54 protein-coding genes (1 of these 54 running past the window's edge) are annotated in these 56,473 nt (G+C 69.9%); 41 read left to right on the top strand and 13 right to left on the bottom strand.

Annotation, left to right across the window (positions count from 1 at the left end):
- Positions 1 to 895 carry the 5' portion of an acyl-CoA carboxylase subunit beta gene (locus tag ABT130_RS00740; RefSeq protein ID WP_350911850.1) on the bottom strand. The gene continues 710 nt to the left of window position 1, outside the view, so the window shows 895 of its 1,605 coding nt (coding positions 1-895); its start codon is at positions 893 to 895; the stop codon falls past the left edge of the window.
- 107 nt (positions 896 to 1,002) lie between these two features.
- Between ABT130_RS00740 and ABT130_RS00735 the strand changes: the two genes are divergently transcribed.
- The 3 genes from ABT130_RS00735 to ABT130_RS00725 all read left to right on the top strand — a co-directional run bounded on the left by ABT130_RS00735 (position 1,003) and on the right by ABT130_RS00725 (position 6,091).
- On the top strand, positions 1,003 to 1,785 hold the full coding sequence (locus tag ABT130_RS00735) for an ABC transporter ATP-binding protein (protein WP_350911970.1): 783 nt from the start codon (positions 1,003 to 1,005) through the stop codon (positions 1,783 to 1,785).
- Positions 1,761 to 3,389: a hypothetical protein gene (locus ABT130_RS00730; RefSeq protein ID WP_350951699.1), complete on the top strand. Its 1,629-nt coding sequence runs from the start codon at positions 1,761 to 1,763 to the stop codon at positions 3,387 to 3,389. Before ABT130_RS00735 ends, ABT130_RS00730 begins: the two co-directional genes overlap by 25 nt.
- A gap of 65 nt (positions 3,390 to 3,454) precedes the next feature.
- On the top strand, positions 3,455 to 6,091 hold the full coding sequence (locus ABT130_RS00725) for a phosphoenolpyruvate carboxylase (RefSeq protein WP_350951697.1): 2,637 nt from the start codon (positions 3,455 to 3,457) through the stop codon (positions 6,089 to 6,091).
- Between the two features lie 48 nt (positions 6,092 to 6,139).
- Here the strand turns inward: ABT130_RS00725 and fdhD are convergent, their stop codons facing one another.
- Complete coding sequence (gene fdhD, locus ABT130_RS00720) at positions 6,140 to 7,027, bottom strand: formate dehydrogenase accessory sulfurtransferase FdhD (protein WP_350951695.1); 888 nt, start codon at positions 7,025 to 7,027, stop codon at positions 6,140 to 6,142.
- A 153-nt stretch (positions 7,028 to 7,180) separates the two neighbouring features.
- Between fdhD and ABT130_RS00715 the strand changes: the two genes are divergently transcribed.
- The 9 genes from ABT130_RS00715 to ABT130_RS00675 all read left to right on the top strand — a co-directional run bounded on the left by ABT130_RS00715 (position 7,181) and on the right by ABT130_RS00675 (position 14,486).
- A complete protein-coding gene (locus ABT130_RS00715; protein WP_350951693.1) occupies positions 7,181 to 8,005 on the top strand; it encodes a biotin--[acetyl-CoA-carboxylase] ligase in 825 nt (274 codons plus the stop codon).
- 33 nt (positions 8,006 to 8,038) lie between these two features.
- On the top strand, positions 8,039 to 8,557 hold the full coding sequence (locus tag ABT130_RS00710) for a PH domain-containing protein (protein WP_350911860.1): 519 nt from the start codon (positions 8,039 to 8,041) through the stop codon (positions 8,555 to 8,557).
- A 3-nt stretch (positions 8,558 to 8,560) separates the two neighbouring features.
- Complete coding sequence (locus tag ABT130_RS00705) at positions 8,561 to 9,598, top strand: adenylate/guanylate cyclase domain-containing protein (RefSeq protein ID WP_350911862.1); 1,038 nt, start codon at positions 8,561 to 8,563, stop codon at positions 9,596 to 9,598.
- A gap of 90 nt (positions 9,599 to 9,688) precedes the next feature.
- A complete protein-coding gene (locus tag ABT130_RS00700) occupies positions 9,689 to 10,774 on the top strand; it encodes an S-(hydroxymethyl)mycothiol dehydrogenase (RefSeq protein WP_350911864.1) in 1,086 nt (361 codons plus the stop codon).
- The gene (locus ABT130_RS00695) at positions 10,771 to 11,388 is read left to right on the top strand and encodes an MBL fold metallo-hydrolase (protein WP_350911866.1); all 618 of its coding nucleotides are present in this window, start codon (positions 10,771 to 10,773) and stop codon (positions 11,386 to 11,388) included. The genes ABT130_RS00700 and ABT130_RS00695 overlap by 4 nt, the downstream gene beginning before the upstream one ends.
- Positions 11,389 to 11,565: 177 nt before the next feature.
- Positions 11,566 to 11,787, top strand: a complete 222-nt coding sequence (locus ABT130_RS00690; protein WP_342666797.1) for a (2Fe-2S)-binding protein — start codon at positions 11,566 to 11,568, stop codon at positions 11,785 to 11,787.
- A 15-nt stretch (positions 11,788 to 11,802) separates the two neighbouring features.
- Positions 11,803 to 12,285: a bacterioferritin gene (gene bfr / locus ABT130_RS00685; RefSeq protein WP_350911870.1), complete on the top strand. Its 483-nt coding sequence runs from the start codon at positions 11,803 to 11,805 to the stop codon at positions 12,283 to 12,285.
- A gap of 251 nt (positions 12,286 to 12,536) precedes the next feature.
- Complete coding sequence (locus ABT130_RS00680) at positions 12,537 to 13,205, top strand: response regulator transcription factor (RefSeq protein ID WP_012888073.1); 669 nt, start codon at positions 12,537 to 12,539, stop codon at positions 13,203 to 13,205.
- A 3-nt stretch (positions 13,206 to 13,208) separates the two neighbouring features.
- Positions 13,209 to 14,486, top strand: coding sequence for an ATP-binding protein (locus tag ABT130_RS00675; RefSeq protein WP_350911872.1), 1,278 nt, complete (start codon positions 13,209 to 13,211; stop codon positions 14,484 to 14,486).
- A 7-nt stretch (positions 14,487 to 14,493) separates the two neighbouring features.
- Here the strand turns inward: ABT130_RS00675 and ABT130_RS00670 are convergent, their stop codons facing one another.
- On the bottom strand, positions 14,494 to 15,027 hold the full coding sequence (locus ABT130_RS00670) for a GtrA family protein (protein WP_350951691.1): 534 nt from the start codon (positions 15,025 to 15,027) through the stop codon (positions 14,494 to 14,496).
- 286 nt (positions 15,028 to 15,313) lie between these two features.
- On the opposite strand from ABT130_RS00670, the gene ABT130_RS00665 reads away from it, so the two are divergent.
- The 4 genes from ABT130_RS00665 to ABT130_RS00650 all read left to right on the top strand — a co-directional run bounded on the left by ABT130_RS00665 (position 15,314) and on the right by ABT130_RS00650 (position 18,510).
- Entirely contained in the window at positions 15,314 to 16,258 is a 945-nt protein-coding gene (locus tag ABT130_RS00665) for a DUF8094 domain-containing protein (RefSeq protein WP_350951689.1), read from the top strand.
- Between the two features lie 193 nt (positions 16,259 to 16,451).
- A complete protein-coding gene (locus ABT130_RS00660) occupies positions 16,452 to 17,609 on the top strand; it encodes a 5-(carboxyamino)imidazole ribonucleotide synthase (protein ID WP_350911878.1) in 1,158 nt (385 codons plus the stop codon).
- A 175-nt stretch (positions 17,610 to 17,784) separates the two neighbouring features.
- Entirely contained in the window at positions 17,785 to 18,288 is a 504-nt protein-coding gene (purE, locus tag ABT130_RS00655) for a 5-(carboxyamino)imidazole ribonucleotide mutase (RefSeq protein WP_350951687.1), read from the top strand.
- 96 nt (positions 18,289 to 18,384) lie between these two features.
- A complete protein-coding gene (locus tag ABT130_RS00650) occupies positions 18,385 to 18,510 on the top strand; it encodes a hypothetical protein (protein WP_350951685.1) in 126 nt (41 codons plus the stop codon).
- A gap of 211 nt (positions 18,511 to 18,721) precedes the next feature.
- Here the strand turns inward: ABT130_RS00650 and ABT130_RS00645 are convergent, their stop codons facing one another.
- From ABT130_RS00645 to ABT130_RS00635, 3 genes are read right to left on the bottom strand one after another with little or no spacing between them, the layout of a single operon-like run.
- Positions 18,722 to 19,024, bottom strand: a complete 303-nt coding sequence (locus ABT130_RS00645) for a hypothetical protein (RefSeq protein WP_350911884.1) — start codon at positions 19,022 to 19,024, stop codon at positions 18,722 to 18,724.
- Positions 19,021 to 19,638 carry a SigE family RNA polymerase sigma factor gene (locus ABT130_RS00640; protein ID WP_350951683.1) on the bottom strand — a complete coding sequence of 206 codons (618 nt, stop codon included), beginning with the start codon at positions 19,636 to 19,638 and terminating at the stop codon, positions 19,021 to 19,023. The genes ABT130_RS00645 and ABT130_RS00640 overlap by 4 nt, the downstream gene beginning before the upstream one ends.
- On the bottom strand, positions 19,635 to 21,179 hold the full coding sequence (locus ABT130_RS00635; protein WP_350951682.1) for a sodium:solute symporter family protein: 1,545 nt from the start codon (positions 21,177 to 21,179) through the stop codon (positions 19,635 to 19,637). Before ABT130_RS00635 ends, ABT130_RS00640 begins: the two co-directional genes overlap by 4 nt.
- 151 nt (positions 21,180 to 21,330) lie before the next feature.
- On the opposite strand from ABT130_RS00635, the gene ABT130_RS00630 reads away from it, so the two are divergent.
- From ABT130_RS00630 to ABT130_RS00595, 8 genes are all read left to right on the top strand, one after another.
- On the top strand, positions 21,331 to 21,585 hold the full coding sequence (locus ABT130_RS00630; protein WP_350911890.1) for a DUF3311 domain-containing protein: 255 nt from the start codon (positions 21,331 to 21,333) through the stop codon (positions 21,583 to 21,585).
- A 93-nt stretch (positions 21,586 to 21,678) separates the two neighbouring features.
- Positions 21,679 to 23,856, top strand: coding sequence for a carbon starvation CstA family protein (locus ABT130_RS00625; protein ID WP_350951680.1), 2,178 nt, complete (start codon positions 21,679 to 21,681; stop codon positions 23,854 to 23,856).
- Positions 23,853 to 24,038, top strand: coding sequence for a CstA-like transporter-associated (seleno)protein (locus ABT130_RS00620; protein WP_350951678.1), 186 nt, complete (start codon positions 23,853 to 23,855; stop codon positions 24,036 to 24,038). Before ABT130_RS00625 ends, ABT130_RS00620 begins: the two co-directional genes overlap by 4 nt.
- Positions 24,039 to 24,175: 137 nt before the next feature.
- Positions 24,176 to 24,466: a DUF3311 domain-containing protein gene (locus ABT130_RS00615; RefSeq protein WP_350951676.1), complete on the top strand. Its 291-nt coding sequence runs from the start codon at positions 24,176 to 24,178 to the stop codon at positions 24,464 to 24,466.
- Positions 24,463 to 26,112 (top strand): monocarboxylate uptake permease MctP, encoded by a 1,650-nt coding sequence (mctP, locus tag ABT130_RS00610; RefSeq protein ID WP_350951674.1) that lies wholly within the window; start codon positions 24,463 to 24,465, stop codon positions 26,110 to 26,112. The genes ABT130_RS00615 and mctP overlap by 4 nt, the downstream gene beginning before the upstream one ends.
- A 255-nt stretch (positions 26,113 to 26,367) precedes the next feature.
- On the top strand, positions 26,368 to 26,604 hold the full coding sequence (locus ABT130_RS00605; protein ID WP_350911900.1) for a DUF397 domain-containing protein: 237 nt from the start codon (positions 26,368 to 26,370) through the stop codon (positions 26,602 to 26,604).
- 815 nt (positions 26,605 to 27,419) lie between these two features.
- Positions 27,420 to 27,635 carry a type II toxin-antitoxin system VapB family antitoxin gene (locus ABT130_RS00600; protein WP_350951672.1) on the top strand — a complete coding sequence of 72 codons (216 nt, stop codon included), beginning with the start codon at positions 27,420 to 27,422 and terminating at the stop codon, positions 27,633 to 27,635.
- Entirely contained in the window at positions 27,632 to 28,051 is a 420-nt protein-coding gene (locus ABT130_RS00595; RefSeq protein ID WP_350951670.1) for a PIN domain nuclease, read from the top strand. Before ABT130_RS00600 ends, ABT130_RS00595 begins: the two co-directional genes overlap by 4 nt.
- Before the next feature lie 183 nt (positions 28,052 to 28,234).
- On the opposite strand, the gene ABT130_RS00590 is transcribed toward ABT130_RS00595, so the two are convergent.
- Positions 28,235 to 29,536 carry a UDP-glucose dehydrogenase family protein gene (locus ABT130_RS00590; RefSeq protein ID WP_350911972.1) on the bottom strand — a complete coding sequence of 434 codons (1,302 nt, stop codon included), beginning with the start codon at positions 29,534 to 29,536 and terminating at the stop codon, positions 28,235 to 28,237.
- Between the two features lie 163 nt (positions 29,537 to 29,699).
- Between ABT130_RS00590 and ABT130_RS00585 the strand changes: the two genes are divergently transcribed.
- From ABT130_RS00585 to ABT130_RS00575, 3 genes are all read left to right on the top strand, one after another.
- Positions 29,700 to 30,863: an acyl-CoA dehydrogenase family protein gene (locus ABT130_RS00585; protein ID WP_350951668.1), complete on the top strand. Its 1,164-nt coding sequence runs from the start codon at positions 29,700 to 29,702 to the stop codon at positions 30,861 to 30,863.
- A gap of 228 nt (positions 30,864 to 31,091) precedes the next feature.
- Complete coding sequence (locus ABT130_RS00580) at positions 31,092 to 31,748, top strand: HNH endonuclease family protein (RefSeq protein ID WP_350951666.1); 657 nt, start codon at positions 31,092 to 31,094, stop codon at positions 31,746 to 31,748.
- Positions 31,749 to 31,881: 133 nt separating this feature from the next.
- Positions 31,882 to 32,211: a hypothetical protein gene (locus ABT130_RS00575; protein ID WP_350951664.1), complete on the top strand. Its 330-nt coding sequence runs from the start codon at positions 31,882 to 31,884 to the stop codon at positions 32,209 to 32,211.
- Positions 32,212 to 32,375: 164 nt separating this feature from the next.
- Here the strand turns inward: ABT130_RS00575 and ABT130_RS00570 are convergent, their stop codons facing one another.
- A complete protein-coding gene (locus ABT130_RS00570; protein WP_350951662.1) occupies positions 32,376 to 32,720 on the bottom strand; it encodes a hypothetical protein in 345 nt (114 codons plus the stop codon).
- A gap of 347 nt (positions 32,721 to 33,067) precedes the next feature.
- Positions 33,068 to 36,487 (bottom strand): discoidin domain-containing protein, encoded by a 3,420-nt coding sequence (locus ABT130_RS00565; protein WP_350951660.1) that lies wholly within the window; start codon positions 36,485 to 36,487, stop codon positions 33,068 to 33,070.
- 331 nt (positions 36,488 to 36,818) lie between these two features.
- On the opposite strand from ABT130_RS00565, the gene ABT130_RS00560 reads away from it, so the two are divergent.
- The 4 genes from ABT130_RS00560 (at position 36,819) to ABT130_RS00545 (ending at position 42,553) form a co-directional block, all read left to right on the top strand.
- Entirely contained in the window at positions 36,819 to 38,171 is a 1,353-nt protein-coding gene (locus ABT130_RS00560) for a DUF1996 domain-containing protein (protein WP_350920684.1), read from the top strand.
- A 68-nt stretch (positions 38,172 to 38,239) separates the two neighbouring features.
- Positions 38,240 to 38,833 carry a DUF305 domain-containing protein gene (locus ABT130_RS00555; protein WP_350951659.1) on the top strand — a complete coding sequence of 198 codons (594 nt, stop codon included), beginning with the start codon at positions 38,240 to 38,242 and terminating at the stop codon, positions 38,831 to 38,833.
- 129 nt (positions 38,834 to 38,962) lie between these two features.
- The gene (locus ABT130_RS00550) at positions 38,963 to 41,443 is read left to right on the top strand and encodes a glycoside hydrolase family 3 C-terminal domain-containing protein (RefSeq protein WP_350951657.1); all 2,481 of its coding nucleotides are present in this window, start codon (positions 38,963 to 38,965) and stop codon (positions 41,441 to 41,443) included.
- Between the two features lie 60 nt (positions 41,444 to 41,503).
- On the top strand, positions 41,504 to 42,553 hold the full coding sequence (locus tag ABT130_RS00545; RefSeq protein ID WP_350951655.1) for a LacI family DNA-binding transcriptional regulator: 1,050 nt from the start codon (positions 41,504 to 41,506) through the stop codon (positions 42,551 to 42,553).
- A gap of 76 nt (positions 42,554 to 42,629) precedes the next feature.
- Here the strand turns inward: ABT130_RS00545 and ABT130_RS00540 are convergent, their stop codons facing one another.
- From ABT130_RS00540 to ABT130_RS00530, 3 genes are all read right to left on the bottom strand, one after another.
- Positions 42,630 to 43,025 carry an STAS domain-containing protein gene (locus ABT130_RS00540; RefSeq protein WP_350951653.1) on the bottom strand — a complete coding sequence of 132 codons (396 nt, stop codon included), beginning with the start codon at positions 43,023 to 43,025 and terminating at the stop codon, positions 42,630 to 42,632.
- A 353-nt stretch (positions 43,026 to 43,378) separates the two neighbouring features.
- A complete protein-coding gene (locus ABT130_RS00535) occupies positions 43,379 to 43,747 on the bottom strand; it encodes an STAS domain-containing protein (RefSeq protein WP_350920698.1) in 369 nt (122 codons plus the stop codon).
- 56 nt (positions 43,748 to 43,803) lie between these two features.
- Positions 43,804 to 45,306, bottom strand: a complete 1,503-nt coding sequence (locus tag ABT130_RS00530) for an LCP family protein (protein WP_350951652.1) — start codon at positions 45,304 to 45,306, stop codon at positions 43,804 to 43,806.
- Positions 45,307 to 45,372: 66 nt separating this feature from the next.
- Between ABT130_RS00530 and ABT130_RS00525 the strand changes: the two genes are divergently transcribed.
- Positions 45,373 to 46,392: a glycosyltransferase family 2 protein gene (locus ABT130_RS00525; RefSeq protein ID WP_350951737.1), complete on the top strand. Its 1,020-nt coding sequence runs from the start codon at positions 45,373 to 45,375 to the stop codon at positions 46,390 to 46,392.
- A 25-nt stretch (positions 46,393 to 46,417) separates the two neighbouring features.
- Here ABT130_RS00525 and ABT130_RS00520 read toward each other — a convergent pair whose 3' ends face one another.
- Positions 46,418 to 47,770, bottom strand: a complete 1,353-nt coding sequence (locus ABT130_RS00520) for an SDR family oxidoreductase (RefSeq protein WP_350951651.1) — start codon at positions 47,768 to 47,770, stop codon at positions 46,418 to 46,420.
- A 155-nt stretch (positions 47,771 to 47,925) separates the two neighbouring features.
- Between ABT130_RS00520 and ABT130_RS00515 the strand changes: the two genes are divergently transcribed.
- From ABT130_RS00515 to ABT130_RS00475, 9 genes are all read left to right on the top strand, one after another.
- Positions 47,926 to 49,554, top strand: a complete 1,629-nt coding sequence (locus tag ABT130_RS00515; protein ID WP_350951650.1) for a CDP-alcohol phosphatidyltransferase family protein — start codon at positions 47,926 to 47,928, stop codon at positions 49,552 to 49,554.
- Positions 49,555 to 49,768: 214 nt separating this feature from the next.
- A complete protein-coding gene (locus ABT130_RS00510) occupies positions 49,769 to 50,392 on the top strand; it encodes a DUF5941 domain-containing protein (protein WP_350951649.1) in 624 nt (207 codons plus the stop codon).
- Between the two features lie 106 nt (positions 50,393 to 50,498).
- Complete coding sequence (locus ABT130_RS00505) at positions 50,499 to 51,233, top strand: phosphocholine cytidylyltransferase family protein (RefSeq protein ID WP_030907488.1); 735 nt, start codon at positions 50,499 to 50,501, stop codon at positions 51,231 to 51,233.
- A gap of 5 nt (positions 51,234 to 51,238) precedes the next feature.
- On the top strand, positions 51,239 to 52,279 hold the full coding sequence (locus ABT130_RS00500; RefSeq protein ID WP_350951735.1) for an iron-containing alcohol dehydrogenase family protein: 1,041 nt from the start codon (positions 51,239 to 51,241) through the stop codon (positions 52,277 to 52,279).
- Positions 52,257 to 53,024 carry a CDP-alcohol phosphatidyltransferase family protein gene (locus ABT130_RS00495; protein ID WP_030907483.1) on the top strand — a complete coding sequence of 256 codons (768 nt, stop codon included), beginning with the start codon at positions 52,257 to 52,259 and terminating at the stop codon, positions 53,022 to 53,024. The genes ABT130_RS00500 and ABT130_RS00495 overlap by 23 nt, the downstream gene beginning before the upstream one ends.
- 196 nt (positions 53,025 to 53,220) lie before the next feature.
- Positions 53,221 to 54,102, top strand: a complete 882-nt coding sequence (locus tag ABT130_RS00490; RefSeq protein WP_350921116.1) for a glycosyltransferase family 2 protein — start codon at positions 53,221 to 53,223, stop codon at positions 54,100 to 54,102.
- A gap of 13 nt (positions 54,103 to 54,115) precedes the next feature.
- The gene (locus ABT130_RS00485) at positions 54,116 to 54,991 is read left to right on the top strand and encodes a sugar kinase (protein ID WP_350951648.1); all 876 of its coding nucleotides are present in this window, start codon (positions 54,116 to 54,118) and stop codon (positions 54,989 to 54,991) included.
- A 106-nt stretch (positions 54,992 to 55,097) separates the two neighbouring features.
- Positions 55,098 to 56,030, top strand: coding sequence for a ribonuclease Z (locus ABT130_RS00480; RefSeq protein WP_350951647.1), 933 nt, complete (start codon positions 55,098 to 55,100; stop codon positions 56,028 to 56,030).
- Between the two features lie 208 nt (positions 56,031 to 56,238).
- Positions 56,239 to 56,472 carry a hypothetical protein gene (locus tag ABT130_RS00475; protein ID WP_350951646.1) on the top strand — a complete coding sequence of 78 codons (234 nt, stop codon included), beginning with the start codon at positions 56,239 to 56,241 and terminating at the stop codon, positions 56,470 to 56,472.
- The last annotated feature ends 1 nt before the right edge of the window (position 56,473 follow it).

The following is a 56,473-nucleotide window of genomic DNA, read 5'->3' as shown; positions in this document are numbered from 1 at the left end:
GGTTCGCCGAGTCGGGGACCAGCGTGTCGAGCTCCCGATCGGAGTCGGTGGTCTCCAGCACCACCTCGGCGTCGAACACCGGGGTCTCGTCCATGTTGTTGGACGGCAGGTAGGAGAGCAGCGCCCTGGCGAACTCCAGGCAGTCGGCCTCGTCGGAGGCCTCGTAGTGGGCGACACCCGAGCGGGAGTTGTGCGTGTGCGCGCCGCCGAGCTCCTCGAACGTCACCTCCTCGCCGGTGACCGTCTTGATCACGTCGGGGCCGGTGATGAACATGTGCGACTTCTCCGACACCATCAGCACGAAGTCGGTGAGGGCCGGCGAGTAGACGGCGCCGCCCGCGCACGGGCCCATGATCAGCGAGATCTGCGGGATCACTCCCGAGGAGTGCACGTTCCGCTTGAAGATCTCGGCGTACAGGCCCAGCGAGACGACGCCCTCCTGGATGCGCGCCCCGCCGGAGTCGTTGATGCCGATCACCGGGCAGCCGGTCTTCAGCGCGTGGTCCATGACCTTGACGATCTTCTCTCCGAAGACCTCGCCCAGAGAACCGCCGAAGACCGTGAAGTCCTGGGAGAACACCGCCACGGGGCGGCCGTCGACGGTGCCGTGTCCGGTCACGACCCCGTCGCCGTACGGACGCTCGCGCTCCATGCCGAAGCTGGTGGACCGGTGCCTGGCGAGTTCGTCGAACTCCACGAAGCTGCCCTCGTCCAGAAAGGCGAGGACCCGCTCCCTGGCGGTCATCTTGCCCTTCGCATGCTGTTTCTCGATGGCGCGCGCGGAACCCGCGTGGGCGGCCTCGTCCAGACGGCGTTCCAGATCGGCCAGTTTCCCGGCCGTCGTACGGATATCGGGTTCGGCGGCCGTGGTCTCGGCGCTCAAGGGCTCGCTCATGCCAGCAGGGTAAACCGCTCTCTGACAGTGCGAACTATCGGGGGCGACCGTTCGTTTTCCGGATGAGTCGGCTGATCGCCGGAGCCGTGATCCTGGAAGGGGGGAACATGCCGGACGCCATCGAGGCGGTGCGAACGCAGGGGTTGTTCAAGAGATTCGGGCAGCAGGTGGCCGTGGGAGGTGTCGACCTCGTGGTGCCCGCCGGCAGTTTCGCCGGGCTGGTCGGTCCCAACGGGGCGGGAAAGACCACCACGCTCAGCATGGTCACCGGCCTGCTGCGTCCCGACGGGGGCTCGATCCACATCGGTGGTGTCGACGTCTGGCGCGACCAGGTCGCGGTCAAGAGCCGCATCGGCGTGCTCCCCGAGGGGCTGCGCCTGTTCGAGCGGCTCTCCGGCAGGGAGTTGCTGTCCTACAACGGCCAGCTCCGAGGCATCCCCAGGGCCGAGGTGGAGCAGCGGGCGGAGGGGCTGCTGAAGGTCATGGGCCTGACCGAGTCGGCGGACAAACTCGTCGTCGACTACTCGACGGGCATGCGCAAGAAGATCGGCCTGGCCGCCGCGCTGCTGCACAACCCCGGTGTGCTCTTTCTCGACGAGCCGTTCGAGGGCGTCGACCCGGTCAGCGCCAACACGCTCGTCGAGGTGCTCAGGCGCTACACCGACTCCGGCTCGACCGTCGTCTTCTCCAGCCACGTCATGGAGCTCGTCGAGCGCCTGTGCGACTGGGTCTCGGTGATGGACGGCGGGCGGATCGTCGCCCAGGGGCCGCTGGACGAGGTCAGGGCGGGCCGCAGCCTCAACGAGGCGTTCCTGGGGCTGGTCGGCGCCCGGGGTGACGGCACGAGCGGGCAGGAGGGCCTGTCATGGCTGGGCGCGACCCCGGCATGAGCGCGCCGGACCGGCAGCGGGCGGTGCCCGGGACCGTGCGGGTGGGGCCCTCGGTGTTCGTACGGCTCAAGCTCCGGCTCGTCGCCGGCAATCTGCGCGGCAGCGTCCAGCACCTGCTGGGGTTCGTCTTCACGATGATCGCCGCGATCGTCTTCGCCGCCCTGGGCTTTTTCGCCATGACCACGCTGCGTCTCGCGTCCGCCGAGGTCGCAGGCGACGTCGTCACCGTGCTGTTCGCCGCCTTCCTGGTGGGCTGGGCGGTCGTGCCGCTGCTCGCGTTCGGGCTGGACGACACGCTCGACCCGTCGCGGCTGGCGCTCTTTCCGCTGCGGACCGGTCAGCTCGCCACCGGCATGTTCGCCGCCTCGATCACCGGCGTCTGGCCGGTCGCCACGCTGGTCGTCATGATCGGGGCCGTGGCCGGGCTGGCCACGGGGGCCGGCGGGGTGCTCCTGGGCACTGTGGCGGTGCTGCTCCACTTCGCGCTCTGCATCGTCCTCTCCCGGCTGGTCACCACGGCGCTCTCCGGCGTGCTGCGCACCCGCAGGGGCCGTGACGTGCTGGCCGTCTCAGTGATCTTCGTCGTGCTGGTGGCACAGCTGCCCAACCTGCTGCTCAACGGCGGTCTGTCGGCCGACCCGGGGGCGATGCTGCGCGGTACCGCCTCGGTGCTGCGCTGGACCCCGTCAGGTATGGCGGCGCACGCCGTCGCCGACGGAGGAGCGGCGGCCCTTCTGGCGATCGTCGTGCTCGCCGCCCTGGTCGCCGGGGTGGGGTGGCTGTGGATCGCGGCACTGCGCCGCGCCCTGGTCTCCCCTGACGCCTCCACCCAGAGCTCCTCGGTGCGCAACTCCCGGGGCCTGCTGGCCAGGGTCCTGCCCGACGGCCCGCTCGCCGCGGTCGTGGGCAAGGAGTTCAGGTACGCCCGCCGTGATCCGCGGGGCAGGGTCGGCTGGTTCGCCGCCGTCGCGGTCGCGGGCGTCATGGCCTTCTCGCTGAACGGGCAGGGCGGTCCGGCCGGGGTCGCCCTGGCGGTCGCTCCCGCCTGCATCGGCGCGGGGCTGATCAGCATGCAGTGGTGCAACGCCTTCGGCATCGACGGCCGCTCGCTGTGGATGAACGCCGTCGCCTACGGCACCGATCGCGACTGGCGCACCGACATCGCGGGGCGGCACCTGGCCGTGGCGACGATCGGGGTTCCGGTGCTGCTGGTGCTCTCCCTGGTCGCGGCCCTGCTGGCCGGAGACGTCGGCTGGGCGGTCCCAGCCACCCTGACCGCCTGGGGCGTCCTCGGGGTCGGGCTCGGGGTGGGCGCGCTGACCAGCGTGCATATGCCCTACAGCGTGCCGGAACGCCTGAACGCCTTCACGGGTGCGGCTCCGGGGCAGGGCGGCATCGCCTTCGCGGCCTCGCTCGGCGCGTTGATCGGCACCGGCCTGCTCGTGCTGCCGATCGTGCTGCCGGTGCTGTTCGGCCTCACCTGGGTCGCCGCGCTGGCGGTGCCGTACGGACTGCTGCTCTCCGCCGGCGGCCGGAGAATCGCGGGTAAAGCCGCTTTCGCCAGGTATCCAGCGCTGCTGCAGGCGATCTCCAAGGCCGTCTGAGTGGTCTAGTCCAATGGGTGAGACCGGTCTCCGCCGGAGAAAACGGACTGGGTACGCTGACGAACATGCCAGCCACCGTGTCTCATCAGGTAGAGCGTTCCTCCGCTGTCACCGAGATGCCCGACGAGCTGCGCGCGGACGTGCGACTGCTCGGCGAGCTTCTGGGGCAGGTCATCGCCGAGCACGGTGGCGATGACCTGCTCGCCGACGTCGAACGGCTGCGCAAGGCAGTCATCGGTGCCCGCCGCAGGCAGGTGTCGGTCGACGAGATCACCGCGATGGTGGCCGAGTGGCCCGTCGATCGCGCGGTACAGATCGCCCGCGCGTTCACGTGCTACTTCCACCTGGCGAACCTGGCCGAGGAGCACTTCAGAATCCGCACGCTCAGGGTCCGCGACACCGGCGAGGAGCCGCTGCCGGAGTCCCTGGCCCAGGCGGTCCAGGAACTCGGCGGCGAGAAGGTCGCCGGCCTGGTCGAGGAGTTGCGCCTGCACCCGGTGCTGACCGCGCACCCCACCGAGGCCCGCAGGCGCGCCGTGGTCACCGCGATCCAGCGCATCAGCGGCCAGCTCGCCCTGTACAACAGCCCCGAGCGGGGTGCCGCCGAGCGGGCGGAGACCCGCCGGCGGCTGCTGGAGGAGATCGACCTGCTCTGGCGGACCGCCCAGCTCAGATCCACCAAGCTCGACCCGCGAGACGAGGTCCGCACCGCCATGGCGGCCTTCGACGAGACCCTCTTCCGGGTGGTCCCGCAGGTCTACCGCGCCCTGGACGCCGCGCTCGGCGGGGGCGGCGGCACCGAGAAGCCCCGGGCCCGCGCCTTCATCAGGTACGGCAGCTGGATCGGCGGCGACCGCGACGGCAACCCGAACGTCACGGCCAAGGTGACCAGGGACGCCGTGCTCATCCAGGCCGAGCACGTGCTGATCGCCCTGGAGACCGCCGCCGGCCGGATCGGCCGCTCGCTGACCCTCGCCGCCGGCTACGCCCCCGCCTCGCCCGAGCTGCGGGCCGCGCTGTCCGCCGCGGTGAACGACCACCCCGACCTGGTCTCGGAGATGGCCACCCGCTCCCCGCAGGAGCCGCACCGGCAGTGGCTGATGTTCGTCGCCGCCCGCATCGCGGCCACCAGGCAGCGCGGTCTCGACCTGGCCTACCGCTCGCCCGAGGAGCTCCTGGGCGATCTGCGGATCGCCCAGGAGTCGCTGGTCGCGGCCGGGGCGAGGAGGCAGGCGTACGGGGAGCTGCAGCACCTCATCTGGCAGGTGGAGACGTTCGGCTTCCACCTGGCCGAGCTGGAGGTCCGCCAGCACTCGCAGGTCCACGCCGCCGCGCTGGAGGAGATCGCCGCCGGGCGCACCTCCGAGCGGACCGAGGAGGTCCTGGCCACGATCCGTACGATCGCCTGGATCCAGGAGCGGTTCGGGGTGAGTGCCTGCTCCCGCTACGTCGTCTCCTTCACCCGCTCGGCCGACGACATCGCCGCCGTGCACGCGCTGGCCGCGCACGCGCTGGGCGAGCGGGCCCCCCGGCTCGACGTGGTCCCGCTCTTCGAGTCGGGCGCCGACCTGGCGGCCGCCCCCACCGTGCTGTCGGGGATGCTGGAGATCCCCGAGGTCCAGGCCAGGCTGGCCGACGACCGGCGCCTGGAGGTCATGCTCGGCTACTCCGACTCCGCCAAGGAGCTCGGCCCGGCCGCGGCGACGCTGAAGCTGTACGAGGCCCAGGAGGCGCTGGCCGCCTGGTCGGCCGAGCACGACGTGCCGCTGACGCTCTTCCACGGCCGGGGCGGCGCCCTGGGCCGGGGCGGCGGTCCCGCCAACCGGGCGGTGCTCGCGCAGGCCCCGGGGTCGGTGGGCGGCAGGTTCAAGGTCACCGAGCAGGGCGAGGTCATCTTCGCCCGCTACGGCCACGACGCCATCGCCCGCCGTCACATGGAGCAGGTCACCTCCGCGGTGCTGCTCGCCTCCACCCCGTCCATCGAGGCGCGCACGGCCGAGGCCGCGGGACGCTTCCGGGCGGTGGCCGAGCAGGTCGCCTCCGCCTCGGAGAAGGCGTACCGGCTGCTGACCGAGGCGCCCGGCTTCCCCGAGTGGTTCTCCCTGGTCAGCCCGCTGGAGGAGATCGGTTCGCTCCGCCTGGGCTCCCGCCCGGCCCGGCGCGGCCTCGGCGCGCCCCGGTCCCTGGACGACCTGCGGGCCATCCCGTGGGTCTTCGCCTGGGCTCAGACCAGGGTCAACCTGCCCGGCTGGTACGGCCTGGGCAGCGGCCTGGAGGCGGTCATCTCCGAGGCGGGCCTGGACGAGCTGCGCGCCGCCTACCGGGAGTGGCCGCTGTTCGCCTCGCTGCTGGACAACGTGGAGATGTCGCTGGCCAAGACCGACCGCGACATCGCCGCCCGCTACCTCGCGCTCGGCGCCAGGGACGACTTCGTCGAGCAGGTCCTGGCCGAGTACGACCTGACCCGCCGCCTGGTCCTGGAGATCACCGGCCACACCCGCCTGCTGGAGGACCGCAAGGTGCTGTCCCGCGCGGTGCAGCTCCGCGACCCGTACGTCGACGCGCTCTCCCACCTGCAGCTCCGCGCCCTGTCCACGCTCCGCGCGGACGAGGAGCTGTCGGAGAAGGAGCGCGAGCGCCTGTCCACCCTGCTGCTGCTCTCGGTCAACGGCGTCGCCGCCGGTCTGCAGAACACGGGCTGATCTTCTCGCCACCGCCCGCGGGCCCCGCACCGGGACGGCGGGCGGCGCTCACCGGCCGACGCGGTGCGCCCCCGCGTAGAGGTTGAAGCGCTCCTCGCGCAGGAAGCCGACCAGCGTCATGCCGAACTCCCTGGCCAGATCGACGGCCAGGGAGGAGGGCGCGGAGACCGCGCAGACGACGGGCAGGCCCGCGGTGAGGGCCTTCTGCATGATCTCGTAGCTGGTCCGCCCGCTGACCATGAGCACGTGCCCGCCCAGCGGCAGCCTCCCGGTCATCATGGCCCAGCCGACCAGCTTGTCCACCGCGTTGTGCCGCCCCACGTCCTCGCGGACCGCGAGTGGCTCGCCTTCCGCGGTGAACAGCCCGGCCGCGTGCAGCCCCCCGGTCTTGCCGAAGACCCCCTGGGCCTGCCTCAGCCGGCCAGGAAGGCCGTACAGGACCTCGGGGGAGACGCGCAGCGGGTCATCGGCGGCGGGCAGCGGTGAGCAGCGGCCACGCAGGGCGTCGAGGCTGGCGGTGCCGCAGACGCCGCACGCGCTCGACGTCATGAAATGCCGGTCGAGCGACGGCAGATCAGGCAGGGCGTCGCCGCGCAGCCGCACGGTCACCGTGTTGTAGCGGGCCTCGGGCGGCACGTCGTCGTCCGCGCAGTAGGCGATGGACGCCACGTCGGCGGGTGCCGCGACGCCCTCGCCGTACAGGAACCCGGCGGCCAGTTCGAAGTCGTGCCCCGGGGTGCGCATGGTGATCGCGACGGTGCGGCGCTCCTCGCCCGCCTGGATCCGGATCTCCAGCGGCTCCTCGGTGGCCAGGTCGTCCCGGCGCTCGTGGAGCGTCCCCGAGCGCATCTGCCCGACCCGTGCCCGCGTGGTGGGCCCCGGCCTCCGCACGGCCTCCACCTCGATGCCGTCCCGCGGGTCAAGGTCTCTGCTCATGCGGTCATTTTCTCTTTTCGCTGCCGTCCGAACTGTTTCATCCCCGTTCGGAAAGCTGGGCTTCGCCTGCGCACCCAGACTTCGTTAATAGTATTCCCTGGTCATTGCCCTAATTCGGTAACAGGGGGTCGTTAGGGGAGGCAAGATGGCTAAGTGCTCGACTCGCCCTTCACTGATCTCGACCGTCCGCCGCTCTCCCAGGCGGCGCTCACCCGCGCGCTGGTCCGTCCCGGCGGCCTCTGGTCCGACATCGCCGTCGTCGCCAGGACCGGATCGACCAACGCCGACCTCGCGCAGGCCGTCCGCGACGGTGCGCGGCAGGGAGCCGTCGTCGTCGCGGAGGCCCAGTTCGCCGGGCGCGGCAGGCTCGGCAGGGCCTGGAGTGTTCCGCCGCGCTCCGGCCTGACCTTCTCGGTGCTCCTGCGCCCCGACCCGCCCCCGGACAGGCAGAGCTGGCTGTCCCTGCTCGTCGCCCTCGCGGTCGCGTCGGCCGTGCGGAAGGTCGCCGAGGTCGACGTCCGGCTCAAGTGGCCCAACGACCTGCTGATCGGCGGGCGCAAGGTCGCCGGGGTGCTCGCCGAGCGGATCGACAACGCGGTGATCGTGGGTGTCGGGCTCAACGTGAGCGTGCGCGCCGAGGAACTGCCGGTGGAGACCGCCACCTCCCTGGCCATCGAGAAGGCCGTCTGCGTCGACCGCGACCCGATCCTGCGGGCGGCGCTGCGGGAGATCGAGCTCCACTACCGGGAGTGGTCGGAGGCGGACGGCGACGCCGAGGCGTGCGGCCTGCGGGCCGCCTATCTCGCGATCAGCGCCACGGTCGGCCAGGAGGTCCGGGTGGAGCTGCCGGGCGAGCGGGTGCTCACCGGCACGGCCACCGGTATCGACGGCGCCGGCCACCTGCTCGTCAGCTCCAAGGGGCAGGAACACGCGCTCAGCGCGGGAGACGTCGTGCATGTTCGTCCGCACAGCTCATGACGTGGGGCATGAAGGCGTGCCACGATTTGCCCCATGGGTCTACCCGATCACCACATGACGGAGGGGGAGCGGCGAATCCGGTCGTTCCACCCGCACTGGAAGCGCCTCATCGGCCCGTTCCTCGCGTTGATTCTGATCATCGCGGGGTCCGGTGCCGCCGTTTTCTTCATGCCCGCCTTCGAATACGACTCCTACGCGCGCATCGCGGTGGCCGTGGTCGCCGTCGGTCTGCTGACCGTGTGGTCGTTCGTGCCGTACCTGAGGTGGAAGAACACCTCGTACGTGCTCACCTCGCACCGGTTCACCATCAGTACGGGGGTGCTGAACAAATCCATAGACGACATCCCGATGGCGAAGGTCAACACGGTCAGCGCCGACCAGACCCTGATGGAGAGGGTCCTCGGCTGCGGCACGCTCGTCGTCGAGTCGGCGGGCGACCACGGCCGGATCACGCTGCGGGACATCCCGCGGATCCAGGATGTGCGGGCCGAGGTGTTCCGCGCGCTCGACGACGCGATCGACGGGGAGCCATCGGAACACGGCGGGCGGTGACCGGTGGGGCGTAACCCCCTGGGCCCCGGGGAAGGCGCGGGCGGAGAGGAGGAGATCTTCGCGGGACGCCCCACGGCCGAGCAGATCGAGCACCTGTTCGTCGGCACCTCTCCCGGCTACACCCGGATCCAGGTGGCGAGCCTCGCCGAGCTCCCGCAGGAGCTCACCGAGCGGATCTGGCGCGCGCTGGGGTTCGCCACGCTCCCCGACGACGAGGTGGCCTTCACCGACGCGGACGTGACGGCGCTCAAGCGGGTCCGGATGATGATGGAGAGCGGCCTGCTGGACGACCGGACCGTCATCCGGATGGCCAGGGCGCTCGGCCAGACGACGGCCAGGCTCGCGCAGTGGCAGGCCGAGATCATGATCGGTGCCATGCTCGACCCCGGCCGGCGTCCCACCGACGAGGACCTGGCGGGGGTCATGGAGACCGCGCGCCGGCTGCTCCCCGACTTCGAGCAGGTCCTGATCCACGTCTGGCGAGCCCAGCTCGCCGCCGCGGGGACCCGCCTGCTGACGATCGCCGACATCACCGACGAGATCATGCCGACCCGGCTCACCCTCGCGGTGGGCTTCGCCGACATGGTCTCCTTCACCCGGCTCTCCCGCGAGCTGGACGAGCGGGGCCTGGCCGAGCTCGTCGAGCGCTTCGAGGCGCGGGCCTCGGACGTGGTCGCCGGGCACGGGGGACGGCTGGTCAAGACGCTCGGCGACGAGGTGCTCTTCACGGCGGCCGACCCGCGGACCGCCGCCGTGATCGCCCTGGACCTGGTCGACGTCATCCGCAGAGGCGGGCCCGACGTGCGGATCGGACTGGCGTACGGCCCGGTGGTGCCCATCATGGGCGACGTCTTCGGGACCACGGTCAACCTGGCGGCCAGGCTCACGGCCATCGCCCGCTCCGGCACCATCGTCGTCGACAGCGAGCTGGCCGAGGCGCTGGAGGGAGCGCCGGGCGTCGAGGTCGGCCGCATCCGGCGGCGGCCGGCCCGGGGCCTGGGGGTGGTGCAGCCATACGTGCTGCGCAGGGCTGGTAAGTAATGATTGAGGCGGGGGCTTCTCCAAGGCCGTCCAACCGGTAAGCGAGCCCCGTGGGGCTCGGTGAGTTTCGCAACAGATGAGGTGCAGGACATGCCGTACACCGTCCAAGGCGTGGTCGCGCGTGGCAAGGGCGAGCCCGTCTCGCTGGAGACCGTTATCGTGCCCGATCCGGGGCCGGGCGAGGCCGTGGTGACGGTGCAGGCCTGTGGTGTCTGTCACACGGACCTGCACTATCGCGAGGGCGGCATCAACGACGAATTCCCGTTCCTGCTCGGCCACGAGGCCGCCGGAGTGGTCGAGGCCGTCGGTGCGGGCGTCACGGAGGTGGCGCCCGGTGACTTCGTGATCCTGAACTGGCGGGCCGTCTGCGGCAACTGCCGGGCATGCCTGCGCGGCCGTCCCTGGTACTGCTTCAACACGCACAACGCCACCCAGAAGATGACCCTGGAGGACGGCACGCCGCTCAGCCCCGCCCTGGGCATCGGCGCCTTCATCGAGAAGACCCTGGTCGCGGCCGGGCAGTGCACCAAGGTCGACGCGTCCGCGCCGGCGCAGGTGGCCGGGCTGCTCGGCTGCGGCGTGATGGCGGGCCTGGGCGCCGCGATCAACACCGGCGGGGTGACCCGCGGCGACAGCGTGGCGGTCATCGGGTGCGGCGGCGTCGGTGACGCGGCCATCCTCGGCGCCAGGCTGGCGGGCGCCTCGAAGATCATCGCGGTGGACGTGGACGACCGCAAGCTGGAGTGGGCCAAGGAGTTCGGCGCCACCCACACGGTCAACTCCCGCACCTCGGACATGGTCGAGTCGGTCAGGGAGCTCACCGGCGGCAACGGCGCGGACGTGGTCATCGAGGCGGTCGGCCGCCCGGAGACCTACAAGCAGGCGTTCTACGCCCGTGACCTGGCCGGGACCGTGGTCCTGGTCGGGGTGCCGACCCCGGAGATGACGCTGGAGCTGCCGCTGCTCGACGTCTTCGGCCGCGGCGGCGCGCTGAAGTCCTCCTGGTACGGCGACTGCCTGCCCAGCCGCGACTTCCCCATGCTCATCGACCTCTACCTGCAGGGACGGCTCGACCTGGACCGCTTCGTCTCCGAGACGATCGGCCTCGGCGACGTCGAGGACGCCTTCGCGAAGATGCACCGCGGCGAGGTGCTGCGCTCGGTGGTGGTCCTGTGATCGACAAGGTGGTCACCTCCGGCACCTTCTCGCTGGACGGCGGGACGTGGGAGGTCGACAACAACGTCTGGATCGTCGGTTCGGCCGACGAGGTGGTCGTCATCGACGCCGCGCACGACGCCGCGGCGATCGCCGAGCGGGTCGGTGACCGCGAGGTGAAGGCCATCGTCTGCACCCACGCGCACAACGACCACATCGACGCGGCGGCCGACCTCGCCACCCGGGTGGGCGCGCCGATCCTGCTCCACCCGGCCGACCAGGTGCTGTGGGAGATGGTCTACGCCGACCTGCCGTACACCCCGCTGAAGGACGGTCAGGTGATCTCGGCCGGAGGTGTGGATCTGACCGTGCTGCACACGCCGGGTCACGCTCCGGGCGCGGTCTGCCTGTACGGGGCGGAGATCGGCGCGCTCTTCAGCGGCGACACCCTGTTCCGCGGTGGTCCCGGCGCGACCGGGAGGTCCTTCTCCTCCTTCGACACGATCATCGAGTCGATCAAGGGGAGGCTGCTGACCCTGCCGCCGGAGACGACCGTGTACACCGGCCACGGCGACTCCACCTCGATCGGCGAGGAGGCCGGGCACCTGGAGGAATGGCTGGCCAGGGGACACTGACCGGCAAGTCCGCCGCGACGCGCCCCGGCCCGCGCCGGGGCGCGTTCGCGTGTCCGGCGCCGTGCGGGATGGAGGCTTCGCGGCGATGACGGGGAGGTTATTCGCGGCGATGACGGGGAGGTTAGGGGTGTGTGTCGTAACTCACGTAGGCAAGCCTAACCAAATGAGTTACTTTAGGTGTGCCTAACCTATGGTACGCTCTTGAGAGGTCGCACCCCCGTGTATGTATGCGTCTGCCGCGCGGTCACCGAAAACGAGGTGCACGACTGCATCTCGGCAGGGGCGAAGAGCGCGCGCCAGATTCGCGACGCTACGGGTGCCGGTGGCGACTGTGCTTCTTGCGTGCGCAAGATCTGTGCGATCCTGAAGCGGTCTGAGGACCTGATTCCGACCGCATAGCACGAGGAGCCCGCCATGCAGGGCGACAAGAAAATCATCGAGCTGCTCAACGAGCAGTTGACCGCGGAGCTGACCGCGATCAACCAGTACTTCCTGCACGCCAAGATGCAGGAGAACTGGGGATACACCAAGCTCGCGAAATACACTCGCGAAGAGTCCATGGACGAGATGCGGCATGCGGAGAAGCTCACCGACCGCATCCTCTTCCTTGAAGGACTGCCCAACTACCAGAAGCTGGGCATCCTGCATATCGGCCAGACCGTCGCGGAGCAGCTCCGCGCAGACCTGGACGTCGAGCTTGAGGTGGTCAGCCGGCTGAGGCCCGCCATCATTCTGATGCGTGAGAAGGGCGATGTCACCTCGGCCCGCATCTTCGAGGAGATCCTTGAGGACGAGGAGCACCACATCGACTACCTGGAGACCGAACTGGGTCTGATGGAGAGTCTCGGGGAGCAGCTCTACCTCGCCCGCTACGCCGAGCCGCCGTCACCGTCTTGAGGTGAATTAAGTAGAACACGCCCACCGGATCCCCTCTGGTAGGGCGTGTTCTGCTTTGCCGGTCAATCCTTTGGTGCGCCTGTGCTTTCGAGGAACTTCCAAGGTGGGAGACCTACTCCGAAACCCTCGGCCGTTGCGGGATGACTATCCGGGATTTATCAGTGTTTGCCCAGGTCAATGGATAGGTCAACGACGAGTCAAACCGCGCGCTGTACCCGGGAAACGATCCTCTAAGGTCCTACGATCGCAACATGACCTGTGTACTACTCGCCGAGGATGACACCTCGATTTCCGAGCCACTGGCGCGAGCTCTGCGCCGCGAGGGTTATCAAGTAGAGGTGAGCCCTGACGGCCCGCAGGCTCTGGAGCGGGCTCTGTCGGGTGGCATCGACCTGATCGTTCTCGACCTGGGACTGCCCGAGATGGACGGCCTGGAGGTGGCCAGGCGCATCCGCGCCGAAGGCCATGGAACTCCGGTGTTGATCCTCACCGCCCGCGTCGACGAGGTCGACACCGTGGTGGGCCTCGACGCCGGGGCCGACGACTACGTCACCAAGCCGTTCCGCCTCGCCGAGCTGCTGGCGCGCGTCCGCGCCCTGCTGCGGCGCGGCACGTCCGAGACGCCCGTGGTCCAGGGCGTGCGCATCGACGCCGACTCCCGTCGGGCGTGGATGGGCGACAAGGAGCTGCATCTGACCACCAAGGAGTTCGACCTGCTGAGGGTCCTGGTCCGCGACGCCGGAAAGGTGGTCACCCGCGAGCAGATCATGCGCGAGGTGTGGGACACCAACTGGTGGGGCTCGACCAAGACCCTGGACATGCACATCTCGTGGCTACGCCGGAAACTCGGTGACGACGCCGCCAAGCCCCGATACATCACAACCGTTCGAGGGGTCGGCTTCAGGTTCGAGCGCGAGTAGGAAATGCGCCGACGCCTGCTCTCCTCAACCCTCCTTGTCGCGGTCATCGGGGTGCTGCTGCTTGGCATTCCCCTCGCTGTGGCGGTCAACAGGCTCATCGAGGAGGAGGCGATCCAGCAGCTCACCTCCCATGCCAAGAGCCTGCTGGGGGAGGTCGAGTACGCCCGGATCCAGGATCAGCCCATCGACGAGCAGCAGCTGGAGCGTAAGTATTCCCAGCTCTACATCCAGATCTATGCAAAAGGCACGCCTCCCCAGGTGATAACGGTGGGCACCGAGCCCCCCGAGAGCCAGCGGATGACCGCGGACGCACAGTCGGAGAACGGCGTGTACGTCGCGGTCAGCCGGGACAAGACGGGGGTGGAGCGTGAGGTCCGCGCATGGCTCTTCCTCATCCTGGGGCTCGCCGCGGCTGCTCTCGCGGTCGCGGTCGGGCTTGCCATCGTGCAGTCGCGCCGCCTGACGTTACCGCTCAGCGACCTTGCGATGATCGCTGAGCGGCTCGGCTCCGGTGACGCGAGGCCGAGCAAGCACCGCTACGGCATCCAGGAACTCGACCGGGTGGCCGAGGTGCTCGACCGTAGCGCGACCCGCATCTCCGACCTCCTGGCCAGGGAGCGGGAGTTCGCGACCGACGCCTCCCACCAGCTCCGCACCCCGCTCACCGGCCTGACCATGAGGCTTGAGGAGATCGTCGCCGCCGCGGACGAACCGGGGATCGTCAAGGAGGAGGGCGAGGCCGCCATCGTGCAGGCCGAGCGGCTCACCGCGGTGATCGACGAGTTGCTGGCCACCGCCAGACGACAGCGTCAGGCGCAGGCCGAGAGCGTCAGACTCGACACGCTGCTCGACCAGCAGTTCATCGAGTGGGGCCCGGCATTCCGCAGGGTCGGGCGGCAGCTGAGGCTGGCCGGTACGCGTGAGCTCCAGGCGCTGGGCACCGGCGGCGGCATCAGCCAGGTGATCTCCACCCTGCTGGAGAACTCGCTGGAGCACGGCGGCGGCACGGTGACCGTGACCACCAGCGCCAAGGACAGGTCCATCGTGATCGAGGTGGTGGACCAGGGCAAGGGCATACCAGACGACCTTGCCCCGAGGATCTTCGAGCGGAACGTGAGCGGGGCCGGCGGTACGGGTCTCGGCCTGCCCCTCGCGAGGGCGCTGGCCGCCGCCGACGGGGGGCGCCTGGAGCTGATAAGGCCGCGTCCCGCGGCGTTCGCGTTCTTCCTGCGCCCGGTGGGCGACACGGGCAGGAACCGGATCGTCCGGGGGCCCGCCTGAGCGTGCCCTAGCGAGGCAGGGTCGGCGGCGAGTTCTCCTCCGAGCTCTTGTTCAGCAGGTACACGTGGCCGTTGACCTGGCTCTTCGACGCCGCCGGCGGACTCGCGTCGGCACCGGGCAGGAAGACCCACTTCTTGTACGACCAGAACCTGAACAGGGTCCCCAGGGCGGTGCCGGTGAGCATGGCGATGTTGTAGCTCAGGGCGTCTTCCAGGCCCAGGGTGTAGGTCACGAAGCCGATCACCAGCAGCGAGATCAGCAGGCCGATGGCGTTGAGTATGAAGAACAGGGTGTACTCGCGGGCCAGGCCGCTCTGCTCCCGGTGCCTGAAGGTCCAGTAGCGGTTGCCGAGGTAGGCGAAGGTGGCCGCGATGATCGTGGCGATGACCTTGGAGGTGAGCGGCCCCCAGCCGATGCCGAACCGGAGCAGGTTGGTGCCGCCCGTGTCGATCACGAAGGCGACCGCACCGATCGTGCCGAACTTGGCCAGTTCTCGCGCCAGGTCGGCGAGCCGCCGGTAGGCGTGTCGGAGAAACTCCACGTTTCCTGCACGGTCCTTTCGGGGGTCGGCCACTGATCCGCCACGTTGGAGGACCTGGAACACTGTCGAGCCAGGTTACCGGTGCTCGGCCACGGTCCGCGCGACATTGCTCCGCCGGTGCACATAGCCGTCATCAACTGCTATTTCAATAAATATCGCATAACGCCGGTTAAATCGGCTCGTCCGACGTTACGCTAATCCGGTAGATCACGGAATGCCGTTGGAGAACCGTGATCGGTCCTGACGGACTGCCGTACGCGACGGCCACTACCCCGGGGATCAACCCTTGCGCCGCCGACTCCTCGCTCTGATCCTCGGTCTGTCGATGATGACCGGTTGTGGCGCGCGGAGAGACGAGCAAGGCGCCGTCCCCGAGGCCGGACCGTCGCGCGAGACGTCCGCCGGGGTGGAGCTCGCGGAGGCGATCCAGGCCTTCACGCTGCTGAGAAAGCTTGACGACGCCTGGCGCGACCGGGACTGCGCGGCCGTCGGCAGGCTCACCACCTGGGCGGAGAATGCGCTGGGCGGTCGTGCCTGTGAGGCGACCCGGAACGGCCGCCCAGCCCCCGCCAGGAAGTCCTACACCGAGGCGGAGTTCTACCTGCCCGGCACGGCCGACGGCGACCGCTGGTTCGTCGCCCTGGCCCGAGAGCCCGACCCGGCCTACTTCCTGTTCGTCCATGAGGGGGGCGAGTGGCGGCTGGGCGCGGGCCCCATCCCGATACGGGGCGAGGTCCGCGAGCCGACCGAGGGGGCGGTGCCCACCGACGACCCCGCCATGGGGGTCAGAGCCCGTCTCGTCCCGCAGCGCTATCTGACCTACCTGACCGACCCCGCGGGGGTGAGCGGGGTGACCTTCCCCAAGGACGACCCCGTACGCGACCTCTTCGGCGAGCTGGTCGGGCGCCCGCAGAAGGTGCGGCCCGACCGGCTCACCGCGGACGTCCGCCTGCTCGTCGGCCCGCAGCGCGCGCTGCGGCTGCCCGACGGCGGCGCGCTGGTCATCCACGCCCTGGAGATCGAATACCGGCAGCGGGCCCGTTCCGGCCGATCCTCCCTGGCCCATCCGATCTACGGCAAGGCCGACCTGCGCGGCTTCACCGGCCGTGCCAGGGCGGCCGAGCTGACCGGGACCGAGATCGCGCTCGTCGCCACCGAGATCGCCGGCACGGGTGCCGAACTCACCACGGCCGGCCTCCGCCGCGGCCTCGCCACCCTCACGACGGGCTGAGAGCCCCGGAACGGGCTCGGGGGCGGGGCCCCCGACGGACTCGGCGGCCTCCCTCGTACGACCCTGCTGGGGGTCTCCTGGCGGGCGAGCCGCCTGCACGGCGGCCTGCCGCCTCGCCGGGAGCGGCTGTCAGGATCGGCCGGGCGCCTCCCACCAGCCGCCCCCGTACCGCGTGCCGGTAAACTTAACCCCCGTGAGCAGCCCTTCCTTGGCCAGTCCCATCGGACCCGTCGTCGGCGTGATCGGAGCGGGCCAGCTGGCCCGGATGACCCAGCAGGCGGCCATCGCCCTCGGTGTCGAGCTTCGGGTCCTGGCCAACTCGTCAGACGAGAGCGCCGCCCGCGTGATCGCCGACGTACGCCTGGGCGACTACCGGTCCCTGGCGGACCTGCGCGACTTCGTCAAGGGGTGCGACGCGGTCACCTTCGACCACGAGCACGTGCCCACCGAGCACATCCGTGCCCTGGTCGAGGACGGCTTCGCCGTGCACCCCGGCGCCGACGCGCTCGTACACGCCCAGGACAAGGCGGTGATGCGCGAGCGGCTGACCGGGATCGGCGCCCCGTGCCCGCCGTGGCGACGGATCGAGACGGCCGCCGACATCGAGGAGTTCGCCGCGGAGAACGGCTGGCCGGTGGTGCTCAAGGCGATCAGGGGCGGTTACGACGGGCGTGGCGTCTGGATCTGCCGCTCCGCGGATGACGCGGCCGAGCCCCTGGCCTCCGGGGTGCCGCTGATGGCCGAGGGGTTCGTGCCGTTCGAGCGGGAGCTCGCCGTGCTGGTCGCCAGGTCGCCGCACGGCCAGGGAGTCAGCTACCCGGTGGTGGAGACCGTCCAGCGTGACGGCATCTGCGTCGAGGTCCTCGCCCCCGCACCCGGCCTCGATCCCGAGCAGGCCGCGGTGGCCCAGCGGATCGCCCTGAACATCGCCAAGGAACTGGGCGTGACCGGGCTGCTGGCCGTGGAGATGTTCGCCACCTCCTCGGGCCTGGTGGTCAACGAGCTGGCCATGCGCCCGCACAACAGCGGCCACTGGACGATCGAGGGGGCCCGCACCTCCCAGTACGAGCAGCACCTGCGCGCGGTCCTCGACCTCCCACTCGGCTCACCCGCGCCGGCCGCCCCCGTCGTGGTGATGGCCAACCTCCTGGGCGGTGACGACTCCGACATCTTCTCCCGGTACGAGCACGTGATGGCGCACGACCCGGGGATCAAGATTCACTTCTACGGCAAGGAGGTGCGACCGGGGCGCAAGATCGGCCATGTCACCGCGCTCGGCACCGACCTGGAAGAGGTACGCGCGCGCGCCCGGCACGCCGCCGTCTACCTCACCGAGGGAAGATACACCTGAGCCCAGCGGGTCTCATCGGGGGGAAACGCGTCCGAGCCCGCAGGCCGGTCGCCCACCCATCCGGGGCACCGCCGCACCGTCACGGCCCCGACAGCACGGAGCGCCACCGCACCCGCGGGGGCCACGCAACCACAGCGAACGCGCGCGGCCCCGGGCCGTGAGGCAAGGAGAGAACATGACCACCGTCGGCATCGTCATGGGCAGCGACTCCGACTGGCCGGTGATGAGGCTCGCCGCCGAGGCGCTGGCCGAGTTCGAGGTGGAGTTCGAGGCCGACGTGGTCTCCGCGCACCGGATGCCCGAGGAGATGATCGCCTATGGCGCGCAGGCGGCCGGGCGCGGGCTGAAGGTGATCATCGCGGGTGCCGGGGGAGCCGCCCACCTGCCGGGCATGCTCGCCTCGGTGACCCCGCTGCCGGTGATCGGTGTCCCGGTCCCGCTGAAATACCTCGACGGCATGGACTCCCTGCTCTCGATAGTCCAGATGCCCGCCGGGGTCCCGGTCGCGACGGTCGCCGTCGGCGGCGCCCGCAACGCGGGCCTGCTGGCCGTCCGGATCCTCGCCGCCGCCGACGAGGGACTACGGGCGAAGATGGAGGCGTTCCAGCTCGCTCTCAAGGAACAGGCTCACGCCAAGGGCGCCAGGCTCCGCGCCGAGGCCGCCCAGCTCGGTGCCTGATATCGCCATCTTTGACCGATGGCTTGGTGACATCACGGATATACGAGGACTCATCGGGAAGGGGGAGGCCGACAGAGACTTTGGAGGTTGAGAATCATGAGGAACGCGATCCGCGCCCTCCTCGGGATCACGACGGCCGTACTGGCGGTGTTCGGCAGCTTCGGCGCCGGTGAGAGCCATCGGCCCGCCGACTCCAGCGTCAGCTCCGTATCCGCGCATTAGTGTTCCGTCCCGCAACGAAGATCGCGAGCGCCCGGCCGGGAGTCTGAGATCGTCGGGGCGGCCTTCCCCGCCCTTGGTGTCATGGGCCGACGGGAATCCGTGTTTCCGACGGGGAACGCCACGCCGGACGCGGCGGAGGGCGCCCTGGTTGGACCTCAGGCGCCACCTGCCCGGATCCGGGCAGGGTGGGACTGCGCGGACCTGGCTTCGATCACCGTAGCGGGAGGTCTGGCAGGCCGTCGGCGGGCGGTGCGTGCGATCGGGCCGAGACGGGCTCCCTGGGGGCGATGTGCGACCGGTCCTGGTACTGGTTCAGCGCCCACAGCCCCACGATGTCGGCGATCGTGAGGACGAGCACCACGAGGATGACCAGGATGAGCCGGCGTCTGCGCTCACGCCGTCGCCATTCGCCCTGGACCCGGCGGTAGGCGTCCGGGGCCGGCTGGACGCCGTTGGCGAGTTTGTCGAGAACCTCGCGTAGCTGGTCCTCGGTGCTGGCGGGGCCGGTCGTCATCGTCGCTCCTGCATGATCTTGGTGAGAGTGGCCATGCCGCGGCTGGTGTGCGCCTTGACCGCACCGCAGGAGATGCTCATGGCCTCGGCTATGTCGCTTTCGCGTAGACCGAGCCAGTAGCGCAGGACAAGGGCCTCTCGCTGCCGGGCCGAGAGCCGCTGCAGGGCCTCGGTGAGCGCCTTCTGGTCGTCGTGGAGCAGGGCGACGCTTTCAGCCGACCGTTCCAGGCCCGTGGTCCAATCCGTGTGCTTGCGGATGACCTGCAGGTGGCGAAGTCTCATGCGGGTCAGGTTGCAGACCACCGAGCGCAGGTACGGCAGGGCGGCCTCGGCCGAGCGCAGCCGGTTCCAGCGGCGGTGCAGCTGACAGAACGCCTCGGCGACGATGTCCTCCGCGTCGTCGGCGCCGAGCAGCACGGCCAGCCGGAGCAGGCCGGTGTAGTGCGTCTCGAACAGCTGGGTCAGCGCGGCCTCACGTCCGGTGTCCGGCGGGCCGAGTACCGGCGGTCCCTCGGCGGACGGCCCGCCGGTCCGTGCCGGGGGTGGCATGTCGACCGATACGGAGCCGGATTCGACGAACGTCGGTAATGGTGCGGGTGGCCGGATTCCGGTCATATGATCGTCTCCGCTTCGGGGGGTATGGGGACCGGAGAGCTCGGTTTCGGAACGTGTGATCTGCCCACTCGGTTGAAGAGCGGGGTCAGCGTCACGACGACGGCGAGGTTCAGTGTCATGGCGACCACCGCGGCGTATGCCTGCACCTCCTGGCCGCCCACGCCCAGGGGCACCAGCGAGGAGAATCCGCTGTGCACCACCAGGAGGGTGCCCGCGGCCATGCCGCTCATCCACCCGACCAGTAACGCCCGGGGGTGCAGGCGGCGGGTGAACACCCCGAGGGCCACGGCGGGGAAGGTCTGCAGGATCCAGACGCCGCCCAGCAGCTGAAGATTGATGGCGTCCTGGTTGCGCAGTCCGAACACGAAGACGACCGCCCCGACCTTGGTGCTGAGCGAGACCATCTGGGCGATCCGTGTCTGGTGCTTGGGCGTGGCCGTCGGATGGAAGTACTCGACGTAGATGTTGCGGACGAACGAGGTCGCCACCGCGATCGACATGACCGCCGCCGGTACGAGCGCGCCCACGGCGAGAGCGCCGAAGACCAGACCGGTGAGGGCGGCGGGCATCAGATCCTTGACGAGCAGGGGGACGGCGGTCTCCGCGCCGGTGGACGGGGGCTGGATGCCCGCCGCGAGCGCCGCGACGCCGAGCATGGCGAACAGTCCGAGCACCGCCGTCCACAGGGGCAGCGCCACCACCGCGCGGCGCAGCGTGTCCGGGCCGGACGCGGCGAAGGCGGCCGTCAGCACGTGGGGGTACATCAGCAGGGCGAGGGCCGAGCCGAGAGCCAGGGTGGCGTAGACGGGGAACTGGCTCGGATCGAGCGTCAACGACGCCTGGGTCGCCTCCCCGCCGGACAGCGCGCGCTCCGCGCTGTCGAACATCGGCCCGGGTCCGCCGAACCGGTCGAGGACGAGGAAGGAGACGGCCAGGATCGAGCAGAAGACGGCCGCGCCCTTCATCAGCGAGATGATCGCCGGCGCGCGCAGCCCGTGCCGGTAGGTCGACACGGCGAGGACCGCGAACACGGCGACCAGCGCGAGGTCGCCGAGCACCCCCCTCGGGTACAGCCCGACGGCGGACAGGATCGAACGGATGCCCACCAGTTGCAGCGCGATGTAGGGCATGGTCGCCAGCACACCGGTCGCCGCGACGACCAGTGCGAGGGCGGGGGAGCCATAGCGTCCCCGGACGAAGTCGGCGGGGGTGATGTACCCGTGCCGGCGCGCCGCCGACCAGAGCCGGGGCAGCAGCACGAACGCCAGCGGGCACATGATCACGGTGTACTGCAGGGCGAAGAACCCGAGCGCGCCCGTGCCGTACACCAGGCCCGGTACGGCGGCGAACGTGTAGGCCGTGTATATCGTCCCGCCGAGCAGGAACCACGTCGTCGGGGTGCCGAACTGGCGCTGCGCCAGCGCCCAGTCCTCCAGGGTGGGCAGTTCGGGAGACGGCCGGAACCAGCGCGCGGCGACCGCGAGCAGAGAGGTGCCGCCGAGCACGGCGAGGAACGTCACCGCGCTTATCGGCTCTGTCATCGGCCACCGTCCACTACGCCCGGGCAGTACTTGTAGGTTGCGTAATCCGCACGGCTGGTTGACACGAAATCTCCTCGAAATCTGCGTAAACCAGATCGGAACCATCCGCAACCCTTGCAACAAGAACGCGGGAACATTCCGGAGGACGACGATGGTGAAGCCGACACGGCGGGCGCGACGTTTCGCGGCCGGTATCTGTCTGGCCCTGCCCATCGTGGCGCTCCTGTGGGTGCCCTGGTATTCCTACGACGCGCCACATCTGGCCGGAATGAAATTCTTCTTCTGGTACCAGCTCATCTGGGTGCCGGGGAGCGTGGTGTTCATGGCCATCGCCTACGTCCTGAGACGTAGCGCGGAACGCCCGCCTCGCGATCGTCATCTCACCCACGACCGGCGTCGCCGGTAACACCGACCACATCACCCTGCTCGGATCTCCGGGCGACTTTTCCCTCGTAGTACCGCGCTGTTCTGCCATGCCCTGAGTTCAGGAGAATCAGCCATGCCCGAAAACGGCATCACGAAATCGAGATCAACCCCCAAGCAGATCCTCATATGGACGGCGGTCGCCCTGGTGGGCGCGGTCGCCTGGGGGGTCATCGCCCTGTCCCAAGGAGAGGAGATCTCGGCGGTCTGGCTGGTGGCCGCCGCCCTCGGTTCGTACGCGATCGCCTACCGGTTCTACTCCCGGTTCATCGCCCGCCGGGTGCTCGGCGTCGACGACCGTCGCGCGACTCCCGCCGAACGGCTGGACAACGGGGTCGACTACCATCCGACCGACCGGCGGGTGCTGTTCGGCCACCACTTCGCCGCCATCGCCGGTGCCGGGCCGCTGGTGGGCCCGATCCTCGCCGCGCAGATGGGATACCTGCCGGGGACCATATGGATCATCGTCGGGGTCATCATGGCCGGGGCGGTTCAGGACATGGTCACCCTGTTCTTCTCGATGCGCCGCGACGGCAAGAGCCTGGGCCAGATGGTGCGCGAGGAGATCGGCCCGGTGGGCGGGACCGCCGCGCTGGTCGCGGTGTTCGCCATCATGATCATCTTGCTCGCGGTGCTCTCCCTGGTGGTGGTGAACGCGCTCGCGCACTCGCCATGGGGCACCTTCTCCATCGCGATGACCATCCCCATCGCCCTTTTCATGGGCTTCTACCAGCGCGTTCTGCGGCCGGGGCGGGTCATGGAGACCACGGTGATCGGGGTCGTGCTGCTGCTGCTGGCCATCGCGGGCGGCGGCTGGGTCCAGAACTCGGCCTGGGCCGACGCCTTCACGCTGAGCCCGGAGACGCTGGTCATCTGCCTGGTGGTCTACGGCTTCCTGGCCTCCGTCCTGCCGGTGTGGATGCTGCTGACGCCGCGCGACTACCTGTCGACGTTCATGAAGATCGGCACGATCGGGCTGCTCGCGGTCGGCGTGGTCATCGCGGCGCCGCACCTGCAGAACGAGGCGATCACCAAGTTCGCGCTCAGCGGCACCGGGCCGGTCTTCGCCGGGTCGCTGTTCCCGTTCCTGTTCATCACCATCACCTGCGGCGCGATGTCAGGCTTCCACTCGCTCATCGCCTCCGGCACCACCCCGAAGATGATCCAGAAGGAGTCGCAGGTCCGTCTGGTCGGCTACGGCGCGATGCTCATGGAGTCGTTCGTCGCCATCATGGCGCTGATCGCCGCGTGCGCGCTCGAACCCGGCCTCTACTACGCGATGAACTCGCCCATCGCCCTGCTCGGCACCACCCCCGAGAGCGCGGCGGCCGCCGTCACGAAGCTGGGCTTCGTCATCACCCCGGACGACCTGCGCGCCGCTGCGGCGGCGGTCCAGGAGCAGACCGTGATCGCCCGCACCGGCGGTGCCCCCACCCTCGCCGTCGGCATCTCTGAGATCCTGTCCGGGATCTTCGGCGGCGCCGCGTTCAAGGCGTTCTGGTACCACTTCGCGATCATGTTCGAGGCGCTGTTCATCCTGACCACCGTGGACGCCGGCACCCGCGTCGCCCGCTTCATGCTTCAGGACACGCTCGGCAACGTCTGGAAGCCGATCGGGCGGGTGAGCTGGAAGCCCGGCCTGTGGGGCGCCAGCGCCGCGGTCGTGCTGGCCTGGGGCTACTTCCTGTACACCGGCGTCACCAACCCGCTGGGCGGCATCAACCAGCTCTACCCGCTGTTCGGCCTCTCCAACCAGCTCCTGATCGCCATCGCGCTGACCCTGGCCACCACGATCCTGATCAAGTCGGGCAAGCTCAAGTGGGCGTGGGTCACCGGCATACCGCTGGTCTGGGACTTGGCGGTGACGATGACCGCCAGCTGGCAGAAGGTCTTCCACGATGACCCCAAGATCGGCTTCTTCGCCCAGCGGGAGCGGTACGCCGACGCGCTGGCCGCGGGGAAGGTGATCGCGCCCGCCAAGAACCTCGACGACATGCAGGCGGTCGTCGTCAACTCCACGGTCGACGGCGTGCTGGCGGCGATGTTCGCGCTGCTGGTCATCATCGTCGTCGGCAACGCCGTGGTCGTGTGCCGGCGCGCCATACTGTCCCGTAACCCCCTGCCGACGGCAGAGGCGCCCTATGTCGAATCCAGCATCGTGGCACCCGCGGGGTTGTTCGCCACCGCGGCGGAACGGCGCGAGCTGGCCGAGGTGGGGGCGGGGAGCAACGGAGCGGACAGCGAGCGATCATGACCGCGGCCTCCCTGCTGCACTTCGCCCGCTGGTACCTGCGCGAACTCACCGGTTCCGGTGAATACGACCGGTACCTCGCCCAGCACCGATCCCATCCGCACTCGCCGCCGCTGTCACGGCGGGAGTTCGAGCGGCACCGATCCGACCTGCGGGAGAAGAGTCCCGGCATCCGGTGCTGCTGAGGCGGGATCCGTCACCCTGTCCGCCATCCCCGCCGGCCCCTCCCGCTCGTTCGCCCACCACCCTCGGGCGAGCGGGTGGGAGGGGGCCGGCGCCCTGTCCTCACCTCGGGGGAGACGACGACACTTCAGGAGACGACGTGGCAACTCCATCGTCACCGCCGGCCCGGCCGGTCAGGTCCAGGACCTCCGGCCCCTGGGCGAAGCTGAGCACCGTGGCGCTGTGGATGCCCTTCCCGGCGCTGCTCTGGGTCGGAGGTTACGCGGGTGCGGAGCCACGGCTGTTCGGCTTCCCGTTCTTCTACTGGTACCAGTTCCTGTGGATTTTCCTGTCCTCCGGCCTTACCTGGTGCGCCTACCTCCACACGACCCCCCGCCCGGTGCGCACCGGCACGCACCGGTCCGCCGATCGCGGAGAGGGACTCCGATGAACCGAGACGACATCGACTGGACCGCTCTCACGATCCTCGTGATCTTCTTTCTGATCGTCACGGTCATGGGGTTCGCCGCGGTCCAGGGCAGGAAGGGCCGCCACATCACGGGCACCGTGAACGCGCTGGACCAGTGGGGGCTGGCCGACCGGGGCTTCGGCACCCTCTCCTCGTGGCTGCTCCTGGGCGGCAACATCTACACGGCCTACACGTTCATCGCGATACCGGCGGCGATGTTCGCCTCGGGCGCGGTGAGCGGCTTCTTCGCCGTCCCCTACACCATCATCGTGTATCCGTTGATCTTCACTGTCATGCCGCGCCTGTGGTCGGTGGCCCATCGTCACGGCTATGTCACTCCCGCCGACTTCGTGCGCGGCCGCTACCGGAGCAGAGGGCTCGCACTGGCGGTGGCCCTGACCGGACTGCTGGCCACCCTGCCCTACATCGCGCTGCAGCTGGTGGGGATCCAGGCCGTGTTCGAGGTGCTCGGCCTGGGGAGCAGCAACCCCCTCGTCAACGACCTGCCTCTCGCCGTCGCCTTCACCGTGCTGGCCGCCTTCACCTACGTCAGCGGGCTCCGGGCACCCGCGCTCATCGCCGTCCTGAAGGCCTTTCTGCTGTGCCTCGTCGTGACGGTCGCGTTCGTCGTCCTGCTCCCACGGCTGGGCGGCTTTGAGGCGATCTTCGCCTCGGCCCAGGAGAGGATGGCGGTGCCCGATCCGAAGACGGGGCGACCCACCGGGGTCTTCATCCCGGGAGCGAGCGGTTTCTGGCCGTACGCCACGCTGGCCCTCGGGTCGGCGATGGCACTGGTGGTGTATCCGCACACGGTCACCACCGTGCTCGCGACCAGAAGCCGGGACGTCGTGCGCCGCAGCGCCGCACTTCTGCCGGCCTTCACGCTGGTTCTCGGCCTGTTCGCGCTGCTCGGCTTCTTCGCGATCGCGGCCGGTACGCGCCCTGTCGGCATGGACGGTCAGCCCAACCCCCAGCTCGCGATCCCGCGGCTCTTCGTGGACCTGTTCCCGAGCTGGTTCAGCGGTATCGCCCTGGCCACCATAGCCATCAGCGCGCTCGTACCCGCCGCGATCATGTCCATCGCCGCCGCCAACCTCTTCAGCCGTAACGTCTATCGCGAGTTCATCAGGCCGGACGCGAGTTCCCAGGACGAGCTGCGCGTCTCCAAGGCGGCCTCCCTTCTCGTCAAGTTCGGAGCGCTGGCCTTCGTGCTGTTCCTCGACAGGAAGTTCGCGCTGGACTTCCAGCTCCTCGGCGGAATCTGGATCCTGCAGACCTTCCCGGCGATCGTGGTCGGGCTCTACACCCGCTGGTTCCACCCCGGAGCGCTGCTCGTCGGCTGGGCGTTCGGCATGGTGTACGGCACCGTCACCGCGTACGGCATCGTCAACCCCGGAACCGGCAGGCACTTCGGCGGATCGCTCGCGGAGATCCCGATCATCGGCGACGGCCGTCTCGGCTACGTCGCCCTGACCGCCTGCGTGCTGAACGCGGCCGTCAGCGTGGCCGCCACCCTCGCGTTCCGCGCGGCGAAACGGCCGGCGGGCCGCGACCAGACCTCGGCCGACGACTACCACGCGGACATCGACGACCCGCGCGTCGAACCCATCCGGGAGCTCATCCGGTGAGAAGGACTCCCGACCACCGGCAGCCCGTTCAAAGGCCCGCCGGCTGCCCCGTTCCGTACGAGATCTGGGAGCGGTGCCGATACCGGGGACCTGCCGGGGCGGTCCGGATACTGTGTATGTGGATCGCGCCGTCGAAGGGCATGTCACCGACCGTTCCCGAGACGTCGCCTGGATCTGCACCCGTTTCGAAGAGCTCCGCACGGAGGCCTCGCCCCCGCGAGCGAGCATCGACCTCACGACGAAGGTGATGGACACATGGACGCGGACCTGAGCAACGCCGTCTGGCGCAAGGCGGCTCCGGGTGGCGACACCGGTGAAGACTGTGTCGAGGTGGCCGTGATCGACGACCTCGATGAGGGGCACAAGGCCGGAGCCGGTCCCCTCTACGTGCTGCGCGACTCCAAGAACCCGGACGGCCCGAAGCTGTTCTTCACCCGTTCGGAGTGGGACGCCTTCGTCGGCGGCGTGAAACTCGGCGAGTTCGACAACTGACGGAGCCAGGCCCGAAGACCCCCGTCCCGAGACGGGGGTCTTTCCGTTCGGCGGTCCAGGCGGCCGGTCTTTCCAGTCCGAGTGGCCGGGCCTGTAGCTCTTCCTCGCCGGCTTCGCCCGTATGGAGGCCCATCCGGCCTTCCGGGTCTGTGCGGCCGGGTCCTGCCCGGCTCCCCGGCGCGATTCCTTTTCCTGGCCTTGACGGGGGCGGAGCTCCCACGACCGGTGCCTCCCGGAACCCGGATTCCCCGCCCTGACCTGGGTGAACATCCGATCGGCCAGGAAAGCCGAGGCTGAGGGGCCGGCCGCGCGGGTGAGGTCGGCCGCGCGTTTTAAAAATACAATATTCCCCAAAAGCATTCTTATACTAAATTATGGGTTTTTTTGTGAGTTTATATGGACATTGCGAATATTGTGATTACTGGTGGATTCGAAGGATTGACATGAGGAGGACTTATGAACTTCAACATGATCTTTCCTGCAGGGGGGCGGGTCGAATGCTGCGGCTGGAGGCGCCGCCGCTGGCACCGCCGCCACTGGCGCAGGCGTCACTGGGGCTGGTGGTGGTGAGCGACGAGGCTCTCGAACGGTCAACACGCATTCGAACGGGTTTCCGGCACATGCCGGGAACCCGTCGCCATGTTCGAAGACGGTTCGCGCCGTCCTCCCACTCTGAGGATCCTCTGTCGTTCCGGCCCCGCGCGGTGCTCGTCGGCTGATCGCACTCGTTCATCTGTGGCATCGGAGACCCCCGGCGCCAATGCACACCTCCATGTATATTTGATTCAGATCGATGCATACACGGGAGGTGCTTCATGAGCCGGACAATGATCGACCTGGATGACGATCTGCTGGCCGAGGTCGCCAAGGCGTTGGGGACCGGCACGAAGAAGGAGACGGTCAACACCGCGCTGCGTGAGGTGCTGGAGAACCGGCGCCGAGCATTGGCCTTGGCCCGGCTGCGTGGCGCGGCTTCCGAAGGCGCCTTCGACCTGGAGATCTTCGACGAGAAAGGGAACTACCGGCGGTGAGCGCCGCGCAGTTCCTCATGGACACCAGCGCGTTGGCCCGGCTCATGCGTGGTGAGGCCGAGACCTACGGCTGGGATCAGGCCGTCGCGGCAGGGCTGGTCGCCGTATGTCCGATCACCGAACTGGAGTTCTTCTACAGTGCGCGATCTCTGGCGGATCGTGAGCGGGGGATCGAGGACATGCGCCAGTTGTTCGGCTGGGTGCCCGTTGACGACCGCGCGTACGACCGGGCATGGCGGGTTCAGGGCCTGCTCACGGAGAGAGGGCATCGCAGCGCGGGCCCCGTGGATCTCGTGCTGGCGGCGACCGCCGAGCTGCGAGGGCTCACGTTGCTACACCGTGATCACGACTTCGAGCGCATAGCCGCGGTCACCGGTCAGGCACTCCAGTGGTACGGCCCGGAAGCGGGGAAGTAGTCGCCCGGACGGTGACCGGTGCCAGGGTGTGGGGAGTGCGTCCCGCATGGTGCTCCGGTCGGCCGCCAGGATGTCGCCACGGCCCGCTCCCGCGCATCGCGGGAGCGGGCCGTGGCGGGAGAAGGCGTGACGGCGAGTCACGGCCAGAGGGCCGAGCGAGGGGCGGAAAGAGGAACGGCGCGGTCAGGGGCGGCCGAGGGCGCGGTAGTGCCAGCCTGAGGCGCGCCAGGTCTCGGCGTCGAGGGCGTTGCGGCCGTCGACGATCTTGCGGGAGGCCACCACGGAACCCAGCTCCTCGGGGTCCATGGTGATGAACTCCTGCCACTCGGTCAGCAGCAGCACCACATGGGCGTCCCTGGCCGCCTCCAGGGCGGAGGCGCCGTAGGAGAGCCGGGGGTGGGCACGGCGGGCGTTCTCCTGGGCGACGGGGTCGTAGACGGTGACCCGGCCACCCTGCTCGCTGATCTTGACGGCGACGTCCAGGGCGGGGGAGTCGCGGATGTCGTCGGAGTTGGGTTTGAACGCGGCGCCGAGCACGGCGACGGTGCAGTTGTGGAAGGAGCCTCCGGCCAGCTCGCGGGCCAGGTCGACCATGCGGGCCCGGCGGCGCATGTTGATCGCGTCCACCTCGCGCAGGAAGGTCAGCGCCTGGTCGGCGCCGAGCTCTCCGGCGCGGGCCATGAAGGCGCGGATGTCCTTGGGCAGGCAGCCGCCGCCGAAGCCGAGCCCGGGGTTGAGGAACTTGCCGCCGATGCGGTCGTCGAAGGAGAGCGCCAGGGAGAGTTGCTTGACGTCGGCGTGCGCGGCCTCGCAGACCTCGGCCATCGCGTTGATGAAGGAGATCTTCGTGGCGAGGAAGGCGTTGGCGGCCACCTTGACCAGCTCGGCCGTGGGGTAGTCGGTGATCACCATCGGGGTGCCCATCTCCAGCATGGAGGCGTACACCTCCCGCATGACCTTCTCCGCCCTGTCGGAGGCGACGCCGAGCACGATCCGGTCGGGGTGCAGGGTGTCCTTCACCGCGAAGCCCTCACGGAGGAACTCGGGGTTCCACGCCAGCTCGGCGCCCGCGCCGATGGGGGCCAGCCGCGCCAGCTTGTCGGCCAGGCGCTGGGCGGTGCCGACCGGGACCGTGGACTTGCCGACGACCAGGCACTCGCGCGTCAGGTGAGGGGCCAGCGACTCGATCGCGGCGTCCAGGTAGGACACGTCCGCCGCGTACTCTCCCGGCTTCTGGGGGGTGCCCAGGCACAGGAAGTGCACGTCTCCGAAGGCCGCGGCCTCCTCGTACGAGGTGGTGAAGCGCAGCCGCCCGTTGGCCAGGTTACGTCGCAGCACCTCTTGCAGGCCCGGTTCGTAGATGGGCAGGTCACCGGCCTGTAGACGGCCGATCTTCTCCGCGTCCACGTCGAGGCTGAGGACTTCGAAGCCCAGCTCGGCCATGCAGGCGGACGTCGTCGCACCGAGGTATCCGGTTCCCACCATCGTCAGGCGGTAGGCCACTGGTGCTCCTTTCGGTTCTGCCCAATTATTTGCCGTCAGAGTATCGGCATCTGACACTTCCACTTTGCCACCTGCGTAAACGCGGAAGGACATACCACATGGGGTGGAGCGCTCCACTGTTTGTTGGACGTCCTACTATTTCCCTATGAGCTACCCTCTCTACGCACTGCCCGAGGAGCACCAGATGCTCCGCGAGACGGTCCGCGCCCTCGCCGACGAGAAGATCGCCCCTCGTGCCGCGGAGGTCGACGAGACCGGGGAGTTCCCCTCGGACGTCTACAAGGCGCTCGTCGCGGCGGACCTGCACGCCGTGCACGTTCCCGAGGAGTACGGCGGCGCCGGTGCCGACGCGCTCGCGACGGTCATCGTCATCGAGGAGGTGGCGCGGGCCTGCGCCTCGTCCTCGCTGATCCCCGCCGTCAACAAGCTCGGGACCGTCCCGCTGCTGCTGTCGGCCTCCGAGGAGCTCAAGCAGCAGTATCTTCCGGCGGTCGCGCGGGGCGACGGGATGTTCTCGTACGCCCTGTCGGAGGCGGAGGCGGGCAGCGACGCCGCCGCCATGAAGACCCGCGCGGTCGCGGACGGCGACCACTACGTGCTCAACGGCGCCAAGATGTGGATCACCAACGCCGGGGTGTCGGAGTACTACACGGTGATGGCCGTCACCGAGCCGGGCGTCGGAGCCAGGGGCATCTCCGCGTTCGTCGTGGAGAAGGCCGACGAGGGCGTCAGTTTCGGGGCCAAGGAGCGCAAGCTCGGTATCAAGGGCTCCCCGACCCGCCAGGTCATCCTGGAGAACGTGCGGATTCCCGCCTCCCGGATGATCGGCGCCCCCGGCACCGGTTTCAAGACCGCCCTGGCCACCCTGGACCACACCCGCATCACCATCGCCGCCCAGGCGCTCGGCATCGCCCAGGGCGCGCTGGACTACGCGATCGGCTACATCAAGGAGCGCAAGCAGTTCGGCAAGGCCGTCGCCGACTTCCAGGGCGTCCAGTTCATGGTCGCCGACATGGCCATGAAGCTGGAGGCCGCCCGCCAGCTCACCTACGTCGCCGCGGCCAAGTCCGAGCGTGCCATGCACGGCGAGCCCCAGGCCGACCTCACCTTCATCTCCAGCGCGGCCAAGTGCGCCGCCTCGGACGCCGCCATGGAGATCACCACCGACGCGGTCCAGCTCCTCGGCGGGTACGGCTACACCAGCGACTACCCGGTCGAGCGCATGATGCGCGACGCCAAGATCACCCAGATCTACGAGGGCACCAACCAGATCCAGCGGATGGTGATGGCTCGGCAACTCCTGAAGTAGGCGTCGAGCGGCGAGAGCCCCACCTTCCTGCAGGGGGTGGGGTCTGTCGTCTCCAGGCTCAAGCCGCTGGTAGATCTTGTTCCGTGAGTCGCCGAGGATCGCTGCCGTCTCTTCCGGCGGCGACCGGGCAGGCGCCCCGCCGGCTCGGGGCGAGGAGCCACCGGACGGTGCCACTCACGGCTGCGCCGGCTGCCGGGGGCGGGGTTGTCGTTGGGTATAGGTAAAGCCATGATCTTCCTGAGGCGGGCAACCCACGTCGCCGTACTCACCCTCGTGCTCATCCCGATCACCTCCGCCCTCACCACCCCGGAGGCGGCGGCCGAACCGCGCAAGCGATCACAGGCAGAGACCACGGCCCTCGCCCGGCGCATGCTGGCTCAGCTCAAGGTCGCCAGGCCCCTGTCCATCCGGGGCTACAGCCGCGAGCGGTTCCAATCCCGATCGGCGCACCGCAAGGGCAGGTGCAGCACGCGGGAGATGGTCCTGGCCCGCGACGGGCGGAACGTACGGCGCAACGCGGCCTGCCACCCGGTCAAGGGGCTCTGGTACAGCCCGTACGACGGCAAATGGCTGAAGAGCGAGAAGTACGTGGACGTCGACCACCTGGTGCCGCTCGCCTATGCCTGGCGCTCGGGCGCCAAACGATGGAGCCAGGCCAAGCGGCGCGCCTTCGCCAACGACCTGACCCGCCCCGAACTGCTCACCGTCAGCCACTCCGCCAACATCGCCAAAGGCGGCAGAGGCCCGCAGGGCTGGCGCCCGCAACGCCGCGCCCACTGGTGCCGGTACGCGACCTCATGGATCACCGTGAAGCACCACTACCGGCTCTTCGTGACCCGCAAGGAGAAGGTGGCCTTGCTCAACATGCTCCGCACCTGCCGGTGATCCTCCATGGAGCGTACGAATCGCCCCCGGCAGCAGGGCGAGTGTCGTCTGGTTTCCGTGGCGGTGTGTGAAAGACGGTGGCCACGAACACCCTGGTAGTGCTCCGATCACTGCCAACCGGCATCATTACGGTGTGATCGAGACGCCTGACATCGGCTGGTACGCGGTTCGATGTGTTTTCCGCTGGGGTCCGCCACGGGACATCTACGAGGAGCGGGTCACCCTGTGGCGGGCCGGTTCGTTTGACGAGGCCATTGTCATGGCGGAACGCGAGGCCGCGGAATACGCCACCGGTACCGCGTTCGAGTATCTGGGGCTGGCGCAGGCGTACCGGCTGTCAGACGACGTGATCGAGCCGGGCACGGAGGTCTTCTCCCTCCTCCGGGACAGCGATCTCGAACCGGAGGAGTATCTCAGCACCTTCTTCGACACGGGTGACGAGCGGCAGGAACAGGCCTCGTAGGGCCGCGCTTGAATGCCGGCACTCCGCACGGATGTCCTTACTCGCCGAGAGCGGCGGGGCCGCCCCCTGAGCGTGATCCTGACCGGGTGAGCGTGCCTGTCACGACTGGTCGACGAGCCCGAGCCGGGAAAGGAATCCCGTCCGAGGGAGTCACGGCTCCCGGGTCAGCCCGGAGAGGAACTCGGCTTGGGCGACAGAGGGGTTTTCGAGTGCTCGGCGCACTTGGCGTCCCACTCGGGTATGCGGAGCAGCGCGGGGTTGGCGACGCCGCTCTCGCCGCGTGTCCCGCTCGACGTGGCGGCGAAGGCCAGGCCCTCGACACAGATCCGGGCGACGTTGGGGAAATTGTCGGCGTTGCGGAAGACCTCGATGTAATCGACATCGCCGACCCTGTCAGGCGCCGCGTTTTCCTTCCCGCCGCGATCGCCCAACTGGTCCGAGGAGCAACCGGTCAGCAGGAGGGCGGCGAGAACTGCTCCGGTCCAACCGGTGGCCACCAAGCGTGCCATTCGTTACTCCCTGTAACCGGCAAGGGCATGTCGGATATCGGGCGCGGATCTTCCCGACATGGTCAGCATATCCACAGCCGATCGGCAGTGATCGATCGACGAATCTCCCATCGCCCCTGCCATGTCGACGCCATGCCGACAGTGGCGACCCGGGCTCCTGTGAAACCTGGGCGGTGCCCTCCTCACGCGTCAGGATTCGGCGCCGCAGAAGGGCTTCTGAAGGCCTTCCGCAGGGGTTCCGAGAGGAAGCGGTGACACACCGCCCGGTAAAAGACCTGGGCGGTGTGTCACTACTCGCACACGCGGCCCTGTCCAGGGCCGGACGCTGTGCGGGATCCGGCGAGGAACTAGCTGTAGACGCCGAACTCCCAGAGGGAGTAGCCGTACGCGGTGCCGCGCTGGGTGAGGTTCACCCGGACGTACCTGGCGGACGCGGTGAGGTCGATGGAGTCGAACCCACCGTCGCCGGTCGTGGTCGAGTAGGCGTTGCTCCAGGTCGAGCCGTTGGTCGAGGTCTGGATCTGGTACGCCTTGCCGTACGCGCCCTCCCAGCCGAGCTGGATGTGCTTGATGGCGGTGGTCGCGCCGAGGTCCACCTGGATCCACTGCGGGTCGGCCCACTCGCTGGCCCAGCGGGTCGAGAAGTTGCCGTCGGTCGCCCGGCCCGGGGTGAACGGGCCGCCGTCACCGGTCGCCTGGTAGGTGGAGGCGGTGGTCGGCTTGCCGAGCGCCACGTTGGTCCCGGCGACCGTGGGCGGGACCACGCGGAAGGAGCGCTGCTCGATGCCGGCGTTGCCGTGCCCGTCGAAGGCGTACACGTACACCTTCCACACGCCCATCTGCTCCGGTGCGGTCACCGAGAACCTGCCGGGGCCGGTCTGGGTGAACCTGACGTTGTCGAAGCCGCGGTTGCCGTTGATGTGCTTGTTGCTGAACATCAGGTTGTAGCGGATCAGGTCGTTGTTCGGGTCGGAGGCGGCGACCTCGACGGTGAAGGGCTTGCCGGCCTGGACGGCGGTCTGCGAGCCGACGGTCATCGAAGTGATCTCCGGGGGCGTGTTCGCCGAGGGCTGCCCGGTGTAGGCCGCCTTGAGCGCGTGGTAGCCGTGCCGGCGCCAGCCGCCGGTGGTGGTGTTGAGCCACACCCCGCCGAAGTCGTTCTCCAGGCCGTAGTGGAACTCGGTGGCACCGAGCGCGACGCCGGTGTGGCCCTTGATCGCGTTCCAGCTGGCGGTGTACTGGTCCCGCTTCTGCAGGTCGGTCGGCTCGTTGGGCACGCCGTTGACGTCGTTCGGGACCTCCCACTCGCCGTCCGGTCCCGCCTCGGTGACGATGTAGGGCTTGGTGTACCCGCCGCTGATCCAGTCCTGCTTGACCGTGTGGATGGCGCCGTAGGAGTTGACCGCGAGCAGGTCGAGGGCGGGGGAGTGGGCCTTGTAGTAGGTCCAGGCGTGGGTGTAGGCGTCGGTGGAGGTGACCGGGTGGTTGGGGTCGGCGGCGTGGATCGCCTCCGCCACCTCGTTGACGAACTTCGCGTACGCCACCCGCCGCTGCTCGACCACGTCGGCCGGCAGGCCGTGGTCCTGCATGGTGAGGATGACCTCGTTGCCGACGTCCCACATGAGCACGCCCTGGCGGCCCTTGAGGGCGTTGACCCGGGCGACGATCTCGTTCTTCACGTTGGTCTTGTACGCGGTGTCGTTGACGTAGTCGGCGCCCTGGTTGAGCCAGTGCCCGACGATGACCTTGATGCCCTGCTGGGCGGCCCGGTCCAGCAGGGCCGGGGTGTGGGTGTCGTCGACGCCCCAGGTGCGGATCGTGTTGACGCCCATGGCCTTGAGGTCACGCATGTAGCCGTCGGCCGCGGCCTGCGGCGGGCCGTAGGTCAGGCCCTTGATCACATACGGCGAACCGTTCACCTGGAGCTGCCAGTTGCCCTGGGAGCCGGTCACCCTGACCGTGCTCGGGCCGGCCGGGGTCGCCGGGTCGGTCATGGCGGCGGGAGTGGTGCCGGTCTGCCTGGAGACCGATACCTTGTCCACGCTCAGCACGCCGCCCGAGGTGGTGGCGGCGGTCGGTGTCGTGACGCCCGCGAGCGCGTTGGGCAGCGAGCCGCCGACGGCCAGGTCGAGGCGGAGGTAGAAGCCGTGGTGCAGGGCGGCCTTCCAGGCGGCGACGCCGACCTGGCTCTGGCGCACGATCCAGGTCTGCCTGCCGTCGAGGTAGAAGCGGATCTCCTCGTCGGTCTTGGTGCGGTCGATGACCTGGGCGTACTCGTGGTAACCGCTCTGGCAGCCGTCGCAGGTGGCGAAACCGCTGGTGCGGCCGTTGTACTCGTTGCACACCCCGTCGGGGGCGGTGCCGCAGTGCAGGGTGTTGGCCAGCTGGTCGCGGCCGTTGACGCCGGTCATGATGTCGGTCTCGCCGACGGAGGGCCAGTTGTTGTAATTGCCGCGGTAGGCGGCGCCGGTCGCCCGGAAGCCCGGCCAGTAGCCGAGGGCGTTCGCGACGTCGGGCTGCTTCAGCCGGGCGCTGAACCTGAGCATCTCGCCGGGCTTGGGCTCGAAGTCGGTGCGCTGGGTCTCGATCCGGCCCGAGGTCCAGTTGCCCGCGCCGTCCTTGATCGCCTTGATGTTCAGGTTGCCGGTGCCGTCGAGGAAGACGTTGGCCGTCGAGGCGCTCATGGTCTCGACCTCGCCGGTGCCCCAGTTCGCGGCGCCGCCGGGGTAGGAGGTGCCGGTGCGCAGGATCCAGTCGGCGGCCGAGGGGGAGGTGCCGGCCGCTCCGTTGAAGTCGTCCTTCCACACCTCGGTCCAGGTGCCGGGCTCCTCGGGCTCCTGGGGGTTGCCGCCGGTGCCGGTGCGCACCTGCATCTCCCAGAGGGAGTAGCCGTAGCCGGTGCCCCGGGCGGTGCCGTACATCCGTACGTAGCGGCCGGTGCCGGTCACGTCGAGGGTCTGGGTGCCGCCGGTGCCGGTGGTGGTCGAGTAGACGTCCGTCCAGGTCGTGCCGTTGTCGGAGATCTGGATCTTGAACGCCTTGCCGTAGGCGCCCTCCCAGGTCAGCACGGTCTGGCAGATCGGCTGGGAGGAGCCGAGATCGACCTGGAGCCACTGCGGGTCACTGGCGGCGCTGGACCACCGGGTGTCCGTCAGGTTGCCGTCGAAGGCGGCCGAGGCGGGGGTGCCGGCGCCCTCGATCGACGAGGCCGAGGCGGGCCTGCCCTGGGCGGCGTTCGCGGTGGAGCAGTTCGGCCCCTGGGTGCCGCCCATGCTGCCGTAGACCTGGAACTCCCAGAGGGAGTAGCCGTAGCCGGTGCCCCGGGCGGTGCCGTACATCCGTACGTAGCGGCCGGTGCCGGTCACGTCGAGGGTCTGGGTGCCGCCGGTGCCGGTGGTGGTCGAGTAGACGTCCGTCCAGGTCGTGCCGTTGTCGGAGATCTGGATCTTGAACGCCTTGCCGTAGGCGCCCTCCCAGGTCAGCACGGTACGGCTGATCGTCGCGGTGGCGCCGAGGTCCACCTGGAGCCACTGCGGATCGCTGAACGCGCTGGCCCACCGGGTGCCCGTCAGGTTGCCGTCGACCGCTGCCGCCGCGCCGTAGGCGGCGCCCTCGGACGACGAGGCGGTCGCCGTCCTGCCCTGTGACAGCAGGGTGTCGGCCGCCGCCGCGGGACTGACGAATGCCAGACCGGAGACGACCAGGGCCGCGAGGGCGGCGATGACCAGACCTAACCGGAATCGGCCCGAACCACGAGCTGGATGCACGATCTCTCCTCGAAAAGGGGATGCCTGCCATCAACGCGGCAGGGGGGAGAGCGCTCTCCGTAACCGAGGGTGCTACCGGAGATCGAGCGGTGTCAAGGCCCTTCTTCGCGCGAGTCCGAAACGCGCTGCTCACGCTCTGGAAACCTGCCCCCGGCCGAGACGCCCCGCAGAAGCCGCTGGTGCCGCACTCCGTGTGTCACGAACATGAACGACGGGTTTCGGGTTGGGTGCCATCTCGTCTTGACAATTCATAACAAAATGGATCAACCTCATAGGAGAGCGCTCTCCGTGCCGCCGTTTTCGACGGCCACCCCCCACAGAAGGAGAGGCAATGCACCCATCCCGAAGCCCAGTCAGGCTCCGCCTGGGACTGGTCGTCGCCACGCTCACCGCGCTGGTCGCGGCCGGCCTGGCGATCATCACCCCGGCCACCGCGGCGGACGCCCTGCTCTCGCAGGGCCGGCCCGCGACCGCCTCCTCCACCGAGGGAGGCGGGTACGGTGCCGGGGCCGCCTTCGACGGCAACAACGGGACCCGGTGGTCCAGCGCCGCCGCCGACCCGCAGTGGCTCCAGGTGGACCTCGGTGCCACCGCGACCGTCTCCCAGGTGGTTCTCAACTGGGAGGGCGCCTACGGTAAGGCGTTCAAGATCCAGGTCTCCGGCAACGGCACGGCGCCGTGGACCGACATCTACTCCACCACCACCGGCACCGGCGGCACCCAGACCCTCGCTGTCTCCGGTTCCGGCCGCTACGTGCGGATGTACGGCACCGCCCGGGGCACCGGCTACGGCTACTCCCTCTGGGAGTTCAAGGTGTACGGCACCGGCGGCGCCGGGACCACCCCGAGGCCGAAGCCGACGTTCACCGACGAGGTGACCCACCACGAGTTCCAGGCCAACTGCTCCTGGACGGCGGACCGGCCGGACGACCCGATCGTCTACCCCGGCCTGCCGGGCGCCTCGCACATGCACACCTTCGTCGGCAACAACACGACCAACGCGAGCAGCACGACCTCCTCGCTCCTCGGCGGCGGTACCTCGTGCACCAACCCGCACGACAGGTCGGCCTACTGGTTCCCGAGCTTCTACAAGGGCGACCAGCTGATCCGGCCGACCGGCAACCAGGTCATCTACTACAAGTCCGGCATCCTTGACTACTGGCAGGTGCAGCCCTTCCCGCAGGGCCTGCGCTTCGTCGTCGGCAGCCCGACCGCGACGCTGGCGGAGTTCCGCGACTCTCCCGGCACCGTCGAGGGCTTCGAGTGCGGCGACGTCTCCCACAGCTGGGACATCCCGACCTCCTGCGTGGCGGGCAGCCAGGTGAACGTCCGCTACCAGTCGCCGAGCTGCTGGGACGGCGTCAACCTCGACAGCCCCAACCACAAGAGCCACATGTCCTATCCCGTCGACGGTTACTGCCCGGCCAGCCACCCGGTGGCGGTGCCGATGCTGGAGTTCAAGATCGCCTTCCCCGCGAGCGGTGACCTGTCGCAGGCGCGGCTGGCCAGCGGCCGCGGTTACACCTGGCACTACGACTTCTTCAACGCCTGGGACAGCCCCGCCATCCTTGACGCCCTGGTGACCCACTGCATCAATGGTGGTCTCCAGTGCAACCCGCGTGGCTACGACCTGTACAAGCCGCACCGCGGCGCCGCCCTCACAGAGAACTTCGAGCTCCCCTGACCGCGGATGCCAGGTCCCGGCCCCGGCGGCCGGGGCCTGGCACCCGCCCCTGACACGAGAAGGTCCATATGAGACGTGCCGGCGCGATTCTCACCCTGTTTCTCGTGTCCGGCCCGGTCGCCGGCTGTGGTGCCCACTCCCCGGCGGCCGCGCCGGGCCACCATCATGAATCCCCGGCACCGGTCGCCCCCACCGCCCCCGCCGCCACGCCGGCGGCCGGTTTCAACACCACGGACACCGCGTGGCTCCAGTTGATGATCCCGATGGACGAGCGGACGCTGCCCCTGCTCGACCTCGGCGCCGAACGCGGGCACGACCCGGCGGTACGGCGGCTGGCCGCCCGGATCAGGAAGGCCCATCTGGCCGAGCTCGAACGCCTCAGGGAGATGCTGGGCCGTACCGGCCTGCCCGCGACGAACGTGCACGAAGGGCATGACATGCCGGGTATGGTCACCGCCGCCGATCTGGCGGCGCTGAGGAAGGCCACCGGTCCGGCCTTCGACCGGCTCTTCGCCGACCGCCTGCGCGAGCACCTCGACCAGTCGGCCGCGGTAGCCCGCTCCGAGCAGACCGCCGGTGCCGACGAGGGGACGAGGGCTCTGGCCGCAGCCGTCGAGCGGGCCCGCGCCGCCCAGAGCGATCTGCTCGACGGCATCCGCTGACCGGATCCCCGGGGACACCGTCGCGCCGCCGTTTTTGGACATTGACAGCGCGCTGACGTCGTGACGTACTGGAGAGCGCTCTCCAAGAGTGATCTACAACAGTGATCTCCAACGGTGAAGGGAAACCACGTGAGCATCGACGAGTTCGACCGGCTGGTGGAGAAGCTGGACCTGGAACGTAAGGTGCGGCTGCTCACCGGGGCGACCGTGTGGTCCACCCACGCCGAGCCGGGCATCGGACTGCGGGCCATGGTCACCTCCGACGGCCCGGTCGGTGTGCGCGGGGAGGGCTGGGACGAGCGGAGCACCTCGCTGACCCTGCCGTCGGCCACCGCACTGGCCGCGACCTGGGACGAGGATCTGGTGGAGCTGCTGGGTGGGCTGCTCGCCGCCGAGGCGCGGCGCAAGGGCGTGGACGTCCTGCTCGCCCCGACGCTCAACCTGCACCGCTCGCCGCTCGGCGGGCGCCACTTCGAGTGCTACTCCGAGGACCCGCTGCTGACCGGCAGGATCGGCGCCGCCTGCGTCCGGGGAGTCCAGTCCGGCGGGGTGGCGGCCACCGCCAAGCACTACGTCGCCAACGACTCCGAGACCGAGCGGCTCACCCTCGACGCCCGCGTCGAGGAGCAGGTCCTGCACGAGCTGTACCTGGCGCCGTTCGAGGCCGCGGTGCAGGCGGGCGTCTGGGCCGTCATGTCCGCCTACAACGGGGTGAACGGGACCACGATGTCGGAGAGCCCGCTGCTCACAGACCCGCTCAAGACGATGTGGGGGTTTGACGGGGTGGTGGTGTCGGACTGGGGAGGCGTCCGCTCCACCGCCCCCTCGGCCCGCGCCGCGCAGGACCTCGCGATGCCGGGGCCGCAGGGCCCCTGGGGAGAGGCACTGGTGGCCGCGGTGCGCGCGGGCGAGGTACCCGAGGCCGCGATCGACGACAAGGTACGGCGCCTGCTCAGGCTGGCCTCCCGGGTCGGCGCGCTGGACCTCGGCTCCGCCGTCCCGCCGGAGCCCGCGGAACGGGAAGACCACGGCCCCGCCCGCGCGCTGCTGCGCCGGGCCGTCGCCGCGAGCACGGTGCTGCTGCGCAACGAGGGGTCGCTGCTCCCGCTGGACCCCTCGCGGCTGCGCAGGGTCGCGGTGCTCGGGCCGAAGGCCGCCGTCGCCAGGATCCAGGGCGGCGGCAGCGCGGGCGTGTACCCGATGTCCGTCGTGTCGCCCCTCGACGGCATCCGCGAGGCGCTGTCCGGCACCGCGGAGGTGCTCCATTCGCCCGGCCCGCACCTCGACGACCGGCCCACCCCGCTGGGCACGGAGAACGCCCGCAACCCGCTGACCGGTGAACCAGGCGTCCTGGTCAGGCTGCTGGACGCCGGGGGCGCGGAGATCCACGCCGAGCACCGGCTGACCGGCCGTGTCCTGGAACCGGCGCGGATCGACGCCGCGGCCACCGTCGAGATCCGCGCGCTGCTGAGCCCGGAGACGGACGGTGCCTGGGAACTGGCGGTGGCCGGATGGGGGCACGTGCTGCTGGAGGTGGACGGCCGCGTCCTGGTGGACGAGGAGGTGGAACGCGACACCGACGACCCCGCCACCGTGCACCTGTCCCCGCCGTACCGGCGGGTCAGGGTCCCGATGGCCGCGGGCAGGGAGGTGGAGCTCGTCTCCCGGCGGCGGCTCGACCCCGGCAGCGGGATCGCCTCGGTCCTGGCCGCCGACCCGTCCCGCCGAGCCGACGAGGTGGAGCTGGCGGCCGCGGTCGAGCTCGCCGGGACCTGCGACGCCGTCATCGTCGTGGTCGGCTCCACCGAGGAGATCGAGAACGAGGGCGTCGACCGCACCCACCTTGACCTGCCGGGACGCCAGGACGAGCTGGTCCGCGCGGTGGCCGCGGCCAACCCGGCCACCGTCGTGGTCGTCAACTCCGGCGGCCCCATGATCCTGCCGTGGCGCGAGGAGGTGGCGGCGCTGCTGCTGAGCTGGTTCCCCGGCCAGGAGTACGGGCACGGCCTGGCCGACGTCCTGTTCGGCCGCGCCGAGCCCGGCGGCCGGCTGCCCACGACCTGGGCGGAGCGGGCACTCGTCTCCACGGCACCCGACGGCGGGACGCTCGCCTACGCCGAGGGCCTGGACATCGGCTACCGCGGCTGGCTGCGGCAGCCCGAGCCACCCGCGTACTGGTTCGGGCACGGGCTCGGCTACACGTCCTGGTCCTACGACAGCCTCACGCTGCCCTCGGAGGCCGCTCCGGACGGCTCGCTGTCGGTCCGGGTACGGCTGCGCAACACCGGCGAGCGCGCCGGGCGCGAGGTCGTCCAGGTCTACCTGTCCCGGCCGGAGACGGGCGTGGCCCGTCCCGTGCGCTGGCTGGCCGGCTACGCCCTGGCCGACGCGGGGCCCGGCGAGGTCGTCGACGTCACGGTGGACATCCCGGCGCGGGCCTTCCAGCACTGGTCGGCCGAGCACCACGCCTGGCGGGCCGAGGAGGGCGCCTTCACGGTGCTCGCCGGACGCTCGGCCGCCGACCTGCCGTTGAGCGTCGAGGTGCTCGCCGGCGAGCAGGCACCGACCCCGCGGAAGCCCTCGGGAGAGCGCTCTCTCGCTGTGCTATAAAAGCCTTCTGACGTACTCCCCACAGCTGAGGCCGGGGGTCTTCACGCTTAAGGAGAGGTTATGGGCGAAGGCCTGCCGCGGGTGTCGGCACCCCCCACCCTGGAGGATGTGGCACGGGCGGCGGGGGTCTCCCGGGCCACGGTCTCGCGCGTGATCAACGGAATTCGCAATGTCGATCTCGCGATCCAGGAGAAGGTCAGGCAGGCGATCGCCCTCACCGGCTACGTGCCCAACCAGGCGGCGCGCTCGCTGGTCACCCGGCGGACGGGGGCGATCGCCCTGATCGTCTCCGGGGCCGGCGGCGACGAGGAGAACCCGTTCCCCGGCCATGTCTTCGCCGACCCGTTCTTCGGGCGGGTGGCCGGGGGGGTCGTCGGTTTCCTGCGCCCGCTGGGCATCTACCCGATCCTGATGTTCGCCGACACCCCGGAGAGCCGCGACCAGGTCATCGCCTACCTGCGCCAGGGCAACGCCGACGGGGCCATCCTGGTCTCCATCAGCGCCGAGGACACGCTGCCCAGGCTGCTCGCCGAGGCCGCGCTGCCCACCGTGCTCTTCGCCAGACCGGCCAGGCCGATCCCGATCAGCTACGTCGACGTCGCGCACCGGGCCGGGGGCAAGCTGGCCGCCGACCATCTCGTCGCCCGGGGCTGCCGCCGGCTGGCGACCATCTCCGGCCCGCTCGACGTCCCGGCCAGCCAGGACCGCCTGGCGGGCTTCCAGGAGGCGATGGCCGTCCACGGCCACCCCTACATTCCCTGCGTGGAGGGCAACTTCACGCTTGCCAGCGGCGAGGCGGCGATGGAGCGGCTGCTCGCCGAGCACCCCGACATCGACGGCGTCTTCGCGGCCAACGACCTGATGGCCCAGGGCGCCCTGCTGGTGCTGCGCCACCACGGGCGCCGGGTGCCCGACGACGTGGCCATGGTGGGCTTCGACGACAGCAGCGCGGCACTGGTCTGCCGCCCGCCGCTCACCACGGTCCGCCATCCCGTCGAGGACATGGCCGCCGAGATGGGACGGCTGCTGCTGGCCCACATCGAGCAGCCGGACCACCCGGTGACCTCACGGATCTTCGAGCCGACCCTGGTGATCAGGGAGTCGGCCTGATCCCGGAGGCCGGTAGGGCGGCGAGGGGGAGTGAGACGGCCGTGGTGGCCGCCTCCGCCGGTTTGGCGGGGCCTGCCTACCGGTCGGCGAGGGGGGTGATCGCCTGGGCGGACGGCGCGTGCTGGGGGCAGCCCGGCGGGGGGCCCATCGTCTCCGAGCGCGAGATCACCGTGAAGGAGGCATCAAGGTGGGTGAGCTTCAGCAGCCTGAGAACCACGGGTGGCGCTCCGGCCAGGAGCAGCGGGGCGTCGCGCTCGCGCGCGTACCGCTTGATACCGATCAGCGAGCTCAGGCCGCAGGCGTCGATGAAGGTGACCCCGGAGAGGTCGATGATGACCGTGCCCTGGCAGGCGTCGATGGCTTCCTGCACGCAGTCGGACAGCTCCGGCCTGGTGGCCAGGTCGAGCTCGCCGGCCACCGTGATGACCACGAAGCCGCTCGCGTGTTCGCTCGTGAGTTGAAGTGCGTTCATCGCCCACTTCCCTGCAGGCTCACGTGAATGTACGTATCCGGCCGGGGAGTGTCACTCTGACGTCCGGCCTCAGCTCGTCCTCCCGATCGCGTCTTGCCCGGCGCGAAGATGGATGGACGATCTGAAGCCACGATACTCCCTAACGGTGCGAACCATCGCTTTCCGTGATCGTGTAGCTTCGAAGCGAAGTGTAGATGCCTACCCGTATATGTGCCAGCTATTCGAGGAAACAGTTTGCCGGTGGCGCGCGTCGGCCTTCGGCCGGAGGGCTCGAAAAGGGTTGGGAGGGTGCTGCGAGAGTTGCGGAAGAGGAGGGTGAGCCGGCCGGGAAAGCTGCTCTGAGCTGGGGTGATTCAGTTCGTCGAGTGGCTCGGGGTCAGCGCGTCCAGCGCCTCGCGCAGGCTGCCGCGTACCTCGAAGTGCCGGTCGAGATTGGTGATCGTCAGCAGATGGGTGATCATGCCGGGACCCACCACCAGGATGAGGCGGCAGCGGGCCTCCCTGAGCCGGGTGAGGGTGCCCACCAGGACGCCCAGCCCCACCGAGTCGCAGAACGGCACCCTGGTCAGGTCGACCACCAGACCCGGGAGGCCGGCACCGTCCAGGACGCGGTCGATCTCCGCGCGCAGCCGGGGAGCGACGGCCAGGTCGAGCTCGCCTGTCGCCCGCACGACCGCGCAGGGACCGCTGCGCCACGTCTGAACATCAAATGTCGAGATCACGGTCACCACCTCCGTGCCCCGCTGACTGCCCAAGCCGAAGATTGTTATGCGCAACATCACTTTTTGCAGATGTTCTCCGTGGCCGTCCTCGCCGTTGGGGTCGCCAAGGGGGAGGCGGTCGGAGTCGCCGGTGCGGTCGTCTCCTTCACGGTGACCTTCTTCGGCGGCGCGTGTTTCAGGCCGACGACCACCTCGATCGCGTCACCCAGGCTCTCCACCCGGCGCGACTCCGCGCCGGGTAGCGCGGCGGCGACGGTGCGCGCCGAGTCCTCGCGGCCCGGGCCGTACCGGACGACCGTCCTTTCGAAGCCCTTCTGCGGGGTGTTGCCGGCCGCCTCGGGCACCAGGAATCCGACCTTCTGCAGCTCGGTCCTGGTCTGCGCGCCCAGCCCCTTGATCGTGGTGCCGTTGAGAACCCTGAGGGAGATCCGCGCGGGCGGTACGGTCAGCGCGGGAGCCGTGGGGGAGGCCGAGGCGCTCGGGGTGGGCGTGGACCCGGCGGGTTTGGTCGGCTTGACGAGCGTCTCGTCGGCGGCGATCCGGCGGAACAGCTCCTTGGCCGCGTTCTTGTCCCAGAGCACGGCGGACTCGCCGGTCGGCGTCCGGTAGTCGACCTCGGCGAGCGGGACCGTGGCGAAGGCCACGTCGTCCGTGGAGACGTCCTTGAGCTGGTTGGCCAGGCCGAGCAGGTCCTTGCGGAGCGCGTCGTCCACCCGGACCGTGTCGAGGGCGGTGTCGACGAACGAGGCCAGCCTGATCGGGTTGGTGAGCGTGTCGCCGCTGAGTGCCTGGTTCAGCAGCGCGGAGATCACCTGCTGCTGGCGGTCGATGCGGTCCAGGTCGGAGCGGGCGGTGGCGCGGGTTCGGGCGTAGGAGAGGGCCTTGACGCCGTCGAAGGAGTAGGTGCCCGGCTCCAGGTTGAGTGCGGTCTTCGGGTCGTTGATCGGGACCGGTGTGCAGACCGAGATGCCGCCGAGCGCGTCGACCACGTTGATGAAGCCGAGCACGTTGACCTCGACGTAGTGGTGGAGGGTCAGGCCGGTGGCCGCCTGCACCGTGCGGGTCGCGAGCTTCGGGCCGCCGAGCTGGTAGGCCGCGTTGATCTTGTGCTGGCCCTTGCCGGGGATCGTCGTCCAGGTGTCGCGGGGAAGGCTGACCACGGTGACCCTGCGGTGGTCCTCCGACAGGTGGATCACCATCATGGTGTCGGTGCGCTCGCCGCTCTCGCGGCCCAGCTTGAGCTGGTTCTGCTGCTTGCGGGTGAGGTCGTCGCGCCTGTCGACGCCGACCACCAGGATGTTCATCGCGCCGCTGCTCGGCCGCGACCCCTGCAACCCCGCGTCGACTGACTTGATCTTTGTCGTCGCGTAGTTCGTCAGCGCCCACGTCACTCCGGAGCTGCCCAGGACCAGGCACGAGAGCGTTCCCGCGATGACGAGACCGCGTCGCCTGGTGCGGGCACCCCTGGCTGACCTGCGGTCACGTCTCGGGTTCAATCGGACGCTGCCGTAGGCGTCGCCGCCCACGTGCACACCCGAATCCTCATGCGGGTCACGCATGCATGGCCCCCTAGGCTCCTGCTGGGTCGATGAGGTACCCGTTCGTACAGTAGCGTGAGCGACGCCATGAAGCAGTTCCCCGACTCGCCCGCGCCGGCGTCGTCTTCCGAGACACGTGTCTGGCCTCCGATCTCCATCGTCATCCCGGTGCTGAACGAGGAGCGCCATCTGCGGGAGGCGGTGCGTCAGGTGCTGTCGCAGCGGTACGAAGGACCGATCGAGGTCGTCCTCGCGATCGGCCCCTCCCGCGACCGCACCCAGGAAGTCGCCGACGAGATCGCCGCCGACGACCCCCGCGTGATCGTGGTCCCCAACCCCACGGGCCGGACTCCCAACGCGCTCAACGCCGCCATCGCCGCGTCAAGCAACAAGATCATCGCCAGGGTGGACGGCCACGCGATGCTCCCCGACGACTACCTCCGGGTCGCGGTCGAGACCCTTGAGGAGACCGGCGCGGACAACGTGGGCGGCATCATGGACGCCGAGGGCGTCACGCCGTTCGAGCAGGCCGTGGCCCGCGCGATGACCTCCAAGATCGGTGTCGGCGGCGCCAGATTCCACACCGGCGGCACCGCGGGCCCGGCCGACACGGTCTACCTCGGCGTGTTCCGCCGGGAGGCTCTGGAACGGGTCGGCGGCTACGACGAGCACTTCCAGCGGGCCCAGGACTGGGAGATGAACCACCGCATCCGCGAGACGGGCGGCCTGGTCTGGTTCCAGCCCCGGATGCGCGTCTCCTACCGGCCGAGGCCCAACCTCAAGGCCCTCGCCAAGCAGTACTTCCACTACGGCCGCTGGCGCAGGGTGGTCGCCCGCACCCACGAGGGCACGATCAACCTGCGCTACCTGGCGCCGCCGCTGGCCGTGCTGGCCATCCTCGCCGGCCTGGTGGTCTCCCCCTTCCTCTGGCCGGGCCTGCTGATCCCCGGCGGCTACCTGGCGGCGATCCTGGCCGGCTCCGTGGTCACCGGCAGCGGCCTGCCGCCCCAGGCGCTCATCCGGCTGCCGCTGGTCTACGTCACCATGCACATGTCGTGGGGTTGGGGTTTTCTGACCAGCCCGAGGAGGCTCGGCAAGCCGGGCTGACCCACTTCACCGGGGCGGGAACCGGTCAGGGGCGGGCATCGACCACCTGACCGGTGACGCCGGAGGCGAGCACGTCCAGCGAGGTGCGGGCGACGGTGCGCGGGGCGTCGCTCCGCCCGGGAACGACGCAGTTGACCCGTACTCCGTAGAAGGCCCATTCCCCCGCCAGCGCCCGGGTCAGACCGGCCACCGCGGCACCCGCGGCGGAGCGCAGGCTGTCATCGGCGCCCTCGACCCGGGCGGGGGCGTGGAACAGCAGGTGGCCCCGGGTCTCGCGGAGATGGGGGAGGGCGGCCCTGGCGATGTTGACCGGGCCCAGGTGGTGCACGTTCATGCTCTCGGCGATCGCGGTGTCGTCCACCGCGTCGAGCCGGCCCGAGGGCGCGGCCCCCGGGGCGTTGACCACGTAGTCGATCCCGCCCGTCTCCTTGGCGGCGTGGGCGAGCGCGTCGGCCACGGCGCCGGGGTCCTCGACGCGCACCCCTTCGAGCGCCCCGGAGAGGTCGGACGGCCCGGGGAAGCGGAACACGCGGGCGCCGTGCTCTCCGGCCAGCTCCGCCACCTCGGCGCCCGCGCCGAAGACCACCACGGTCCTGCCCTCCATCGCCTCGCGCAGGGCGGAGGCCGAGGCGGGGGGAACGTCGCTCGCGGCGAGCCGCAGGAGCGTGTCGGCGATGAGGAGGTCCACCGGGTGGGTGACCTTCATGTTCCGCTCGCTGCCGGTCACCACGTGGATCGGCACCTCGGGCAGGTAGCGCAGCACCACGCCGCAGTCGTCGGTGGGCGGCCGGTCGCCGAAGCCGGGGTCGGCGAAGGCCCGCTGGTACGCCTCGCGGATCACCGAGAGCCGGAAGCACTGCGGGGTCTGGACGCGGCGCAGGGTGGCACGGTCGGGGACGTCACGAACGATCTCCCCGTCCGGCCCCTGCGAGGTCACCACGATCGTGTCGGAGCTCGGGATCGCCACCTCGACGGCCGAGCAGGTCCTCAGCGCCTCGACGCAGTCGGTGATGATCCTCCTGTCCGCCAGCGGGCGTACCGCGTCGTGCAGCAGCACGTCGCACTCCTGGGGTCCCAGGGCCCGCAGCGCCCGCCAGGTGGTCTCCGGGCGGCTCTGGCCGCCCTCCAGGACCTGGGTGACCTTCGCGAAGCCGTTCCGCTCGACGATCCGCTCCACCTCCCCGGTGAAGCCGGGCGCCATCAGCACGATGACCTCGTCGATCTCCGGCGCCTCCTCGAACAGGGCGAGGGTGTGTTCCAGGATCGTCCGGCCCGCTATCTCCAGCAGCTGCTTGGGGGTGCCGAGGCCGACGCGCCGGCCGACGCCGCCTGCCAGGACCACTCCGACGGTTCGAGGACGCGGTTCACGTTCGGCCAAGATCAGATTCCTTTGACAGTTCGGGTATGGCGAGCGTAATGGGTGCGTACCCGATCGTCCGGCGTGCTCCCGTGCTATCCCGTCAAGATCTAGCTACCCTGAGTGCGCACTCCCCGATTCGTACGGTGATCCCGTCGGATACGAAGGAGCCCGGATTGCCTGACTCTCACGCCGCCTCCCAGACGGCCGCGGTCGTGCTCGCCACCACCGAGGCGTCCGCCCTGCGCTGTCCCGCCGGAACGCTGCTCGACAGGCTGACCGGACAGCTTGCCACACTCTCGGTGCGGGAGGTGCACGTGGTGGCCCGCTCCAGCGACATCATCCACGCGCCCGGCGGCACCCACATGATCGGCGCCGAGGGGTCGCGGGGGCTCGCCGACGACCTGCGCAGGGTCGCGAAGGTGGCTCGCTCGTCCATCGGCCCCGTGCTGCTGGTCGCCGGTGACCTGGTGGCGCACACCGAGGCGCTGGCCATGCTCACCGAGCATCCGGCCCGTGACACCCGCGCGCTGGTGAGCGAGGGCGAGAGGGCCGCGCCGGGGCCGTCACGCCCGCCGGTCAGGATCGACGGCGGGAACGTGGTGGCCGCGGGCACCTCCTTCCACGAGGTGGGCGAGGCGGACGGCACCTTCAGGGGCGCGCTCCAGGTAGGAGTGTCCGACCTGACGCGCCTCGCCGAGGCCGCCGAGACGCTCGCCGAGCTCGCCGAGGCGGGCGGCTTCGGCCCGATGGACGGCGGCGAGGCCCCACAGCTGCTCCTGGTCGGTCTGGTCCGCGCCGGTGTCCCGGTGCGCGCGGCCGGGCTCGGCCGGCTGCACGGCGACCGGATGGCCGAGCAGGCGGACGTCGACTCGGCGGTGCCGAGGCTGGCGGAGGTCGACGAGGCCGAGGCCCGGCTGGACGGCGCGGTCAAGGCCAACGACGGCTTCTTCGCCACGTACGGGGTGAGCTCCTGGTCCAGGCACCTGGTGAAGCTCGCCGCCAGGCTCGGTCTGACGCCGAACGCGATCACCGGCATGTCCGTCGGCCTGGCCGCGCTCGCCGCGGTCTGGTTCTCCACGGGCACCCGGCAGGCCCTGATCGCCGGGGCGATCCTGCTCTACCTGTCGTTCGTGCTCGACTGCGTCGACGGCCAGCTCGCCCGCTACACCCGTGCCTTCTCGCCGTTCGGGGCCTGGCTGGACGCCACCTTCGACCGGGTCAAGGAGTACGTCGTCTACGTGGGACTCGCCTTCGGGTACGCGGCCGGGCTGGAGGCCACCGGCGGCGGACCCGACGGCATCTGGGGGCTCGCGGTGGCCGCGATGATCCTGCAGCTGCTCCGGCACATGATCGATTTCTCGTACGCGGGGGCGCGTGCCGACGCCGCCCGGGTGGGCGCGGCCTGGGCCAGGACGCCGGGCTCGCCGGGTGACCCGGCCGATGACGCCAGACGGCCGGTGCCGCTCCGCGAGCCGGAGCGGCAAGCCGCACCGGTGGGTACCGGTGCCGTGCGGGCCGCGGACGGCGGGGCCGAGCAGAACACCGGGAGAGCGGCCGGGGACGGCGACGGGCCGGGTACGGGCAACGCGATCGTGCGGCTCTCGCGGACCATGGAGAAGGCGTCCCCCACCCGCTGGTTCAAGAAGATCATCGTGCTGCCCATCGGGGAGCGGATGGCCCTGATCGCGGTGACCGCCGCCCTCTTCAACGCCCGGGTGACCTTCGTCGCGCTGCTGGTCTGGGGTGGGATCGCCGCGACCTACACTCTCGCGGGCCGGATGGGCAGGTCGTTGAGCCGGTGACCGGAGACGGTGGGCGCGCGGCAGGGCGGGGTGGGCCCGCCACGAGACGGGAGACTCCGGCGTGGACGGGGGCTCCGCCGGGGCGGCGGTTCCCGCCATCGAGTCGGCCGGTCGCGGGATCGGCCGGGCCTGCCACGGGGCGGGCGGTGTCCGTCGCGGGGCGGGCAGGAACGGTCGGGCTTTTCGCGGGGCGACTGGGAAAACGGATGTGATCATGGTTTCTGTGCATATGGCGCCGGTGCCGCGTAGTGCCGTGGTCGCCTACCGGGACGACGGGGTGCCGTCGAGGGCCATGGGCGCACTGGTCGCCGGGCAGCTGCCGCCGCTGCCGCCCGCCATCGTCGGGATGTTCGTGACCGGGGTGCTGCTGCTGGTCGGTGTGGCCGGCACCGACGGGCTGGCGGTCTTCGCCCCCGCGGTGGCGCTGCTGCTCGCCGGTCCGGGCAGCTCCCACCCGCACGACGGCCGGCTCGACTGGCTGGTGCCGCCGATCCTGCGTCTCACCGAGTACGGCTTCGTGGCCTCGGTGGGCTTCGCGCACGACGTGCCGCCGTGGCTGATCCTCATGCTGCTCGGCGCGATGGCCTTCCACCACTACGACGTCGTCTACCGCCTCCGGCAGCGGGTCTACCCGCCGACCTGGCTGGCCACATCCGGCCTCGGCTGGGACGGCAGGATGCTGCTGGTCGCCCTCGGCGGCCTCGCCGGGCAGGTCACGCTGGTGTTCGTGCTGCTCTCGCTGTACCTGTGGTGCCTTTTCAGCTGGGAGAGCATCACCTGCTGGCTGGCCGCCCCGAGGTTCGGGATGGACGCGGCCGACCTCGGCGCACACGATTGAGAACACCCGGCAAACCCTCAATTACACGATCAGGGCCTGAAGGCAACTAACCTTTGGGGCCTAGGAGTGCCCGCCGGGAGGCTCTCACCCGAATGAGGAGTGCGCGTTGCTGGGAATGGTGCTGGCCGCCGGGGCCGGACGGCGTCTGCGGCCGTACACGGACACGCTGCCCAAGGCGCTCGTGCCGGTCGACGGCGACACCACGATCATGGACATCTCGCTGCGTAACCTCGCGGCGGCCGATCTCCGCGATGTCGTGGTCATCGTCGGTTACCAGGCGCAGGCCGTACACGAGCGCAAGGCCGAGCTGGAGCGGCGGCACGGCGTGAAGCTCACCCTCGTGCACAACGACAAGGCCGAGGAGTGGAACAACGCCTACTCCCTGTGGTGCGCGCGCGACTACTTCGACCAGGGCGTGCTCCTGGTCAACGGTGACACGGTGCACCCCGTCTCGGTGGAGGAGACGCTGCTCTCCGCGCCCGCGACCACCGACATCCTGCTCGCGGTCGACGACGTCAAGAAGCTCGCCGACGAGGAGATGAAGGTCACCCTCGACGGTGGCCGTCACCTGCGGCTGATCACCAAGCTGATGGATCCGGCCGAGGCCGCCGGTGAGTACATCGGCGCCACGCTCATCCGTCCCGGCATCGGTGAGCGCCTCGCCGACGCCCTGCAGGCCACCTTCGAGCGCGACCCGCAGCTCTACTACGAGGACGGTTACCAGGAGCTCGTGGCCCGCGGCGAGAAGATCGCGGTCGCCCCGATCGGCGACGTCCCGTGGGTCGAGGTAGACAACCACGACGACCTCGCCAAGGCGCGGGAGATCGCGTGCCGATACTAGCCAGGATGCTCCCGGCGCCCTTGTCCATGGAGGTGCGGCGGGGCGCGATCGCCCAGCTCGGATCGTTGCTGGCGGACAGCCGGGTGGCGACCTCCGGGCGGGTGGCGGTGGCGGTGGGGCCGGGCCAGGGAGACAGGATCACCTCGGTGATCGCTCCCTCGCTCGACGAGGCCAGGTTCTTCCGGGTCCCGGACGGATCGGTGGACGAGGCGGTCTCGCTCGGCGCCGAGCTGCGCAAGGGCGCGTACGAGGCGGTCGTGGGCATCGGCGGCGGCAAGACCATCGACGTGACCAAGTACGCCGCGTCGCTGGCCGGGATCCCGATGGTGGCGGTGGCCACCAACCTGTCGCACGACGGGATCTGCTCGCCGGTGGCCTCGCTGACGCACGACGGCGGCAAGGGCTCCTTCGGCGTGCCCATGCCGCTGGCCATCATGGTGGATCTCGATTTCGTCCACGACGCGCCCGCCTCGCTGGTCCGTTCCGGGGTCGGCGACGTGGTCAGCAACCTCTCGGCGATCGAGGACTGGCAGCTCGGCGCGAGCGAGCGCGGCGAGCCGATCGACGGCCTGGCCTGCGCGATGGCCCGCACCGCGGCGGAGGCGGTGATCGGCAGGGCCGACTCGATCGAGGCCGACGCGTTCCTGACCGTGCTGGCCGAGGCGCTCATCCTGTCGGGGATGTCGATGGTGGTCGCCGGGTCTTCCCGTCCTTCGAGTGGCGGAGACCATGAGATCCTGCATGCCGTGGATCAGCTTTTTCCCGGCACCTCCAACCACGGCGAGCTCGCCGGGATAGGTGCCGCGTTCTGCTTCTTCCTCCGCGAGGACTCACGGAGGCTCAACCAGGTCGTCGACTGCCTGCGCGGGCATGAGCTGCCGGTCAGCCCCACCGACGTGGGGCTGTCCGCGGCCCAGTTCACCGAGGCGGTCATGCTGGCGCCGGCCACCCGCCCCGGTCGCTACACGATCCTTGAGCACCTGCGCCTGTCGGAGTCGGAGATTCGTGATCGGGTGGAGGATTATGTCCGGGCCGTCGGTCGCTGAGCTCCGTGCGGTGGCCCAGCCGCACTCGACCATGGAACGCAACAGCGGCGAGCACTGGGCCGGCGTGCTCTACATGCGCAAACTGTCGATCTACGTCACCTGGTTCCTCGCCAAGACGCCGATCACGCCCAACCAGACCACCTGGCTGATGATCCTCACCGGGTTGCTGGCCGGAGTGGTGCTCGCGCTGCCCGGCCTCTGGGCGGCGGTGCTGGCGGCACTGCTGGTCCAGCTCTACCTGCTGCTCGACTGCTCCGACGGCGAGTTGGCCCGCTGGACCCGGCGCACCTCCATCACCGGCGTCTACCTCGACCGGGTCGGCCACTACTTCGCCGAGGCCGCCCTGCTCATCGGGCTGGGGTTCCGGGCGTCGGAGATCCTGCCCGACTGGTACACCGTGACGGGCTTCGCCGCCGCGCTCGGCGCCATCCTGATCAAGGCGGAGACCGACCTGGTCGACGTGGCCCGCGCCCGCTCCGGGCTGGTCGCGGCGAGTGAGGCCTCGGCCGAGCACTTCCAGTCGCGCGGGCTGGGCCTGGCGCGTAAGGCCGCGGCGGCGCTGAGGTTCCACCGGATCGTGCAGGCGGTCGAGCTGTCCCTCCTCGTCGTGGTCGCGGCGATCTGGGACGCGATCAACGGAGGGCTGGCCGCGACGAGGGTGCTCGTGGTGGCCTGCGTGGTCGTCGCGGTGCTGCAGATGATCCTGCATCTGATCAGCATTCTGGCGTCCAGGCGGCTTTCATGAGGAACCGGATGGCGTCCGGGCGCGTCGTAGGTGCGAACACCTTACTGTTTGGCAGGTGTTCGCCGACGGTTCCGATACGCTTGTTTCCCGGTAAACAAGGAAGCATTGACCCTGCCAGAATTGCCCGATCCAGCAGACTCGGTGATCATGAACGTATGCTCCGTACGTGCTTTCGACGCGTCAAGGCGATGACCCGTTGAAGATCTCGTGCGTCATCCTCACCATGGGTAACCGGATCCCAGAGCTGGACCGGGCGGTCGAATCCGCGCTGAACCAGGTCGACGGCGACGTCGAGGTGGTCATCGTCGGCAACGGCACCGATGTTCCCGAGCTGTCGGCCACCGTGCCCGAGGGGTCCTCGGCCTCGATCAGAAGCGTGCGGCTGAGCCACAACGCGGGCATTCCCGCGGGCCGCAACCGTGGCGTCGAGGAGTGCACGGGCGACGTCGTCCTCTTCCTCGACGACGACGGCTGGTACGCCGACCAGGGGCTCGTCTCCCACCTGCGGGAGCGCTTCTCCACCGAGCACGACCTCGCGGTCGTCTCCTTCCGGGTGAAGGACCCCGACGGCGGCATCGGCCAGCGCCGCCACGTTCCCCGCCTGCGGGCGGGCGACCCCGAGCGGTCCTCCCCGGTCACCACCTTCCTGGGCGGCGCGTGCGCCATCCGCCGGTCGGCGTTCCTCCAGGTCGGCGGGCTTCCCGAGCGCTTCTTCTACGCCCATGAGGAGACCGACCTGGCCTGGCGGCTCCTCGGTGAGGGCTACCGCATCGAGTACGACGCCAAGACGGTCATGTACCACCCACAGGTCCCCCCGACCAGGCACACGGACTTCTACCGGCTCAACGCCCGCAACCGGGTCTGGCTGGCCCGCCGCAACCTTCCCTGGGTGCTCGCGACGCTCTACCTGCTCAACTGGAGCGTGCTGACCCTGGTCCGCGAGCGCTCGGGGCCCGCCCTGCGCGCCTGGTTCAAGGGCTTCGGCGAGGGGCTCAGAGAACCCGCGGGGGAGCGTCGCCCGATGGGCTGGAAGACCGCCTGGCGCATGCTGCGCCTCGGCCGCCCACCGATCGTCTGAGTCCCGCTCCGGCATGGACGTCTACACTCTCGGCGAGGCCTTCGGCGTGGTCACCAGCGGCCGGATCCGCCATGAGCACGAGGCCAGGCTGGACGTCGCCGGCGCCGAGTTCAACGTCGCGATCGGGCTGTCCAGGCTCGGCCACCGGGTGAGCTGGCTGGGCAAGGTCGGCGGTGACGAGCTGGGGTCCAGGATCCTCACCGTGCTGCGCGGCGAGGGGGTGGACGTCTCCGACGTCCGGGTGGACGAGGGATCGCCGACCGGGATGCTGCTGAAGGAGTCGAGGCTCGGTCAGGCCGCCAGGGTCACCTACTACCGCACGGGTGCCAGGCTCGCCCAGGGGAACGTTCCCGTCGACCGGGTCGCGGCCTCGCGCGTCCTGCACGTCAGCGGGATCACCGCCGCGCTGAGCGCGCGCGACGCCATGCACGCCGCGGTACGGGCCGCGCGGACCGCGAGGGTTCCCGTCTCGGTGGCGATCGACTACCACGACCAGCTCTGGCCCGACCTGCGGGAGGCCGAGGAGATCCTCAGCGTGCTGGCCTGCTCGGCGGACGTGCTGTTCGTCCGGCAGAGCGAGCTCGACCTGGTCAAGCCCGCGCTCGCCGGAGACCGCGAGGTCATCGTGATACGCGGCGCCCGGGGGGCGAGCGTCCGGGTCGACGGCGTCCGCCACGACGCCGCCGGCATCTCCGCGCCGGTGGTCGATCCCAACGGCTCGGGGGACGCCTTCGTCTCGGGCTATCTCAGCGCGGCGCTGGAGGGACTACATCCGACCGACCGGCTGCGCCGCGGGTTCCTGCTCGCCGCCTTCGCCTCGTCCGGCCCCAGCGACTGGCAGGGCCTCCCGACCAGAGCCGAGCTGCCCCTGCTGGAACTCGACGGCTGACTCCGTACCGGGGCCGCCGTGCCAGGCGACCCGCCGGACGGGCCGGAGCCGTTCACCCGGTCGTTATCCGGTCGCTCGCCGCCCCCGGTTAAGTGATCATTGACGTATGTCCGCACGTGAGATTGTTGTGCTCGGTTCCGCCAGTGCGGTTCCCACCCGTACCCGTAATCACAACGGCTATCTGCTGCACTGGGACGGGCACGGCCTGCTGTTCGACCCGGGGGAGGGGACGCAGCGGCAGATGATTCACGCCGGGTTCAGCGTGCACGACGTCAACTGGATCTGTCTGACCCACTTCCACGGCGACCACTGCCTCGGAGTGCCGGGAATCGTCCAGCGGATGTCACGTGACGGGGTGGCCGAGGCGAACGCGGCCTTCCCCGCCAGCGGTGCGCTCTACTGGGAGCGGCTGCGGCATGCGACGATCTTCCACGACACCATCCGGATCCGTGAACAGCCGCTCGGCGGCTCCGTGGTGGAACTCGACACCGCCGACGCGCCGTTCACCCTGACGGCCCGCCGGCTCGACCATCCGGTGGAGGCGTACGGCTATCGCCTGGTCGAGCCCGACGGCATCACCATGCTGCCCGACGAACTCGCCGCCCGAGGCGTGCACGGTCTCGCCATACGTCGGCTGCGGGAGGACGGCCAGGTCACCGCTCCGGACGGCACGGTGGTGACCCTGGGCGAGTGCAGCGTGCATCGTCCCGGGCAACGGTTCGCCTTCATCATGGACACCCGCCTCTGCGACGCGGTCTTCGAGTTGGCCGACGGGGCGGATCTGCTGGTCATCGAGTCGACCTTCCTGGACGAGGACGCCGCGCTGGCCCGTGACTACGGCCATCTCACCGCCGGCCAGGCCGCCAAGCTCGCCTCCGAGGCCGGCGTCCGGCGGCTGGTCCTCACCCATTTCTCCGAGCGGTACCGCGCCGAGGACGAGCACCGCTTCGCCGACCAGGCGGCCGCCGCGTTCCGCGGCGACGTCGTCGTCGCCCACGACCTCGACCGCGTCCCGGTCCCACCCCGCAGACGGGTGTGAACGCCGCCGCCCGCCGGGTTCGGCGCGAGCATCAGGTTCCTGGGGCCTCGGTCAGGGGCGGCTCCCAGGTCCAGGTGGTTGTTCATGGTGCAAAGTCACGACAAGCGGGCAGACTGAAGGTGTGAATACCCGGTCGCGGTACGCCAGTCGCCGTGTTTACCTCGTGCCTGCCGACCTGAGTGAGTTGACCGGGCCTGTGACGGGGGTCGTGGAACTTCCCACCCATCTGGACTGGTCCGAGCAGCGCGTCTACGACCTGACCGACGACGGCCAGCTCGGGCTCATGTACGAACGCGTGATCCGCGAAGCGGTTCACCTCGACGATCTGCGTAAGCATCTGAACGGCGCGGTGCTGATCCGTATCTGGTCACGTCTTTACCTGCCGATCCAGGCCAGGCACACATGGGAGACTCGCTTCCGGAATCTGGTGCGAGCGGCATAGC

Origin of the sequence: Streptosporangium sp. NPDC001681 (assembly GCF_040298085.1) — a bacterium.
In the GTDB taxonomy this organism is placed as follows: domain Bacteria; phylum Actinomycetota; class Actinomycetes; order Streptosporangiales; family Streptosporangiaceae; genus Streptosporangium.
Note: the sequence above shows the minus strand (reverse complement) of the source record. Positions and strands in the feature narration are given on the sequence as shown.

Excerpts from the sequence above, each read along its gene's own strand:
- ABT130_RS00735 (WP_350911970.1), top strand. The coding sequence starts at position 1,003 with ATGCCGGACGCCATCGAGGCGGTGCGAACGCAGGGGTTGTTCAAGAGA.
- ABT130_RS00730 (WP_350951699.1), top strand. The coding sequence starts at position 1,761 with ATGGCTGGGCGCGACCCCGGCATGAGCGCGCCGGACCGGCAGCGGGCG.
- ABT130_RS00725 (WP_350951697.1), top strand. The coding sequence starts at position 3,455 with ATGCCAGCCACCGTGTCTCATCAGGTAGAGCGTTCCTCCGCTGTCACC.
- fdhD (WP_350951695.1), bottom strand. The coding sequence starts at position 7,027 with ATGAGCAGAGACCTTGACCCGCGGGACGGCATCGAGGTGGAGGCCGTG.
- ABT130_RS00710 (WP_350911860.1), top strand. The coding sequence starts at position 8,039 with ATGGGTCTACCCGATCACCACATGACGGAGGGGGAGCGGCGAATCCGG.
- ABT130_RS00700 (WP_350911864.1), top strand. The coding sequence starts at position 9,689 with ATGCCGTACACCGTCCAAGGCGTGGTCGCGCGTGGCAAGGGCGAGCCC.
- bfr (WP_350911870.1), top strand. The coding sequence starts at position 11,803 with ATGCAGGGCGACAAGAAAATCATCGAGCTGCTCAACGAGCAGTTGACC.
- ABT130_RS00680 (WP_012888073.1), top strand. The coding sequence starts at position 12,537 with ATGACCTGTGTACTACTCGCCGAGGATGACACCTCGATTTCCGAGCCA.
- ABT130_RS00675 (WP_350911872.1), top strand. The coding sequence starts at position 13,209 with ATGCGCCGACGCCTGCTCTCCTCAACCCTCCTTGTCGCGGTCATCGGG.
- purE (WP_350951687.1), top strand. The coding sequence starts at position 17,785 with ATGACCACCGTCGGCATCGTCATGGGCAGCGACTCCGACTGGCCGGTG.
- ABT130_RS00650 (WP_350951685.1), top strand. The coding sequence starts at position 18,385 with ATGAGGAACGCGATCCGCGCCCTCCTCGGGATCACGACGGCCGTACTG.
- ABT130_RS00645 (WP_350911884.1), bottom strand. The coding sequence starts at position 19,024 with ATGACGACCGGCCCCGCCAGCACCGAGGACCAGCTACGCGAGGTTCTC.
- ABT130_RS00640 (WP_350951683.1), bottom strand. The coding sequence starts at position 19,638 with ATGACCGGAATCCGGCCACCCGCACCATTACCGACGTTCGTCGAATCC.
- ABT130_RS00635 (WP_350951682.1), bottom strand. The coding sequence starts at position 21,179 with ATGACAGAGCCGATAAGCGCGGTGACGTTCCTCGCCGTGCTCGGCGGC.
- ABT130_RS00630 (WP_350911890.1), top strand. The coding sequence starts at position 21,331 with ATGGTGAAGCCGACACGGCGGGCGCGACGTTTCGCGGCCGGTATCTGT.
- ABT130_RS00625 (WP_350951680.1), top strand. The coding sequence starts at position 21,679 with ATGCCCGAAAACGGCATCACGAAATCGAGATCAACCCCCAAGCAGATC.
- ABT130_RS00620 (WP_350951678.1), top strand. The coding sequence starts at position 23,853 with ATGACCGCGGCCTCCCTGCTGCACTTCGCCCGCTGGTACCTGCGCGAA.
- mctP (WP_350951674.1), top strand. The coding sequence starts at position 24,463 with ATGAACCGAGACGACATCGACTGGACCGCTCTCACGATCCTCGTGATC.
- ABT130_RS00605 (WP_350911900.1), top strand. The coding sequence starts at position 26,368 with ATGGACGCGGACCTGAGCAACGCCGTCTGGCGCAAGGCGGCTCCGGGT.
- ABT130_RS00600 (WP_350951672.1), top strand. The coding sequence starts at position 27,420 with ATGAGCCGGACAATGATCGACCTGGATGACGATCTGCTGGCCGAGGTC.
- ABT130_RS00590 (WP_350911972.1), bottom strand. The coding sequence starts at position 29,536 with ATGGTGGGAACCGGATACCTCGGTGCGACGACGTCCGCCTGCATGGCC.
- ABT130_RS00585 (WP_350951668.1), top strand. The coding sequence starts at position 29,700 with ATGAGCTACCCTCTCTACGCACTGCCCGAGGAGCACCAGATGCTCCGC.
- ABT130_RS00580 (WP_350951666.1), top strand. The coding sequence starts at position 31,092 with ATGATCTTCCTGAGGCGGGCAACCCACGTCGCCGTACTCACCCTCGTG.
- ABT130_RS00570 (WP_350951662.1), bottom strand. The coding sequence starts at position 32,720 with ATGGCACGCTTGGTGGCCACCGGTTGGACCGGAGCAGTTCTCGCCGCC.
- ABT130_RS00560 (WP_350920684.1), top strand. The coding sequence starts at position 36,819 with ATGCACCCATCCCGAAGCCCAGTCAGGCTCCGCCTGGGACTGGTCGTC.
- ABT130_RS00555 (WP_350951659.1), top strand. The coding sequence starts at position 38,240 with ATGAGACGTGCCGGCGCGATTCTCACCCTGTTTCTCGTGTCCGGCCCG.
- ABT130_RS00545 (WP_350951655.1), top strand. The coding sequence starts at position 41,504 with ATGGGCGAAGGCCTGCCGCGGGTGTCGGCACCCCCCACCCTGGAGGAT.
- ABT130_RS00540 (WP_350951653.1), bottom strand. The coding sequence starts at position 43,025 with ATGAACGCACTTCAACTCACGAGCGAACACGCGAGCGGCTTCGTGGTC.
- ABT130_RS00530 (WP_350951652.1), bottom strand. The coding sequence starts at position 45,306 with ATGCGTGACCCGCATGAGGATTCGGGTGTGCACGTGGGCGGCGACGCC.
- ABT130_RS00525 (WP_350951737.1), top strand. The coding sequence starts at position 45,373 with ATGAAGCAGTTCCCCGACTCGCCCGCGCCGGCGTCGTCTTCCGAGACA.
- ABT130_RS00510 (WP_350951649.1), top strand. The coding sequence starts at position 49,769 with ATGGTTTCTGTGCATATGGCGCCGGTGCCGCGTAGTGCCGTGGTCGCC.
- ABT130_RS00500 (WP_350951735.1), top strand. The coding sequence starts at position 51,239 with ATGCTCCCGGCGCCCTTGTCCATGGAGGTGCGGCGGGGCGCGATCGCC.
- ABT130_RS00495 (WP_030907483.1), top strand. The coding sequence starts at position 52,257 with ATGTCCGGGCCGTCGGTCGCTGAGCTCCGTGCGGTGGCCCAGCCGCAC.
- ABT130_RS00485 (WP_350951648.1), top strand. The coding sequence starts at position 54,116 with ATGGACGTCTACACTCTCGGCGAGGCCTTCGGCGTGGTCACCAGCGGC.
- ABT130_RS00480 (WP_350951647.1), top strand. The coding sequence starts at position 55,098 with ATGTCCGCACGTGAGATTGTTGTGCTCGGTTCCGCCAGTGCGGTTCCC.